We start from the raw sequence: 57671 nt of genomic DNA on the forward strand, positions 1-57671 counted from the left end.
ATCATAGAAAGCATTAAACGGCGGGTGCGTGATGGTAGCGTGCTGCGCTTAATCAGCCAGTTCTTAACAAGTGGGGTGATGGTTGAAGGCCATTGGCAGCAGACAGACACAGGGAGTCCGCAAGGTGGGGTAATCAGCCCCTTGATAGCGAACATCTATCTGGATGCGTTTGATAAGGAGATGATGCAACGTGGCCACCGCATAGTGCGCTACGCTGATGATATTCTTATCTTGTGTCGCAGTCGTTCAGCGGCAGAGAATGCGCAACGACAAGCGACCCAAATCCTTGAAGGTAAACTGAAGCTGACCGTGAACACAGAGAAAACCCACATCACACACAGTGATGCGGGTGTCAGGTTCCTTGGTGTGGAAATCGGGACGAAATATACCCGAATCCAAGCGAAGAAACTGGCATTGTTCAAAATGAAGCTAAAGGAGATGACAAAACGCAACGGGGGAAAACCGTTGTCACATGTCATCAACAGACTGAATCCACTGCTAAGAGGGTTCAGCCAGTACTTCAGGATTGCCAATGCCAGCAGGGCATTCAAGCAAATCGCGAGTTGGCTGAGACGCAGACTGCGCAGTGTTCAACTGAAGTTATGGAAAAAGGCGAGCCGCCTGCATCGCTGGCTACGACAGCGGGGCTACAAAGGCAAGTTCGCGTCCATGAGCATGACGAGTTGGCGCAGCGCAAGAAGCCCACTGGCAAGCTACGCGATGCCAAACAGCTGGTTTAACGAACTTGGACTGGTGAATCTGGAAGACGTTAGAACGGGAAATGTGCCCAGCAATTACGCTGGATAAACTGTACAGGAGCCGTATACGAGGCCCGTACGTACGGTTCTGTGAGAGGGATGAGGCGGTGATGCCTCACCCTACTCGATGTTTTTAACGGAAAAAAGTCAATCTAACATTAAAGTTTCCCGTGAATTTGAGGAATCAGGTTTCTTTTTCTATGCTTGATCAGACATTGTGTTAAAGAAACCAAGTTTTGCTTGCTGTTTTATTCATCCAAAGGATTTGTAAGGAGAACGACGATTGCTTAGTGAAAATCTGCTACGGGAGCGCTTAGGAAGCGAATATCGCTTCCGTGTCAGTGAGCTTCTAGACTCTCTCGTCCGAAGTACTCCGGCTGAGAATGCATGCATTCTGCACATTCAGGAGCCAATCCCGAAGAACGCAAACATGCCTTCACCACAGACCGCGAAGGTCTTATTTTGGCTACGCGAAAATGCGAGCCTGTGGCCAAATGTATGCGAAGTCACCGAAAACGCCCAGCAAGAACTCGTTGAGGTGAAGCTTGAGAGTACAGCGCGTTGGCAAGGCGTAGCGAGCGCCGTAGAGACCAATGATATTGTGACTGGCAGGCTTTTTATCGCGGTCTTTTTTCCCGACAGTAGCCTAAGCGCACATGATTCCGCCTTCATCACCTTAACCGCAGAAAGGCTGGCAAATCTCGTTGAGTTGGTCATCGGTCGGCAACACGACCATCTCAAACAGTTACAGGATAAGCTTTCTTTATTCGACACCGTTTCAGAAATGGCTGAAACCGGTGGCTGGGATTTTAATATGCCAGAAGGGAGAATGAACTGGACCAATGAAACATATAGATTGTTTGATTTCACCAAAGACTGCCCGATAACCTTGTACCGTGTTCTCGCCTGTTTCTCACCTGAATCAAGGCGAACCCTCATTCGGGCCGTTCGAAATTTGATTGATAAAGGGATTAACTACCAACTTGAACTCCCGGTGGTCACGCGAAAGAAGCACGCCCGGTGGCTAAAACTATCCGGTAAAGCGCAAAAGCGTGATGGTGAGATTGTTCGCCTCTTTGGTTCCGTGCAGGATGTCAGTGAACAAAAACGTTTGTCTGCCACTGAGCAGAACTATATTGAATACTTAAATACCATTCTCGATAGTATTAACGACGCGGTGCTTACTGTAGACGAGTTTGGTACCATCATAACTGCCAACAACACGGTAAAAGAGGTATTTGGCATCGAACCTGATGCTGTTATCGGTGAGGACATTTCGTTTTTGCTGCCGGGAACGCCCGCAGACAAAGACAGTGAATTTGTACATCAACAGTTAAAGCCCGGCGTTGGCGAGATAAATGGTAAAGAGCTGAGTGCGCGGCACAGTCAGGGGAGAAATTTTCCAGTCGAACTGTCTGTTGCGGAAGTCTTCCAATCTGGCTTTTCTCAATTTGTTTGTGTATTTCGCGACATTACAGAGCGTAAACAGGCGCTGGATAGCATTTATAATATCGCGTTTTTTGACGAAATTACCCACCTCCCTAATGTAAAATCCTTTGAGAAAGATCTGCGGAAACTCATCATTGCCGCGGCGGTGTCTGATCAACAAATTTATTGTTGTATGCTGGATATCGACAACTTCTCTCAGTTTAATCTGTCTTTCGGAAAGGAAACCGGCGACTATATTTTGCGTATTTTCGCGGGCAGATTGAAGCGCGCAGTGTCTTCCCGTTTTCAAATTTACCGGGGATTAGGCGATAAGTTTTATATTCTTCACTCACAGCCATTCGCGGCTGAAAAAGATCAGGATGTGATGGAGCTCATCGATACTGTCGAATGGAATGTGCACGCTGAACTTGGACGGGAATTTTCCTTACACGGCCATTCTCAGGTTGTGCCTGCTACGTTAGCTTCTACCTATGTGCACAGTCCAGAGGCGAGTTATGAGAAAGTTGTGGGTATATTAGAGTTTGGTACCAAGCGTGCTAAGCAGCAAGGCCCGGGAGGGCGGATAACCTTAGAACGCAATGAATTCAATGCGTACGACCGGCATAACTATATCAGTCAGAGTTTCAGCCACGCCATCGAAAATAACGAATTTTATTTGGTACTTCAGCCCCAGTTCGACGCGAAAGGGAACATTGTTTCTTCAGAAGCACTATTGCGCTGGAATGAAAAACGGCTGGGATTTATCAGCCCAGGCGAGTTTATCCCTATTGCTGAAGAAAGTGATGCGGTGGTTGATATCGGTTACTGGGTTATCAACGAAGCCTGTCGCCTGTTGTCTGAAATAAATGCAAAGGGTATCGAAACTTCGCTTTCGGTAAATATCAGTGGCCGTCACATTGCTCGAGCAGACTTCTACGACCGCTTACTTCACACCATTTCTGAGTGGCAAATTAATCCGTGCCAATTAATTCTTGAGATCACCGAAACCACATTGGTGACCACCATCGACATTGTGCGTAAACGTATCGAACGCCTCTCTCAACTCGGTTTTTCGTTTTCTATTGATGACTTTGGCACCGGCTACTCAAGCTTAAGTTACCTGAAAGAACTCCCCATCTGTGAGTTAAAAATTGACCGGTATTTCGTTGACGAAATTAACTTCGAAAGCGATAACGCGCCCATAGTGAACACCATTATCGATATGGCAAGCGCGATGGGGTTAAGGACAGTCGCTGAAGGGATTGAAAATGAGATTCAAATTAACTACTTGATGCAGCGCGGGTGCGATATTTATCAAGGGTTTTATCTGTCTAAGCCCATCGAAGAAGATGCGTGGCGGGAGGTCATTATTCGCGCTCAGTCAGCGCAGCTGGCAATCGCCAGCGGCGGGTGAACCTTACCCCTTAAGTTAAAAAATTGCGACATAAGTCTTATGCGGCACTTTGTTGTTTTTATATTAATGTAAATCAAGTTAAAAGTTTTCACTATTGATTACATTAAGCGTATTAAAAATCAGCATTCTCAGAGGCCCACTATGTCGTATGCAGCAGAATATCAGCGCTCAATCGAATTCCCCGAAGCATTTTGGAAAGACAAGGCGCGCGCGCTCTCTTGGTTTACTTTCCCTGAAACCATACTGTCTAAAGATGACAACGGGATCGACAGATGGTTTGCCGATGGCCAGATGAACACTGCCTACATGGCCATTGATTATCATGTCGAAAATGGGCACGGTGAGCAGATTGCAGTTATCTTCGACTCGCCGGTAAGCGGGCAAAAATCCACACTCACTTATCAGCAATTGTTGGATGAGGTGGCGAAATTTGCTGGCGTTTTAAAATCAAAGGGTGTTGAAAAGGGCGATCGCATCGTTATTTACATGCCAATGATCCCCCAGGCTGTTATCGCCATGCTGGCAACTGCCCGGTTGGGCGCTATCCATTCAGTAGTCTTTGGTGGCTTTGCCCCACATGAGTTAGCCGTACGTATTGAAGATGCCCAGCCAAAAGCGCTGGTGACCGCATCTTGCGGTATAGAAGTAGATAAACGCATTCCTTATAAGCCCCTTGTTGATGAAGCCATTGCATTGTCAGCGCACAAGCCTGATTGCTGCATCGTTTTCCAACGCCCGGAAGTGAAAGCCGAACTCAGCGGAAGCGATGCAGACTGGGCAACGGAAATGCAAACAGCACAACCCGCTCAGTGCACACCGGTTAACGGCAGCGACCCTTTATACATTCTCTATACTTCGGGCACCACGGGAAAACCCAAAGGCGTGGTGCGCGACAACGGGGGGCACGCTGTGGCGCTGAAGTATTCCATGAATGCCATTTATAACATGCAACCGGGAGAAGTATTCTGGGCCGCTTCTGATGTGGGTTGGGTTGTCGGGCATTCCTATATTGTTTATGGTCCGCTACTCCATGGCTGCACCACGGTAGTGTATGAGGGGAAACCCGTGCGTACGCCTGATGCCGGCGCGTTTTGGCGAATGACAGAAGAATACGGCATTAAGGCGTTGTTCGCCGCGCCCACAGCCTTCCGCGCCATTCGCAAAGAAGATCCGGAAGCAAATTTGCTGGGGCAATATGATATCTCGTCATTGAAAACCATTTTTATGGCTGGCGAACGATTAGATCCTCCCACCTATTTGTGGACAGTGGATAAAACCGGAAAGCCGGTCGTAGACCATTGGTGGCAAACCGAAACAGGTTGGGCAATTTGTGCCAACCCCACCGGCCTCGAAACCCTTGAGACTAAACCGGGCTCATCAACGGTTCCGGTGCCTGGCTTTAATGTTAAAGTATTGGATCATGTGGGCGAGCCACTGCCAGCCGGAGAGCAGGGGGCCATTGCCATTAAACTGCCTATGCCCCCGGGTTGTTTACCCACTATTTGGGGAGACTGCGAACGGTTTAAACAAAGCTATCTGGAAGCTTATCCGAACTATTACACATCGGGTGACGGTGGTTATAAAGATGATGAAGGCTATATATTTATTATGGGCCGTACGGATGACGTAATTAATGTGGCGGGCCACCGCTTATCAACCGGTGAAATGGAAGAAGTGGTAGCTGCACATCCTATGATTGCTGAATGCAGCGTGATTGGCGTTCACGATAGTCTGAAGGGACAGGTACCCGTGGGGCTGGTGTTATTAAAAGATGGTGCCACCATTGATGAGGAAACGTTGCAAAAGGAACTGGTGGAGATGATGCGCAAGGAAATTGGCCCCATTGCTTGCTTTCAGCGAGCAGTAATCGTTCCACGGCTCCCGAAAACGCGCTCTGGCAAAATACTGCGTAAATTGTTGCGCCAGATTGCCTCTAATCACTTGCTATCTGTACCGTCTACGATTGATGACCCAGCAAGTGTGGCTGAAATTCAGGCAATCATGCAGAAACAGGGGCTAGTAAAGGAAACGTCTGAGGAATAAGCCTTACTTTTCGGGGGAGCACGCACCGAAAATCAAAACTTCTGTAAACACCAAAGCCGCTCATTGAAGCGGCTTTGATGTTTAATTAAGCGACGGATAATGTGAGTACCGTTAGTAATAAAACTCTTCTTCAGCTGCTTCTGGTGGCGCAATTTCTACCACGTAGTACACAACCCCTGCACTGATAAGCGCCGCAATTATCGCCGCAAGTAAACGGGATGATGTAATGCCTTTCTCCGCTGTGGTTTTTTTCCCATGTACCATAGCCGGCGCCAGCCTCTGTTTTTTATAAACAGCATAAAATCCGATGGCGGCGATATGCAGAACAATCACTGCCAAGAGTACGTTAAATACGTTATTGTGCAGAAAGCTCATGGTATCCAGGGTGGCATCTTCAACCGCACTGCGCCAGGGGCCATCAAGAAACACATCGTCAGTCATAAATAACCCGCTAACCGCTTGAATCATGACCAGCGTGATCATAACCACCACCACCCAGCCACCTAGTGGATTGTGACCAGCATGGGCATGGGAGTTTCTGGCAAACAGCGTACTTAAGTAACCAACCACCGCTTTGGGGCCATAAAGGAATTGCCCGAAGCGGGCATAATCTGAACCAACAAAACCCCAGATAATTCGGAAGACGATTAACCCGAGGGTGAAATAACCGAGATAGAAATGCCACTGCATAGCATTATCCATTAACTCTGCGGTGACATATTGGCCAACCAGCGAAAATACTAATAGCCAGTGAAAGAGACGGGTAGGGATATCCCAAATCAACTTTTGTTCCATGTCCAGATTCCTCTGCGCGTTGTTATGTTTGCAAGTTGCTGTCAGTAAATTTCTATATGCAACTACTATTTATATGCAACCAATATTGCCTGATACTTATACTACCAACTCCTGACTGCGGGTATACAAATCCGCGTTATTTTATGCCGCTGGTACGATAACTCGACGCATCTACCTATGAACAATTGAAAATTGTGCTGTGTCAGGCAAAATGCCCGCAAACAGACGATGAATGAAATAAACATGAAAGTAGCAATTTTAGGCGCCAATGGGCGCATGGGCCGGGTGCTGATTGAAGCATTGCGGGAAAACGAAGAGGCATATCTTGCCGTTGCCACCGTGCGTGATGACTCGCCGTGGGTAGGTATTGATGTGGGCGAACTGGCTGGCATCGGTACGCAAGGCGTTTCGTGTTCGGCAGTTTCTACACTGAAACCAGATGATGTGGATGTGGTGATCGACTTCACCCTGCCAGCCGCATTTGATGACAACCTGGCATGGTGCGTTGCCAATAAAAAGCCAGTGGTTATAGGCACTACCGGATTATCAGAGCAGCAACTTATTGCCCTGGATGAAGCCGCGAAGCAAATTCCACTGGTGTTCGCGGCCAATTACAGCGTGGGTGTGAACGTAATGCTGGCGCTGGTTAAACAGGCTGCACTGGCGTTGGGTAACACCGCTGATATCGAGATTCTGGAAGCCCATCATCGCTTTAAGCAGGATGCACCGTCTGGCACTGCCATGGCAATTGGTCAGGCTATTGCCGATACATTGGGTCGAAACTTACAAGAATGCGCTGTTTATGGCCGTGAAGGCAAAGAACCGCCCAGAGAACATAAAACCATTGGTTTTGCGACCGTGAGAGCGGGAGATATTGTGGGTGAACATACTGCATTATTCGCCGATATTGGTGAGCGACTTGAGATCACCCATAAAGCATCAAGCCGACTGACCTTCGCCAAAGGCGCAGTCCATGCGGCATTGTGGCTATCGTCAAGAGAAAATGGCCGCTACGGCATGGACGACGTGATTGGTCTGGCCTGATTATATATTAGATAAATAGGCTTTTCTGAGGTTAGAGAGTAAAAAAGCAAAACATCAGGTGTTTTTCATATTTTTCCAAATTTGAATTAGACGTACCCTGATAACTCCTATATAATACTTGGAATTTGCCAAAATTTAGCGTTTCAGCTTGTCTGAGACGTGTTTATTAGCTGCAAAGTATCGTAAACGGGAAGTAAAATTTTTATTACCTCCCGTTTTTTGTGGGGTTTATTCATGCCACTGAATAAACCGTCGGTTATCCTTAATCTGGAGGTTGACTTGGCTAATTCTGCCCTTTTGGTGTTAGAGGATGGTTCAGTTTTTAAAGGTACGGCTATTGGTGCCACTGGTTCCGCCGTTGGGGAAGTTGTTTTTAATACTTCCATGACAGGCTATCAGGAAATCATCACCGACCCGTCATACGCTGAACAAATCATAACACTTACTTACCCCCATATCGGTAATACCGGTACCAATTCTGAAGACGTCGAAGCAGACAAAATCTGGTCTAAAGGTCTTATCATTCGTGACCTTCCCCTCATTGCCAGTAATTTTAGAAACGAACAAACATTATCTGAGTACTTAGCTGCCAAAGGCGTAGTAGGTATTGCGGATATCGATACCCGTCGTTTAACTCGTATCCTTCGTGACAAGGGTGCGCAAAACGGCTGTATCATCTGCGGTGACGATTTAGACGAAAGCAAAGCGCTTGACGCTGCCAAGGGGTTCCCGGGCTTAAAAGGCATGGATCTGGCCAAAGTAGTAAGCACTAAGGAAGTGAAAACCTGGACCGAAGGTACGTGGGTGCTGGGTGAAGGTTACACCACGCCTGCTGAGGTAAAATACCACGTAGTTGCTTATGACTACGGCGTAAAAAACAACATTTTACGCATGTTAGCAGACCGCGGTTGTAAAGTGACACTGGTGCCGGCGCAAACGCCTGCTGCCGATGTACTGGCGCTCAATCCCGATGGCGTTTTTCTGTCTAACGGCCCTGGTGATCCTGAGCCATGCGACTACGCCATTGAAGCAATCAAAACCATTCTTGAAAAAGACATCCCTATATTCGGTATTTGTCTTGGCCACCAATTGCTGGCGCTCGCCAGTGGTGCAAACACGGTGAAAATGAAGTTTGGTCATCATGGTGCTAACCATCCGGTTAAAGATCTTAAGAAAGGTACAGTGATGATCACCAGCCAGAACCACGGTTTTGCTGTTGATGAAGCCTCGTTGCCAGATAATCTGGAAGTTACTCACGTCTCATTGTTCGATAAATCGCTGCAAGGTATTCATCGTACCGACAAGCCAGCGTTCAGCTTCCAGGGTCACCCTGAAGCGAGCCCGGGCCCGCACGAAGCGGCAGATCTGTTCGATCATTTCATCGAACTTATTGAACAATCGAAACAGTAGGAATTAGCCGACAATGCCAAAACGTACCGACATAAAAAGTATTCTGATTCTGGGTGCCGGCCCTATCGTTATCGGCCAGGCCTGTGAATTTGACTATTCTGGCGCACAAGCCTGTAAGGCACTGCGCGAAGAAGGCTACCGGGTTATTCTGGTTAACTCGAACCCTGCCACTATTATGACTGACCCTGAAATGGCTGATGCAACCTACATCGAGCCAATTCACTGGGAAGTTGTACGTAAAATCATCGAAAAAGAGCGTCCTGATGTGGTGCTGCCTACCATGGGTGGCCAGACTGCGCTGAACTGTGCACTGGATCTCGAACGCGAAGGTGTACTGAAAGAGTTCAATGTAGAACTGATTGGTGCAACTGCAGACGCTATCGATAAAGCGGAAGACCGTGAGCGCTTCGACAAAGCGATGAAATCTATCGGTCTTGAATGTCCTCGTGCTGAAATTGCTCACTCTATGGAGCAGGCCCACGATGTACTTAGCCGCATCGGTTTCCCGTGTATCATCCGTCCGTCATTCACCATGGGTGGTTCTGGTGGTGGTATCGCTTACAACATTGACGAGTTCAATGAAATCTGTAACCGCGGCCTCGATCTTTCTCCTACCAACGAGCTACTCATCGATGAGTCGCTGATTGGCTGGAAAGAGTATGAGATGGAAGTGGTTCGCGATAAGAACGATAACTGCATTATCGTTTGTACTATCGAAAACTTCGATGCGATGGGTGTTCACACCGGTGACTCTATCACCGTTGCACCGGCTCAAACGCTGACCGACAAAGAATTCCAGATTATGCGTAACGCGGCCATGGCCGTACTGCGTGAAATCGGCGTAGAAACCGGTGGTTCAAACGTACAGTTCGGTGTGGATCCGAAGACTGGTCGTATGGTTATCATCGAGATGAACCCGCGCGTATCCCGTTCTTCAGCACTGGCCTCAAAAGCAACCGGTTTCCCGATTGCAAAAGTGGCGGCCAAATTGGCCATCGGTTATACCCTTGACGAACTGGCCAACGACATCACTGGCGGTCTGACACCGGCGTCTTTTGAGCCGTCTATCGACTACGTTGTGACCAAAATTCCTCGCTTTAACTTCGAGAAATTTGCCGGTGCGAACGACCGTCTGACCACGCAGATGAAATCTGTGGGTGAAGTTATGGCGATTGGCCGTAACCAGCAGGAATCACTGCAGAAAGCATTACGCGGTCTGGAAGTGGGCGCTACCGGTCTGAATCCTATCCTGGATCCGGAAGACGACGAAGCCATGAGCAAGCTGAAGTACGAACTTCAGAATCCTGGCGCAGAGCGTATCTGGTACATCGGTGATGCATTCCGCATGGGCATGAGCGTTGACGAAGTGTTCTCTTACACCAACGTTGACCGCTGGTATCTGGTACAGCTGGAAGAGCTGGTTAAACTGGAAAACCAGGTAGCAGAGCAGGGCGTTAGCGCACTGACTGCTGACTTTACTCGTGCATTGAAGCGTAAAGGTTTCTCAGACGCGCGTTTGGCAGAACTGACCAACGTTGCTGAAAGCGACATTCGAGATATCCGTCGTGGTTTCGGCATTTCGCCGGTTTATAAGCGTGTTGATACCTGTGCCGCTGAGTTCTCTACCAGTACTGCTTACATGTACTCTACGTACGACGAAGAGTGTGAAGCGAATCCGTCTGACAAAGAGAAAATCATGGTATTGGGCGGTGGTCCAAACCGTATCGGTCAGGGTATCGAATTCGATTACTGCTGTGTACATGCGGCGCTGTCTATGCGTGAAGACGGTTACGAAACCATTATGGTTAACTGTAACCCTGAAACGGTTTCTACTGATTACGATACGTCAGATCGTCTGTATTTCGAACCAGTTACTTTGGAAGACGTGCTGGAAATCGTTGCGAAAGAACAGCCTAAAGGTGTTATTGTACAGTACGGTGGTCAAACTCCACTGAAACTGGCCCGTGCTCTTGAAGCCAATGGCGTACCCATCATCGGTACTTCACCAGAAGCCATCGACCGCGCTGAAGACCGTGAGCGCTTCCAGCACATGGTTAACAAGCTGGGTCTGAAACAGCCTGCCAACGCAACGGTAACCAACATCGAACAGGCACTTGCACGTGCTGAAGAAATTGGCTTCCCGCTGGTTGTGCGTCCGTCTTATGTTCTGGGTGGTCGTGCGATGGAAATCGTTTATGACCTGAAAGATCTCAAACGTTATCTGAACGAAGCGGTTAAAGTGTCTAACGACGCCCCAGTCCTGCTCGACCGTTTCCTCGACGACGCGATTGAAGTAGATATCGATGCTATCTGTGACGGCACCGACGTGGTTATCGGCGGTATCATGGAGCACATTGAACAAGCCGGTGTTCACTCTGGTGACTCAGCCTGTTCACTGCCTTCACACTCATTACCGAAAGACATTCAAGACGTAATGCGTAAGCAGGTTCGCGACATGGCGCTGGAGCTTGGCGTTGTTGGCTTGATGAACACACAGTTCGCTATCAAAGACGGTGAAGTGTACCTGATTGAAGTGAACCCCCGTGCTGCCCGCACCGTACCTTTCGTATCGAAAGCGACAGGTGTACCTTTAGCGAAAGTTGCTGCCCGCTGTATGGCTGGTCAATCACTGCAGTCTCAGGGTGTGACGGAAGAAATTATTCCACCGTTCTACTCTGTGAAAGAAGTGGTGTTGCCATTCGCGAAGTTCCAGGGTGTTGACCCGCTGTTAGGCCCAGAAATGCGCTCTACCGGTGAAGTTATGGGTGTAGGCGATACCTTCGAAGAAGCGTATGCAAAAGCCAACCTGGGAGCCAGTGCGCCACTGCCCAGAGAAGGTAAAGCATTACTGTCTGTACGTAACAACGACAAAGCGCGTGTTGTCGACTTGGCGAAAGCCATGGTTGAAGCGGGCTTCGAAATTGAAGCGACCAGTGGTACAGCGAAGAGCCTGATTGATGCCGGTGTTGAATGTAGTGTTGTGAATAAGGTGTCTGAAGGACGCCCTAACATCGTTGATTCAATTAAAAACGGTGCCTACAGCTACATCATTAATACCACCGAAGGACGTCAAGCCATTACAGATTCTGTGTACATTCGTCGTGAGGCCTTATTGAATAAGATCACCTATACCACTACGATGAATGCAGCGTTTGCTACGATTCGTGCGAAGTCTGCAGATGACCGAAATAAAGTGTCATCGGTGCAGGAACTGCATGCTCGTATTAAAGGTTAATGACATTTATGTGAAATTGGGGTAACCTACCCAATTAGCATTACAAAAAAGTGCGCCCTTTCGGCGCACTTTTTTTAACTCAGCGATCAGTGGGTCAGGAGACCCAATAAAACAAAGTGAGAATTCCCCATGAGTCAGTATCCGATGACCGCTCGTGGCGCAGAGTTATTGCGCAAAGAATTAAATGAACTGAAAACGGTAACGCGCCCAAGAATTATTAATTCTATCGCGGAAGCCCGTGAACACGGCGACTTGAAAGAGAATGCCGAGTATCATGCAGCCCGTGAAGAGCAGAGTTTTTGTGAAGGCCGTATTCAGGATATTGAAGGCAAATTGTCTAATGCCCAGATCATCGACGTGACCAAAATGGACAACACCGGCAAGGTTATTTTTGGTACCACCGTCACCATTATGAATCTGGAAACCGATGCTGAAACTACTTACCGCATCGTTGGCGATGATGAAGCCGATATTAAAAACAATCTGATTTCGGTCAATTCACCGATTGCCCGCGGTCTGATTGGTAAAGAGCTGGACGACGTGGTGAATATTCAGACACCCGCCGGCACTGTGGAATTTGAAATCACAGAAGTGGAATATATCTGATGTCGAACGTGGAATGCCGCCTGCGGCGTTCCACATTTTTTAGCTACCAGCCATCCGGCTGCAGAGAAGTAACGCGGTACAGGCAGTGAAACACGTATTTTTGCTAGTTGTTTTTATCGCTCTTAGTGGCTGCTCACGGATGGTGGCGGAGCGCATAGAATCTCCCACACAAATTATTCATTACGAACAAGCAACGCTCGATGCCGAGTATGCCCGTTGGGGTGTAATTGAAAAGCGCTGGTGTAGTGAAGTCTCAAATTATTGCATTCCTTACCGCGATGGTGCGGCAGCAATTCAACATCCCCCTTCTTTGTCTTTTTCCGTTTCCCGGGATTTTGGCAATCAATTCAGTTTTCTAAAAGAAGTCACACTCTCCCCTGAAGATGTCGGCGAATTTTCAGGTACCGTTGTACTAATTCATGGCTATGGCGCCAAAAAAGAGAGCTGGATGAACACCGGTTTCTATTTTCAGGCCCTCGGGTTTCGTGTTATTGAACCTGATCTTATGGGGCAGGGTGAGTCTCAGGCACCATTAGGTTTTGGCGTGCGTGATGGTGATCTGTTAGCAGAATTCATTGAGCAGATCATTCCTGTTGCAGATGAGCCCGTTTATTTGGTGGGCCACTCTATGGGCGCATTGGCCGCAGTTAAAACGGCCCGTCAAATGGATGCTATTTCTGGTCTTATTTTGCTTGCACCCATGGATCGTTTCGATCGCGCTACCATTGGCGTGGCACATATGTTCAAACCTCGATTGAGCAAACTGGTTCCAGACTCATCAATTAAGGCCGGCGCCGAGCTAGCGCTTAGCCGTGCTGGCATCACGCTGGAACAAACCGATATGTTTGCTGATTTACCGGCGTTGTCAGTACCCATTCTGACTTACGGCTCGGGTATGGACTTAGCCAGTAACATTCGTCGCACAGAGCGCTGGCAGGGGCTGAATAACGTAACGCGAGTTATAAACAATAATGAAACCCACATGTCAGTGATCGGGATTAGTGACACTGAACATGCAGTGCTTAAAGACTGGCTTTCGCAAACCAGCTTGTTCACAAAAAACCACCTTTCCGCTGGACGCTAATTGTCTGGCAGTTTGTTTGTTGCATTTTCATGCAAACACTTTTCATAAATTAAGGTATACTCCGGCGTTGTTGCGCAGATGGAGTATGCCTGGGCAATTTTAAAAATGGATAACTACACTGTCTCAGGCCGGGCTTTTGCCCGCTATATCACTCTTCACGCTTGAGAGTTTGCCGTTCGGCTATTTCTTGCGCCCTCTGCGTACAGGTAAGGAAGTGAAAACTCAGATGTCTACCTGACCGGGAATGTGTTGTGCTCCACGGTATCCGATTATTTATTTTTTGCTGTACTGGTTTCTCTGCCAGTGCGTTTGCGTTGTCTTATGTAAGCCTGGACGATTGTTTGATAGATGCAGTGGCGTGTCGAATTGAAACGTCAGCGCTACTGAAACATAAAACTGCCGGCGAACGTGATTGGTACATGTTGATGTATTACAACCTCTCGGCACGCTGGGAGCTTGAAAACCTTGATATCTCCATTGATGAAGTGGCAGGCTATGCGAGATTAGAAAACGCCCCCGATGTATTTCGCATTGTCGTTTACACCATTTATGCAAAGAAATTGCTCACTGAGGGAGATACCGCCAACGGTGAAAAATATGTCCGGCTTACCCGTGACTTGATCATGTCCAGCTCTGACCGTTTGCCTGACCCTCGTCGACTCGCTGAACTAATTAATCTGTACAATTACCTGAAACAGTATGAAACGGCCAACGACGTTGCAAAGTGGGCCGTGGACAAAACAGCCAATATACAAAACCCCTACGCGAAAGCACCACTCAATCTCTCGATTGGCCATGTAGCGTGGTTTTTGAAGGACTACCCCCGGGCAATTGAATATTATCGTTTAGTTGTCGACGCCAGTGAGCAAATTGGCGAACCTATGATGCTGGCCTTCGGACAAGCGAATCTCGCTGTGGCACTGCGCAAAACTGAGCAATTTGAGCTGTCTCGTCATTGGTTTGAGCAGGCAATCGCCTCTATGCAAACTGCACTTGGTGAATATCAAAGCAAAGATCTAACCTATCTCAAGTTACGCATTATCGAACTGGATGTTTTGCAGGGACGAGAGGAAGCAGGCCGGGAAGCGCTAGGTCACATTAGTCAGGCAGATGTCCATGAGCATCATCTGCCTATTTATGACAAGTTAGCGCAGCAGTTAATGCCTTAACATCGCTATTTGCTACTCGTTATGGCCCAGCGTATTGCCGCCAATTTGTATGCGGTGCGCTTTTTTCGGTTCAGGAATAATGCGTTCCAAATCAATATGCAGTAGGCCGTTTTCCATATCGGCGGCCAGTACTTTTACGTTGTCGCCAAGTTGGAATTTGCGTTCGAAATTGCGCTCGGAAATGCCCTTATGCAAAAACTTGCGTTCTGTTTGCTGGGTTTGCGCTTTTTTACCCGCAACACGCAAGGTGTTGTCCTGCACTTCTACTACCACTTCTTGCTGGCTGAAGCCTGCTACCGCCATGGTAATGCGGTATTTGTATTCGCTAAGCAATTCAATGTTGTAGGGCGGGTAACTGCTTTGTTTTTCTGCGCGGTTTGCGGCCTCGATTAGGGTGGCAAGGTGATCAGAGCCAATAAAAGAGCGGTAGAGTGGTGTCAGATCGATAGAAGGCATGGGCATATCCTGTTAAGCAATATGGTTTGGTTGTCCCCAAACTGGGCAACAACACGTGTTCGGCGACAGTATGCCAGAAGGTTTCGGGCGATACGAGAGTCGTATCGCCCTTGGCGGTTACATGGCCAGTTGTTTTACAACGTGGCCGTCTTTAATCACCAGGCCAATTTCTTCCATAAGCGACATGTCATCAAGAGGGTTGCCTTTTACGGCTACCACATCGGCTTTACGACCTGCTTCCAGGCTGCCCAGGTTATTTTCTTGCTTCAACAGGGTAGCTGAATTGATGGTTGCCGCCTGAATGGCCTGCATGGGCGTCATACCAAATTTCACCATACGAGCGAATTGCTTGCCGTTATCACCGTGAGGATATACGCCGGCATCGGTGCCGAATACCATTTTTACACCGGCCTTAACAGCTTTACGGAAGTTTTCCCGCTGTACGCTGCCCACCATACGTTCTTTCGCCAGGCTCTCTTCCAGAATACCCGCTTTGGCACCTTCGCCCAGAATGTATTCCGTTACGTATACATCCATTGAGAAATAAGTACCGTGCGCTTTTGCTAGTTCAATGGCTTCATCATCTAACAGGCTCACGTGTTCTACCGAATCTACTCCTGAGCGAATTGCGGCTTTGATGCCACTGGTGCCGTGTGCGTGGCTGGCCACAGTCAGGCCGCGCAGGTGGGCTTCAGTGATGAGTGCTTTCATTTCTTCTTCAGAATATTGTTGCGCGCCCACTTTTGTGCCCTTAGAAAGTACACCTCCGGTCGCGCAGAACTTAATGACATCCGCACCGTATTTGATGTTCTCACGCACTCGTTGACGTACTTCCCACGGACCATCCGCTACACCTTCACTTTTCGCGTGCGCGTCGTATGGCAGCAGGTTATTGTCACAGTGGCCGCCGGTGACACCCAGTGCGGGCCCTGATACAAACATACGCGGGCCTTTAATATCACCATCGTTAATGGCATCACGCAAAGCCACATCGGTAAAGCCCGGCGCGCCTACATTCCGCACGGTGGTAAAACCTGCCATCAAGGTTTTTTCGGCGTGCTTTACACCATACAATAGCGAGCGGGACACCGATGTGCCCAAGGTGGCATAACCGTGATGGTCGGAATCACCGACAAGGTGAACGTGCATATCCATCAGGCCAGGCATTAGCGTGTAGTCGCCCAGTGCCATGGTTTCTGCATCGGCGGGAAGGTCGAGTGCTTGGCGTGCGCCAGCGCCGATGATCATGTCATTGTCGATAATTACTGCGGCGGCGTTAATCACTTTGCCTGATTTCACATCAATCATGCGATCGGCGGTAATTACCAAAGGCTTGGCAAAAGCAAGGGTGCTGGAAAGGACGAGGGCGCTCACAAGCAAACCGGTTTTAAATATTCTGGTTTTCATTTTGGGTATTCCCTGATTTATTCTTAGAACCGAATACTTTACTTAATCAGAGCGCAGATAGAATTACGGTTATCGCAAAAAATCGGTGGCAAATCGCGAAAAAGCCAGCCTGATTAAAAGATGGCTGGCTTTCTAAATAGTGGTAACATCTTGTTTTGTTAAGTTATTGTTTACGCTTGATAATAATGGCGGCTGCTAAGAAAGCCGCAGTCAGTAACCAAAGCATAATATCGCCAAACTGTTTGTAGGGCGTCATCCCTTTACGGGCCTGAACGATTTGCGACAAACTACCAGCTTCAAACTGGGGAAGTACTGACGTAACGTCACCTTTGTCGTTGATAAACGCAGTGATCCCATTATTGGTGGCGCGCAATACCGGTCTACCGAGTTCTAGAGCCCGCATTCTGGCGATGTCTAAATGCTGCGCCGGACCATGGGAATGGCCAAACCAGGCATCGTTACTCACGGTAATAATCATATCGGTATCGTTGTGTACGTTTGCAGCGACCTGATGGGGAAAGGCGATTTCAAAACAAATTGCCGGCGCCAAATGAATTCCATTCGCTACCAGGTTTGTCTGTACAAAGTCCCCCCGGGAAAATGACGACATGGGTAAGTCAAATAACGGGGCCAATGGCCTTAAAATATCTTCAAAGGGCACAAACTCGCCAATGGGTAACAGATGGTGCTTGGCATAACGATTGTTATGAAAATAATGATAGCTGCCGTACGTATCGTCAGGCTTACGTTTACCCAGCACGAGCAAGTTATTCCAGGCTTCATCAGATTCAAAGTTGTAATTCACAATGCCGGTGATAAGCGCAGAGTCTGTGTTCAGCGCTAAATTATCCATTTCTACTAGATAATCACTGGCCAGCAATTCCAATTTCGGCACGGCGGCTTCAGGCCATACTACCAGATCACTGTTCCATAGCGGCTCACTCAAGGCACGATATTTCTCCATGGTGGGCATGTCTTGCTCTGGCACCCAACGCAGTGACTGAGCAATGTTTCCCTGTACCATCGCTATTTTGTAGGTAGCTGCAGGTTGCGTCCATGATTTGCCAATAAGTATCCAACCGGGAACAAAGGCAGCAATAAACAGGGCCGCCAGCGCAACATACTGCTTGCTAAAGCGATATACCGCCAAAGCCGCGCATAGCGCAATAACAATGGCAGTGACGCCGGTTTCTCCAATTAACGGAACCCAGCCTGCTAACGGACTGTTTATTTGGCTGTACCCCAGTGATAACCAGGGAAAACCTGATAGCATCCAGCTTCGAAGACACTCAGAAAGAGTCCATAGAAATGGCAGCGCCAGCGGCCATAAACGGGGTGGGAAGTACTTTTGACTCAGCCACAGTGCGAATGCGGGATAAAGCGCCAGATAGCTGCAAAGTATGAGCATGAGCCCAACTGAGAGAATAATAGGTAGGCCACCAAAATCAGCAATACTGACATGTACCCAACTGATCCCAGCGCCAAACCAGCCAAGGCCGAACAACCAGGCGGTGAGAAACGGGCGGCGGGTTTTTGTCAGCTGGCGAATACCAAGCGCAATGGCCAGAAAGGTTACCGGCCATAGAGAAAATGGGGCGTAGGCAAATGTAACACTGGCGCCACTGAGGAGCGCCAGTAAATAGGGAACAAACGTTTTCAGAACGCGTTACTCCATGGAGGGAACAGTCACTTTGAGTTGAACCAGACGACGTTTGTCTGAGTTAGTAATTTTGAAATGAATATCACTGATGGTAATTTCATCGTTGGTTTCAGGCATGTGCCCGAAAGCCTTCAGCACAATACCGCCAATGGTGTCGGCTTCTTCTTCACTGAATGTGGTTTTGAAGAAGTCGTTAAAGTCTTCTACAGGCGTGAGTGCTTTCACCGTATAGGTAGACTTGTTCAGCGGCTTGATGTCGTCGGTGCCGTCTTCGTCGGTGTCGTATTCATCTTCAATCTCGCCCACAATGAGTTCGAGAATATCTTCAATAGTAACCAGACCAGAAACACCACCGTATTCATCGACCACGATAGCCATGTGATAACGCTGCTGACGAAACTCTTTTAGCAGCACATCCACACGTTTACTCTCAGGAACGATAACCGCCGGGCGGATCACGTCTTTCAGCTCAAACGCTTTATCGGGGGTAAAAGCATAAAGCAGCAAGTCTTTTGCTAACAGAATACCTTCAATATGGTCTTTATCTTCGCTTATTACCGGGAACCGGGAATGCGCGGTATCAAGGATAATAGGAAGAAACTCGTCTACCTTCTGGTTGATATCAATGGTGGCCATTTGAGTGCGGGGGATCATAATGTCCCGTACCCGCATCTCGTTAACACCGATGACGCCTTCAATCATTTCCCGGGTTTGGGGATCAATAAGTTCACGGTGCTCGGCTTCGGTGATTACATCCACCAGCTCTTCTTTACTTCTCGGCTCGCCGGAAAATGTCGTTCGTAGCTTGTCGAACCAACCTTTGCTCGTCGAGCCGTTGGTAGAGTGAGGGTTGTCTTCGCTCATAAATCTCTTAAATATTGAGTGTTTTAGTGAAAGTTAAAGCTCTTGATACGGGTCGTCAATGGATAATTGCGCTAAAATTTTAATTTCAAGCGCTTCCATTTCTTCTGCTTCATCGTCTTCAATGTGATCATAACCCAGTAAGTGCAAGATTCCATGCACGACCATATGGGCATAATGGTGGTTCACCGCTTTGTTTTGCTCACAGGCTTCTTTCTCTATGACAGGGGCACATATCACTAAGTCACCCAGCAAATTCAATGGCACGCCTGGCGGGCATTCAAACGGAAAAGAAAGCACATTGGTAGGTTTATCTTTGCCACGGTACTGATGGTTCAGTTCGTGGGATTCCTCTTCATCAACGAAGCGAACCGTAATTTCTTTCTCCTCGGTTCCTAATGCTGCGAGTACAGCATCAGCCCAGGTGGTAAGCATGGATTCATCGGGAATGCGCGCCGCAATTGCATCTTGCGGCGTATAAGCTTGCTGAAGGTCGATGATGGCGGTCACGGTTTGTTCCCGGCGTCACCAGCCTCTTTATTTGCGGTATCGGAGGCGGCAGCTTGATTCTGCTTTTCCTGTTCTGCGGCTGCTTTTTTGGCTAAACGCACTTTTTCCTGTTCACTGTCATGCTTTTCATAAGCGGTAACAATACGGGCAACCACAGGGTGGCGCACCACGTCTTCTGCTTTAAAGAAGTTAAACGAAATATCGTTCACGTTCTCTAACACTTCAATGGCGTTACGTAATCCTGAGCGCACACCGCGCGGTAAATCTACCTGCGTGATATCGCCGGTGATCACAGCCTTGGAGTTAAAGCCAATACGGGTGAGGAACATTTTCATCTGTTCAGTCGTGGTATTTTGCGACTCATCCAGAATGATGAAGGCATCGTTCAAGGTGCGCCCACGCATATACGCCAGCGGGGCCACTTCAATGACATTGCGCTCCATCAACTTCTCTACTTTCTCGAACCCCAGCATCTCAAAGAGCGCATCGTAGAGTGGACGCAAATACGGATCGACTTTCTGAGACAAATCACCCGGTAGGAAACCCAGTTTTTCACCGGCTTCAACCGCAGGACGGGTAAGCAGAATACGGCGAACTTCCTGACGCTCTAATGCGTCAACCGCACAGGCAACCGCCAGATAGGTTTTACCCGTACCTGCTGGGCCAATACCAAAGGTGATATCGTGATTAACGACGTTAGCAACGTACTGTGCCTGATTGGGATTACGGGGCTTGATGACACCACGTTTAGTACGGATATTAATCTCTTTCCCGTACACGGTGGTCTCTTCACGCTCAAGGCATCGGGCTTCCTGAATGGCCAGGTGGACTTGTTCAGGTTCGAGTTGCGGTACTAAACCCTTTACCGGCTGTGTTTCAATGTAGAGGAGCTTGAGTAGCTCAGCAGCACCGTTTGCCTGAAGTGCTTCGCCCAATATTTTAAATTTATTGTTGCGATAGCTGATTTCAACGCCCAATCTGCGTTCAATTTGTTTGATATTGTCATCAAACGGGCCGCACAGGCTGGATAAACGTTTATTGTCTGCAGGTTCTAAAATTACTTCGTTGCTTACCAGAGTACTCAAGTTCTGTTATTCCTCACTTCTTAAATTAAATCAGGCTGGGACGTATTGACCCACGCCCAGTGCATCGGGAACGTCATTCTGATGCTTTGCCATGATAGATTGGGGCGAAACCGCCACACGCAAGCCCATATCTTTCTCTCGGCGAACCACTTCACCACGCAGTGAATTAGTGAATACGTCTGTGATCTTCACATCAACGAATTCGCCAATCATGTCGGGCATACCTTCGAAGTTCACAACACGGTTATTTTCAGTACGGCCAGACAGTTCCATTGGGTTCTTTTTCGACGGTCCTTCCACCAAAATACGCTGTTCGGTACCTACCATGTGACGGGCAATGCGCAGTGCTTGTTGTGTAATACGTTGCTGTAGCAGATGAAGACGTTGCTTTTTCACTTCTTCGGTCACGTCATCAACGGCGTCAGCCGCGGGTGTACCCGGACGGGCACTGTAAATGAAGCTAAAGCTCAGGTCGTAATCGATGGCCTGGATGAGATCCATGGTAGCTTCAAAATCAGCATCGGTTTCACCCGGATAGCCAATGATAAAGTCAGATGACATGCAGATATTCGGACGTACTTTCTTCAGCTTTCTGATTTTTGATTTGTATTCTAATGCCGTGTGGCCACGCTTCATCATATTCAGAATGCGGTCTGAACCACTTTGTACCGGCAAATGCAGGTGATCAACCAGCTCCGGAATGCTTTCGTAAGCAGCAATGATGTCGTCAGTAAATTCAACCGGATGCGACGTGGTATAGCGAATGCGGTCGATACCATCAATTGCCGCTACCAATTCCAGTAATTCTGCGAAACGACAGATGGTGCCGTCGTGGTGTTCACCACGGAACGCGTTTACGTTCTGACCAAGCAGGTTAACTTCACGCACACCTTGTTCAGCCAATTGGGCAATTTCCAGAATGACATCATCCACCGGACGGCTCACTTCCTCGCCTCGGGTGTAAGGTACAACGCAGAACGTACAGTACTTAGAGCAACCTTCCATAATTGATACAAAGGCTGTGGGTCCTTCTGCACGAGGCTCGGGCAGTGAATCGAATTTTTCGATTTCGGGGAAGCTCACGTCAACCACTGACGATGCGCCGCCGTGCAGTTGCTTAATCATTTCAGGTAAGCGGTGCAGGGTTTGCGGGCCAAATACGATGTCTACAAATGGCGCGCGTTGACGAATTTGGTCACCTTCCTGTGAGGCCACGCAGCCGCCTACGCCAATAATGAGTTCTGGCTTGTCTTTCTTCAGATTTTTCCAGCGGCCTAGTTGGTGGAACACCTTTTCCTGTGCTTTTTCACGGATCGAACAGGTGTTGAGGAGGATAACGTCCGCATCCTCGGCTTCCTGCGCAAGCGAATAACCATGGGTAGAGTCCAATAGATCTGCCATCTTCTCCGAGTCGTACTCGTTCATCTGACAGCCCCAGGTTTTGATATACAGCTTCTTGGTCATATTCACATCACGATTTCAGGTTTTCCGGCAGGGACCACCAAAGGGTAATCACGATAAATGGCCGGCATGTGTTCAAAATAGCCGCGTATTTTACATTTTGTGGTGCGGTTTGCCCAGTGATTCGTTAAATCTGTTAGGCACTTTAATGTGGTTAAGTATAGCCGGCTGATCTAACGCAAGGCAGAAATCATGGTGGTTGGTAGTTAAAAAGAGTTTACGTCATAATGCGGCCTTACTCAGGGAGTTGTTATGTCCGGAATTTCAGATATGTTCGATTTTTGTATAAATGGCGGCGGCATGGTGGGTGCGGCGCTCGCGCTGGGGCTTACGCAACAGGGCTATAAGGTGGCTATTATTGAAACAGCCATGCCGCAAGCTTTCGACCCTGGCCAGAAGCCGGACCTGCGACTTTCAGCCATTAGTCTCACATCGGTGGATTTAATGCGGGCGCTGGGGGCATGGTCATTTATTGAGAATTACCGGGTGAAACCTTACAGCAAACTGTCGGTGTGGGAACAGCCATCAATGGCCACCGAATTTGACGCCCAAAGTATCGGTCAGTCGCTTTTAGGTTACTTTGTTGAAAATCGCCTGATACAACTTGGCTGTCATCAGGCGCTTGCCGATTATGATGTGACCTGGATTAATCAGACAAAACTGGTTGGATACCGAGAAACTGAAGGCATTACCGCGGTTGAACTGGACAATCACGAGGTATTGCAATGTCGTTATCTCATTGGTGCTGACGGTGCTCGCAGTCAGGTGAGGGCGCTTGCACAAATCGGCAGCACCGGCTGGCAATACGGGCAGCAGGCTATGGGCATTACGGTAGAATTGCAAAGTGATCCCGGTTCTGAAACCTGGCAGCAGTTTTACCCGAGTGGGCCCAGGGCGTTGTTGCCAATGTATGGCAATTATGCCTCATTAATTTGGTACGACGATGCAACGCGCATCAAACAGCTGAAAAGTTTAAGCAAGCAGCAACTCACTGAAGAAATCCAATCGCATTTTCCAGATCGGATAGGTCCATTTTCTATACTGGATAAAGCGTCCTTTGTGCTCACCCGTTCCCACGCCTCAGACTATGTGCGTCCCGGCGTTATTCTGGTAGGGGATGCCGCTCATACCATTAACCCGTTGGCTGGGCAGGGCGTGAATCTCGGTTTCAAAGATGTGGCCGCGTTGTTGGCTGTTACTGCAACCTGTAAACCGGAGCAGCCAGAGTTTCATCAACAGCTTAAGACAGCTTATGAAACGCCTCGCAAGCGGGACAACTTGATGATGATGTCGGCCATGGACAGTTTCTACCTCTTGTTTAGTAATGAAATACCCCCAGTTAAATGGATAAGAAACTTGATGTTGAAAGGCGCTGATATGGCGGGGCCAATAAAACACAAGATACTCAAATATGCGATGGGGATGGATGAATGGAAGTTCTGATCTTACTGGGTGTGCTTTTCGCGGCGCTGTTTATCATTGTGCCACTGATTGAACGTTCGAATATGCGGGTAAGTCCGGAAACCGCGGGCAAAATCAGCCGCTGGATCTGGCCGTTGGTGATGATATCACTGGTAATACAGCTTATTCGGATGATGATGCAGGGTTAATTCAGCCTGTGTCATCTCAGGCGGCGCTATTTAATTCGCTCATCGCTCTGTTTATCAGTCGTTTAGTTTGTTCATCGTCATCACAGACAAAAGCCTGTGTTCTAAGACCGACGAATTGACATTGAAGCCAGGCGGCCAGCTCATTGAGATCAGCTTCTTGTGATATGTTGCCTTGCTGCTGAGCATTCTTCAACACTAACAAAAATGCTGATTTCAGCGCAGCCATCCCTTCAACTACTACCTGCCTGATCGCTTCCGGCAATTGTTCCATATCAGAAAGTGTTCTAACCAGCAGACATTGACGTTGGTACTGCAAGTCCCCGGGACAAGTTGTCACACTGACAAAATATTTTTCTAACTCTGCAAGCGTATCCGGAAAGGTGGAACAGGCCTCTATATCACTTTTACTATCCTCTACGTACGTTTCTATCACCAGCTGAAACAAGCCATCTTTACTTTTAAATCGGTGGTAAATGCTTCCTGGCCGCATATCCAATGCGGTTTGCAACTCACGCATGCCCACAGCGCTATAGCCTTTTTTCCAGAATACTGCAGTCGCACTCTTAATCAGTTCTTCATTGCTTAATTTCATAAAATATAGCCTAAAAATTATTTTTTTGAACAAGTGTTCAAATTGGTGGTTGAACGATCGTTCAAACCCCTTGTATCATGGTTACAGAGCAATCACATTGCGTTGATTATTTTACTTAAAGGAGAATTTTATGACTACTTATACATTACATACTCAAGATACTGCTCCCGATAAAGCTAAGCCACTACTGGAAAATTCAAAGAAGTCTTTCGGAATGATCCCCAATTTACATGCGGTCATGGCATCATCTCCTGAATTACTGGAAGGTTATCAGGTGCTTCATGATTTAGCTCAGAAAACAGATTTTTCTGCAGATGAATTAACCGTGGTCTGGCAAACGGTAAACGTGGAGCACCAGTGCCACTATTGCGTGCCTGCGCATACAGGCATCGCTAAAAACATGAAAGTTGATGATAAACTCATTGATGCATTGCGTAATAATGAAGAGCTTGAAGATGCAAAGTTAAATGCCCTGAGAAATGCAGTCCTCTCTGTCACCCGAGGTCGTGGGCACATTGACGATGCGGCGATGAAAGGCTTTACTGATGCGGGTTACACATCAAGAAATATGCTAGATATTATATTAATTCTAGCTCAGAAAGTGATGAGTAATTATACCAATCATCTTGCTGAAACGCCTGTAGATGCGGCATTCGAAAAGTTTGCGTGGACACCGGTGAAGTAAAACAAAAACGGCTATCTTAAGCAGATAGCCGTAATTCGTTTACCAGATACCGTCTTCAGTTTTTCCCTGAATCTCACAGTCGCCAGTTTTGTACTCCATATCGCCACCACGGTCGTGTTTGGCAAAATAATCTTTGCTGATAGAAACGATAGTCGGTGTCATCCATACAATAGCAATGATATTGATCACAGACATCAAACCCAGCGCCATATCGGCCATGGCCCATACAGTTGGCAGTGCGGCCTGTGAACCCCACAGGATCATACCCAGATAACCAATGGTGTAAGCAATACGACCCACTTTATTATCCAGTTTGAACATATGCAGGTTACTTTCGCCATAAGCGTAATTGGCTACCACAGAGGTAAACGAGAACAGACAGATTGCTGCTGCGACAAAGTCTTCGCCGCCCATACCGATGTGTTTGGTCATTGCCGCCTGAGTCATACCGATGCCTTCCATGTGTCCGGTGGCTTCACCGCCGGCAAGCAGGATGATAAACGCCGTAGCCGTACATAAAATCATGGTATCAATAAACACACCAAGCATTTGTACATATCCTTGCGATACCGGGTGATTTGGATTAGGCGCGGCACTGGCAGCCGCGTGGGGCACACTGCCTGAGCCTGCTTCGTTAGAATACAGACCACGCTGAATACCATTTTTAATGGCTGCTCCCAGCATACCCGCACCGGCTTCTTGTAAGCCAAATGCCGATTTAATAATTGACATCAACACTGCGGGTAACTCGGTAATATTGAGCACCACAATAATGATGGCAGCCAGTACGTAGCCAATGGCCATGAACGGAACAATCCATTCAGCGAAGCGAGCGATACCGCGTAATCCCCCAACGACAATTAACGACGCCAAGCCAATTATCACAAGACCAGAATAGAGTGGATTAAAACTGTAAGCATTGTTCAGTGCATCGGTAATCGTGTTGGCCTGTACGGCACTGAATACAAATCCATAACCGAAGAACAAACAGAGAGAAAACGCAACCGCCAGCCAGGTTTTGTTCAGTCCCTGCTTAATATAGTAAGCGGGTCCACCGCGGTATTCGCCGTTTTCATCTTTCACTTTATAAAGCTGGCCCAGCACGCTTTCGGCAAAACCGGTAGCCATGCCTAAAAAGGCAATGACCCACATCCAAAAAATGGCGCCTGCGCCACCTAATGAAATGGCCACTGCCACACCGGCGAGATTGCCGGTACCTACCCGAGCCGACAGGCTAGTGCATAAAGCTTGAAATGAACTAATACCTTCTTTGGTAGAAGAGGTACTACCTTTCATTAATTTGAACATGTGCGTGAAGTGGCGAAGCTGAACAGCGCCTAGCTTCCATGTGAACCAGAGTCCACATCCGAGCAGCATGACGATAAGCACCTGGCCGTCACCCCACAGCACGTTATTTACGGCCGATACAATATCGTTAATCACATGAATTCCTGTTTATTTGTTCTTATGATTGTGTGTTGCTATTTATCTTATCAGAACAGGCGAAGGGGAAAAGTGATTCATTACCTGTTCTGAATAATTATCTTATTTTTCTGAATGAAAAATAATGCTTGCCGGGTAGGGAAGCAGAAATAAAAAAAGCCAGTCATAAGACTGGCTTTTTCTATTATGGCTGGGGTAGCAGGACTCGAACCTACGGATGGCGGGATCAAAACCCGCTGCCTTACCAACTTGGCTATACCCCAATCAACTGGGTGTTAGCTGAAAGGATTCAACGTAACGAAATAATGGCTGGGGTAGCAGGACTCGAACCTACGGATGGCGGGATCAAAACCCGCTGCCTTACCAACTTGGCTATACCCCAACAGATGGTGCGGAAGGAGAGACTTGAACTCTCACGCCGTGAAGCACTGGAACCTAAATCCAGCGTGTCTACCAATTCCACCACTTCCGCGCAACTAGGACATACCTGAGAGATAAATAAGAAGAGTGGTGGCTACGGCGAGATTCGAACTTGCGACCCCATCATTATGAGTGATGTGCTCTAACCAACTGAGCTACGTAGCCTCTTCTTTTTCTCTTCCCTCTCAGGAAGTGGCGCGTATTATGCGGATATGACGGGGCACCGTCAACCCCTTTTTTACTAACTTTCTCTAAGTGGTCATAATGTGTACCGAAATGCCTAATTTATCAGCAAAATGGTTATTAAGAATACAAGGAACCATGATTTTCAACGATATTTTCTGAGCATTGAAGGGGAAGTACCCCCTGATTTGGCCGCTCGAAATCACTTTTTTAAAAATTTATTTCCTTTGATTTTCGACTTTTTTCGGTAAGGTGTTAACTAATTGTTTAAGGAATAATCAAAACTATGCTGAATCGCGTGGCAACACCTTTTGTAAAACTCGTCGAACGCTACCTACCCGATCCCTATATCTTCGTTTTATTGCTTACGCTGGTGGTTTTTTCCGCAGCCATGCTAATAGAAGGCCAATCTTTGACCGTGGTTGTCGAACAATGGGGAAGTGGTTTGTGGGGATTACTCAGTTTTTCCATGCAAATGTTACTGGTTTTAGTAACAGGTTATATGTTGGCAAGCACGCCATTGGTGAAAAAGTGCCTGGAAAGTCTCGCCGCGCTGGCAAATTCCGCAGGAAAAGCCATTATTCTGGTTACCCTGGTATCGTTAATGGCGAGCTGGCTAAACTGGGGCTTTGGATTAGTGGTAGGGGCATTATTTGCCAAAGCGCTGGCAAAGCGAATCGAAGTGGATTATCGACTACTGGTTGCCAGTGCGTATTCTGGTTTTGTTGTGTGGCATGGTGGGCTTGCTGGTTCTGTCCCTTTAACCATTGCCACACCGGGTCATTTTTCTGTAGATCAAATTGGTGTTATTGATACATCAGAAACCATCTTTGCAACCTTTAATCTTATCCTGGTGGCCATTTTGTTTATCGTCATGCCGTTGGTAAACCGGCTTATGATGCCAAAACCGGAAGATAGCGTGATCGTGCCGGCTGAAATGCTGGAAGACAAACACACCGTCGATGAAGCCAATACCCGACCCGCAGACAGACTCGAGAACAGTATTATTCTGGCGCAGTTAATTGGCTTCGCGGGAATGGGATACTTACTCATGTACTTTATTGGTGGCGGCACGCTAAATCTGAACGTGGTAAATGGCTCGTTTTTGTTTCTGGCTATTATTCTGCACAAAACGCCACGACGATTACTATTCAGTTTGCATCAGGCTGTAAAAGGCGGTGCAGGAATTGTTATCCAGTTTCCGTTTTACGCTGGAATCATGGCAGTGATGGTGCAGTCTGGCTTGGCACAAAGCTTATCAGAATGGTTGATTGGCCTGGCAACAGCCGAATCTCTGCCGGTGTGGAGCTTTATCAGTGCGGGCATTGTGAACATTTTCGTACCGTCGGGCGGCGGGCAGTGGGCTGTTCAGGCGCCGGTGGTGCTGCCTGCTGCGCTGGAATTAGGGGCAGATGTCAACCGCGTTGCTATGGGCGTAGCGTGGGGGGATGCTTGGACCAACCTTATTCAGCCGTTCTGGGCGTTACCTGTATTGGCCATTGCTGGCCTAAAAGCAAAAGACATCATGGGGTTTTGTTTGGTACAGCTTATTTTAACCGGCGTCATCATTGGGCTGGTACTGCGGTTCGTTTAAAAAAGGGGTTTACTCCAGCCTGTACAAACAAAAACACCGCCATCAGGCGGTGTTTTACATGTTTATAAAGCTATGCTTTATACGTTAAAGCGGAAGTGAATTACGTCACCATCTTTAACGATGTAGTCTTTACCTTCCAGACGCCATTTACCGGCATCCTTGGCACCTTGTTCGCCACCAAACTCAATATAGTTATCGTAGCCAACGATTTCAGCGCGGATAAAGCCTTTCTCAAAATCGGTGTGGATTTTACCAGCAGCTTGTGGCGCGGTTGAACCTTCAGGGAAAGTCCATGCACGTACTTCTTTTACGCCCGCGGTAAAATACGTTTGCAGAGTTAGCAGGTTGTAGCCAGCACGAATTACACGATTTAGACCAGGTTCTTCTAATCCCATGTCCTGCATGAATTCTTCACGCTCGTCATCATCCAATTCAGCAATTTCAGCTTCAATTTCGGCACAAACCGCAACGACTACCGCATTTTCGCCCGCTGCAATTTCTTTCACCTGATCAAGGAATGGATTGTTCTCAAAACCGTCATCGTTCACGTTAGCGATGTACATAGTTGGTTTCAGCGTTAACATGTTCATGTAGCTAATCGCTGCCATTTCTTCTTTGGTCAGTTCCAAAGAGCGCAACAGATTACCTTCGTCCAGATGCGGCTTAATTTTTTCCAGTACTTTTAATTCGTACTTCGCATCGGCATCGCCGCCTTTAGCGCGTTTCGCAACACGATGAATGGCTTTTTCTGTGGTCTCCAGATCAGCAAGTGCAAGTTCCGTATTAATAACGTCGATATCGTCCTTTGGACTCACCTTACCAGCAACGTGAACAATGTTGTCGTTTTCAAAGCAACGTACTACGTGGCCAATCGCATCGGTTTCACGGATGTTTGCCAGGAATTTGTTACCTAAACCTTCACCTTTCGATGCACCTTCAACCAGACCCGCAATATCGACGAATTCCATGGTAGTAGGAATAACACGTTGGGGATTCACAATCTCTGCCAGCTTATCTAAACGCAGATCCGGTACGGGTACGACACCTGTATTCGGTTCAATTGTACAGAACGGAAAGTTCGCCGCTTCAATGCCGGCTTTGGTAAGAGCGTTGAACAGGGTAGATTTACCCACATTTGGCAGACCAACGATGCCACATTTAAAACCCATGTGCTGGACCCTTGTTTGGTTGATTAGCCCTGAACGTCAGCTTTAAAACTATGCAGTCGGTTCTGAGCTTGCTTTAAGTCGTTTTTGATTAGCATTTCTGTACACCGGACAGCTTCATCAATGACATCATCGATGGCGGTTTTTTCATTTGCCGGTGGTTTGCCAAGTACATGGCCGGTTACTTTACTTTTATGGCCCGGATGACCGATGCCAATGCGTAAACGTAAGAAATCTTTATTATTGCCCATTCTGGCGACGATATCTCGAATTCCATTTTGACTGGAACTACCACCCATTTTGTATTTGGCAATACCAGGGGGTAAATCGAGTTCGTCGAAAGCAACCAACATATTCTCTGCGGGGATGCGATAAAAGTTTGCCATCGCAGCAACGGCCTGACCACTTTTATTCATAAAAGTTGTAGGGTAGAGCAGACGAATATCTTGTGTGCCTATGGTAATACGGCCAGTTAAACCGTAAAACTTATTTTCGGGCGTGAGGGAGGTATTGAAACGTGCCGCCAGTTCATTAAGAAACCAGACGCCAGCGTTGTGTCGCGTGTTTTCATATTCTGGGCCTGGATTTCCCAGGCCCACAATCAGACGAATATCTGATGACAAGCTGATTATTCCTCAGCTGTGCCTTCTTCGCCTTCGTCATCGCTGCTTTCAACAGAAGCGCGTGAAGGCTTGATGGTAACAACGGCCAGGTTGTGCGCGTCGTCGCCTTTCGCCAGTTCTACAGAGCTAACGCCAGCAGGCAGAGTCAGGTCAGACAGGTGCAGAGTGGTTTCCATGTCCAGTTCAGCCATGTCTACTTCAACGAACTCAGGCAGGTCTTTAGGCAGACAAGTAACTTCAATTTCAGTTACCAGGTGCTCTGCGATACCGCCAGCTTTGATTGCTGCGTTTTTGTCTTCATTGATGAAATGAACAGGAACGCTAGTGTGCAGCTCTTCACCCGCGATAACACGTTGGAAATCGATGTGAGTGATTTTAGGCTTATACGGGTGACGTTGCATGTCTTTAACTAACGCTTCAACTTTCTGACCGTCGATGTTCAGAGTCAGAACGTGAGAGTAGAACGCTTCAAAATCAGCAGCGTTGTTTACTTTGTTGTGCTCAAGAGTCAGTGCAACAGGGGCTTCTTCGCCACCGTACAGGATGGCAGGAACTTTGTCAGCATGACGCAGGCGGCGGCTCGCACCTTTCCCCAGGTCAGTACGTACTACTGCATCCAGGTTAAAAATACCTTCAGACATTGAAATGTCTCCAAAAATTTAAGTTTATCGTTTGTGAGTTTTTGCGACCAAAACTCACGCGTATCTGGCATTTCTGCCAGGCCCCGAAATAAAAGGGCGGCGAATTCTACCACTGCACCCTCCGAGTTACAAACTTAAATGTGACATTACATGAGGCTTGTGCCGGGTTTGCGCGGGATGGGCATAACTTCACTGTCGTCAGCACTAAGTACTTCCTGAATTTGCATGACTTTACCAAACTGGGTGATGGTCATGACATCCATGGGGACGGCAGTGACTACCAAACGCATACCATTTTGACGGTAGTGCTTATCGAGGCCTCGAAGGGTATATTTTTCGCCATTGTCTGCGATGAAGCCCAGGAAACCGCCTTCCATGTCCTGATACTGAAGCTGACCACTGATTTTAGAGAGGTTTTTATTTGTCGCTTCCGTCATTTTACTCTCCTCAACATTAGTCTTCGTTGAAACAGGCTCGCTGACTGATGCAGTGGTATCACTGCAAGCGGCGCAGGTAACAAAAACCGCAATCATCACAATCTGACGAATCATAGTGCATCCTTAACAACAATCTCAAAAAGGTCATTGTGCCGTGTAAAGCCTGAACGGACAATGAATGAACATACTTGCTTTTCAATTTTTCAGGCTTAAGGATGCCCTCCCAGATAAAAAGAGTATGCTAACGGGTAAGGAAAACGTTATTTAGCAGAATGGACACACGGCCTTTTTCGTGACTGCTGGCTATCAGGGGAATTTGAATCTGCGACCCACAACAGCGATTACATCGTTGCCGGTACACTGATCTTTGGTAGCAAGTACAGAATCGCCACAGTTACCATTGCCGTTCTCAAGGCAAAACTCAAACCGGGTCTGAAACTTTAGCGGTGCCTGAAAAGCTGTTTCGCTAACACTTTGCCATTTCCATCGGCTAACTACTTTGCTGGCTTCCCGCGCAAAATCCTTATTTGTTGCGCTGACAACTTCAACCGCAGTGACTTCTCTGTCTGTTCCGACAACATATTCAATAGTGGCGCATCCTTCCCTACCGTATATTGCTTGCTGTTTGGGGTATCTGGGCGGGAAACGCTTTAAATCTGCCAGAGATGATTCTTTCGCAGAAGTGCCAGTTGCATGACTACTTACTTCACTGCTACTGTCCGTAGCGCTACAACCCGCCAGTAAACCTAACAGTGAAGCCGCAATAACATATCTCATTAATTCTCCTTATTAATGTTTCTGTCGTTATCTTTGATTATTATCTTATCGTTTTTTGTTGCTTTCTTTCCAACATACAAAAGAGAAAGCTGTATTTAAAACACCGATGGATCTTCACCGTGCCATAAATCTAAATCCGCTAGTATCTGGAACACTGGATAGGTGAGGGCATTCGTATCAAGTGAGTTACTGTTGCACATGGCAACCACGGAAGTGTGTGTATCTGGTCGGCGAATGAAACTGGTACTTGTTCCGAGCCAGCCACCGTTGTGGAAGTAATAGCGGCCGTCTGTGTATTGACCATTGGCGTAGTACCATTTGTGTTCATCGCGATCGGGGAAATCGCCGTTGGGTGTATTCATTAATGCGATAAGCTCGGCGGGCTTTTTACCTAAAATTGGATTGCTAAACTGGTTGTTCCACAAACGCATATCTTCAAGGGTAGTAAATAAGCCACCATCCCCGGTCACATAGAGGTTTGTCATATTGACTTCAAGTTTCGCTTTTCCGCTTGTTTCGTTTTTTGTGCTGATGTAGCCGTAAGCTCTGTGTGGAATGACTTCACGTTTATCATCAGCAAAGAAGGTGTGTTTCATTCCTAAAGGGGTGAAGATTCGGGCGGTGGTAAATGCTCTGAATGTTTGGCCACTCACATTTTCAACCAGTAAGGTCAGAAGGTTGTAAGCGAAATTGCTGTAGCGCTGTTCCTTTTCCGGTGCAGTAAGCAAAGGTAACGTCTTGAGTAAGTCATAGTATTCATCGTTGGAGAGATAATCCTCATCACCGAGTCTGAAAGGCTTACCGGATACGGAATGTAATGGTTCGGACAGCAATTCGTTCAGCGTGTCATAGTCGCCCATACCGGCAAAATGCCCCAACATGGCGTTGATAGTGACTTCGTGCTGGTACTCATAGAGATCCGGAATGTACTTACGGATGTCGTCATCAAGATTGATTGATCCATCATCGGCCAGAAGTAAAACTGCCATAGCAGTAAACTGTTTCGATACCGATGCCATTCTGAAGCGAGTAGCTGCTGAAATGGGCACGCTGTGTTCAACGTTGGCCAGCCCGTAATGCTTTTGGAAAATAAATTCCCCTTGCTGAATGATACCCACAGAACATCCCGGACCGCTCGGTTCTATCATTGCTGTGGCAATGGCATCCATTTTTACTTCCAGTTGCCTGAGCACATCTTCCGCATTACTTTGAAAGCTGGGTATGCACAGGGCTAGCGGCAACAAGACTTTGTTTAATTTCATGACGATATCCATATCAGTATTCGATTTCTACCGTAACATAGTCGGCAATCAACCTTTAAGTGTTAACACAGAAAAAACAATGAATTACCTGTTGCTTATCTGGAAATTCCTAATCGCTGCTTAAAGTAAAAAAAAGCCGGCGCATTGCTGCGCCGGCTTTGGATAGGTTGAATCGAGTTGTGTATCAGTATTCGAACATTGCCGAAATAGATTCTTCATTGCTGATACGGCGAATGGTTTCCGCCAGCATTTCAGAAAGCGTAAGTTGCTTAACCTTACCTGTGGCTTTCATGTCTTTCGACAGTGGAATGCTGTCGGTAATGATGATTTCATCAATGACAGATTCTTTCAGGTTTTTCGGCGCGTTGCCTGAGAAAATGGCGTGAGTAGCGTAGGCATACACTTTTCGCGCACCATGGTTTTTCAGTGCTTCCGCAGCTTTTGCTAGTGTACCGCCGGTGTCGATCATGTCATCTACGATGATACAGTCGCGGCCGTTAACGTCACCGATAATGTTCATAACCTGAGACACATTGGCTTTTGGACGACGCTTATCGATAATGGCCAAATCGGCATCGTTCAGCAGTTTTGCTGTTGCGCGGGCACGCACAACACCGCCGATGTCTGGAGATACTACGATTGGGTCTACAAAATCACGCTGCACCATATCGGCAAGCAGGATTGGGGTACCGAATGCGTTGTCTACAGGCACATCGAAGAAGCCCTGGATTTGCTCGGCGTGTAAATCGATGGTCAAAACGCGGTCAACACCCACGTTAGACAAGAAGTCTGCAACAACACGAGCGGTAATTGGCACACGAGCAGAACGTACACGACGGTCTTGTCTAGCATAACCAAAGTAAGGGATAACAGCGGTGATACGACCGGCTGATGCGCGACGCAGGGCGTCAATCATCACGATCAGTTCCATCAGGTTGTCGTTGGTTGGTGCACAGGTAGACTGGATAATAAAAACGTCCGAGCCACGGACGTTTTCATGAATTTCTACGCTGATTTCACCGTCGCTAAAGCGACCAACACTGGCGTTACCAAGTTTAGTATAAAGGCGTTCGGCGACTTTATGGGCAAGTTCCGGGACAGCATTGCCTGCAAAGAGCTTCATATCTGGCACAAGTGTTTCCTCAGTGCATTGATAAAGGTGGTGGCTGGGGTAGCTGGACTCGAACCAACGGATGGCGGGATCAAAACCCGCTGCCTTACCAACTTGGCTATACCCCAAAAATTTAATTCATGTCCGATGCTTCGTTCACGGTTTTAGTTTTTGTAATAAGGGCGAGGTGTTTACACCTTTAGCAACAAAACCAGTCCATTTTCCGGGCAAGGTATCAAGAACACGCCTGGCTGAAATTTCATCACTAAATATAGCAAATACACACGCGCCTGTGCCCGTCATCCGCGACGGGGCGAATTGTAGCAACCACTGTAATAATAATGCAACTTCGGGATGGCGATCACAGACAATTGTCTGACAATCATTGTGTGTTGCATCAAAAGTATAATTGTCCCACTCAATGGCCGGTGTGTTGCGGGGCAGGGATGATTCGCGGAAAATATCGGCAGTACCTACGTGAATACCCGGGTTAACAACCAAATACCATTGTTCGTTAAGTTCTGTGGCAGTAATTGCCTCGCCAACACCACCTGCAAAACTGGTGTGACCTTCCACGAATATGGGGACATCTGCACCTAACTTGAGGCCTAATGCTGCTAATTCACTGGTATCCAGTTTGCAATTCCAAAGCGCGTTCAATGCCACAAGTACCGTTGCAGCGTTTGAAGAACCGCCTCCAATACCACCGCCCATGGGAAGGTTTTTTCGCAAAAATATATTTACGCCGCGATTAATACCACAGTGCTCTCTTAATAATTTTGCCGCTTTGATGATCAGATTATCTTCGTCATTCACACCGGGAATTGACGGTGACAGCGTGATGTCATTCGACGACACCAACTCAAACGCCAGTTCATCGCCACGGTCAAGAATTTGAAATAATGTCTGCAATTGGTGATAACCATTCTCGTATCGGCCAAGAATATGCAGGAAAAGGTTAAGTTTCGCAGGACTGGGCCACCAGTCATAAGATTGCATTACTGTATTGTCCATTCATCAATTCGGATTTTAATCAGCATTTTACTGTTGTTCGTTTGGGTAAGGGTTAGCTGGTGAGGTAACCAAATGCCATCGACATTACCGTAGTTACTGTAAATCACTTTCCAGTTGCCACAATTATCACAGGCCGGAAACAGCGATGCCAGCAGTTGTTTGTCGTTCAGTTGGTAGTCATCGCCTGCTAGAGGTAAGCCTTTTATCCAGTTGAGCAACCGATTCACCGGAATGTCCCAACCTGTTGTTTGATAAATAAGGCGAGACGGATTGGTATCCTCATAATGCTTATCATCGGCTTCAAGGCTCGCCATGCCATCGTTCACTGATAAAGTAGCCAATGTGATTCCCAGCATATTGGTTAATCGGAAATCAAAATCGGGTGCATCAGTTTTCCAGTTTAAATGGGCACTCACGGCTTCTTTGTCGTTTCGAATAGCCATCTTCCCTTTTATCTGCCAGTGCTCCACGGTTTTTAGTTGTTGCAGCTGCGAAGGCAGGTTAACCGCGGTTTCCGGGCCGTCGGGTAAAGTGGTACAGGCAGAAAGGGCGAGAAAAAATATCGCCAGTGTAATTATTCGCCAAAACATAAAAGAGTATGATCCCCTGCAAAAAAGAGTCGCGAATGTGGCAAATCAACCACAACTAATGGGAACACAGTTTCAGGAGTACTTTCAATCATTTTGCGTTTTTCGTACAATGCCGCTCCATTGATGCCACCATGAATTTCAATGACCCTTACTGCCCTCGGAATTAATCACAAAACAGCACCTGTAGCACTTCGCGAAAAAGTTGCATTTACACCGGATTCTCTGGTGTCTGCGCTCGCCTCGTTGAAACAGATGAACGGCATAGACGAGTCTGTCATTGTTTCCACGTGTAATCGCACAGAAGTGTATGTGAAAGGGGTGGATGAAGCCGCGTTATTATTGAAATGGCTAGCGGAATTTCATGGGGTTTCTGAAAAGGATATCTCGGATAACAGCTATCTTTATCATCAGGAAGACGCGGTTCGACACGTTATGCGAGTAGCCAGCGGCCTCGATTCGTTAATACTGGGCGAGCCACAGATCCTCGGGCAAATCAAACAAGCATTCAATGATGCCAAGCATTCCGGTACTGTGGGTAGTGAGTTTGAGCGCCTGTTTCAACATACGTTTTCGGTAGCGAAAAAAGTCCGTTCTGAAACAGAGATTGGCGCCAATGCCGTGTCGGTGGCGTTCGCCGCTGTGCAACTGGCCAAACATATCTTCAGTGCCCTACCGAAACGCGCAGTGTTGTTGGTTGGGGCAGGAGAAACCATCGAGCTGGTTGCTCAGCATTTAAAAGAGCAGGGCGTACAACGTCTTGCTGTCGCAAATCGCACTGTAGCCCGGGCAGAGAAGCTGGCCGAAAATCTCGGGGCTGAAGTGTTGACGTTATCGCAACTCCCTGATCACTTGCACCAGTTTGATATTGTTATTAGTTCTACTGCGAGTCAGTTACCATTAATTGGTAAAGGTATGGTAGAACGTGCGCTGAAGCAGCGCCGGAATACCCCAATGTTTATGGTGGATCTGGCGGTTCCCAGAGACATAGAGCCGCAAGTGAATGAGCTGGGGGATGCTTACCTCTACACGGTTGATGATCTTCAGCACATTGTCGAGCAAAATCTGGCATCACGGGAATTAGCGGCGCAAGAAGCAGAAAAAATTATCAGCGAACAAGCGTTGGTTTTCCTGAATTGGAAACGGGCGCAAAAATCCATTGATTTAGTTCGCCAATACCGTCAGAAGAGCATGGCTTCCAGAGATGAATTGGTTGGCAAAGCCGTGAATCAACTGTCTGAAGGGCGAGAGCCTGAAGCAATCATTCAGGAATTAGCGTATAAACTGGCTAATACTCTGATGCACGGACCCACAAGGGTGCTACGTGAAGCGGCACAAGATAAAAATAGCGCGCTGTCTCAATGGCTGGGACAGGCGATGGATCTTGCTCCTGAAGAGCAGGACAAAGAAAGGTAAACAACGCATATGAAAGAATCGGTGAAGAGAAAGCTGGAGCACCTGGTAGAACGCTTTGACGAGGTGCAGGCATTACTCGGCGATCCGGACACAATTTCCAATCAGGAAAAATTCCGCGCACTGTCGAAGGAATTTAGCCAGTTGGAAGACGTGGTAAAAGGTTTTAACGCTTATCAGCAAGCAGAAGAAAACCTGGCATCAGCACAAGAGATGTTGCAGGAAGACGATGCCGAGATGCGTGAAATGGCGCAGGAAGAGATGAAGTCTGCAAAAGAAGAACTGACTACGCTGGAAAGCGAACTGCAAATTCTGCTGCTGCCGAAAGATCCCAACGATGACCACAACTGCTTCCTGGAAATTCGTGCTGGAGCAGGGGGTGACGAAGCGGCGATTTTTGCCGGTGATTTATTCCGCATGTATAGCCGTTACGCAGAGACGAAGGGCTGGCGCGTAGAAATTGTTAGCCAGAACGAAGGCGAGCATGGCGGTTTCAAAGAAGTGATTGCGAATATGAGCGGTGAAGGCGTTTATGGCGTGATGAAATTTGAATCGGGTGGTCACCGGGTTCAACGTGTACCTGAAACCGAATCGCAGGGCCGTATTCACACCTCAGCCTGTACGGTTGCCGTACTGCCTGAAATTCCAGAATCGGAAGCCATCGAGATTAACTCGGCTGATCTGAAAGTGGATACTTTCCGTGCGTCGGGCGCCGGTGGTCAGCACGTTAACAAAACCGATTCTGCCATTCGTATTACTCACTTACCCACGGGCTTGGTGGTAGAGTGTCAGGACGAGCGTTCACAGCACAAGAACCGGGCTAAAGCCATGTCGGTTTTGCAAGCACGTCTGAACCAAATGGAAGAGGAGAAGCGTGCGAAAGAAGAGGCAACGACGCGCCGTAACCTGGTGGGCAGTGGTGACCGTTCTGAGCGTATTCGTACTTACAACTTCCCGCAGGGACGAGTGACCGACCACCGTATCAATTTAACGCTTTATCGGTTGGATGAAGTGATAGCCGGGGATTTAGCCGCATTGCTAGACCCTATACGCCAGGAACATCAGGCCGACTTGCTGGCTTCTCTGGCTGACGAATAATGTCATTAAGCATTGCCGGGGCGCTTGCCCTGGCGCGTGAAATGTTAGCTGGCAGCGAGTCTCCCGCCACCGATGCGAAGGTGTTATTGGCTCACGTTCTCGGGCAATCGCAAACCTATTTATTTACCTGGAGCGACAAAACGCTCTCAGAAACCCAGCAAGAGCAATTTCTCCAGCTTGTCTCACAACGTAAAAATGGTCACCCTGTGGCCCATCTAACAGGCTATCGTGATTTCTGGACTCTGCGATTACAGGTGAACCCAAGCACACTCATTCCCCGTCCGGAAACCGAGATACTGGTAGAAAAAGCCCTTGAGTTATTGCCTGAAACGGCTGAGAGTGTGTGTGATCTCGGTACCGGCACCGGCGCTGTTGCACTGGCAATCGCCAGCGAGCGGCCAGGTCTCCACGTTTATGGCGTTGACAGAATTGCTGACGCTGTCACCTTGGCTAAGACCAATGCGCTTCATAATAATGTTGCTAACGCCCAATTTCTTGAAAGTCACTGGTTTTCCTCTTTAACGGGAAAGCAATTTGATATGTTGGTGACCAATCCACCCTATGTGGAAACAAGTAGCGAGTTTCTCAAACTTGGCGATGTGCGGTTTGAACCCCGTTCTGCGCTTACCGCAGGCGAAGATGGTTTGGATGATATTCGCTTCATCATCACGCAGGCGCGTGATTATTTAAAACCCGGTGGTTGGCTGCTTATTGAACATGGTTTTGAGCAGGGCCCTGCAATTTGTCATTTGTATAAACAGGCAGGATATACCGATGCAGAGACTTTCCGCGATCTTGCCGGTCACGACCGCATTACTGTCGCCAGAATGCCCGCTTGCGATTAATCTCCCATCCAGTATGCTTTGACTGGCTTTCTCAATAATGGAATAAAATGGATGAGTGACGACTTTCTGTTTGCCGAAGATGAAGACGAAGAAATCATTGAAGAGTTGGGTAGTTGGAAAATACTGATTGTCGACGATGAACCTGAGGTGCATGCGGTCACCAAACTCGCGTTGAATGACTTTATTCTTGATGATAAATGCCTCGAGTTTGTCAGCGTTTACAGTGGTGAGGAAGCAAAAAGCTACTTCAGGCAACACAACGATGTGGCAGTGGTTTTACTCGATGTCGTAATGGAAACCGACGAAGCCGGGTTAGACGTGGCTGAGTATATTCGAGAGCAACTGCATAACCATTTTACCCGAATTATTCTACGCACCGGACAGCCCGGGCAAGCGCCTGAACGGGAAGTAATCATTAATTACGACATTAATGATTACAAATCGAAAACTGAACTCACTGCGCAAAAACTGTTCACGGTGATGATCGCCGCACTTCGCAGCTATCGCGATATTATGGTGATTGAAGAAAGCCGGGCCGGACTCGAGAAGATTATCAATGCGTCTGCCGATTTGTTTTCCATTCGCTCTGTCGAGCAATTTATGCGCGGCATCATTCAGCAATTGACCTCTATAATGGGCTTCTCACAACATGCCGCTTACATCACCAGTGCGGTAGCCGCGCCTAAACCTGTTACCCATGCGCAACCCGACGAATTATACGTGTTTGCCGGGAATGGTGAATATGCTGGGCAAGAAGGTCAGCCATTAAGCAAAGCATTACCTGCCGAGGCCTATGTGTTATGCCGTCAGGCACTTGAAGAGAAACGCATTATTTTCGCAGATGATTACATCGTTGCATATTGTTCGGGCAAAACCTTTCAGGGCTCATTGTTGTATTTGTCTGGCGTGCCCGGAAAATTAACCCAAGCCAATGTACGGCTACTGAATATGTTTGCTAAAAATGTACAACTTGCCTTTGATAATGTGCTGCTAAGCCAGCAGTTTGAGTCTACGAAAAACGAAATTAATCAACTGCGCCAGGCAGAAAATAACGATAAAAAATAAGAGGTTCTTTTATGTATATGATGGCGAAACATCTTCATTTAACCGCAGTGGGGGTTAGCGTATTTCTGTTTATCTTTCGCTTTATGCTGAGTCAGTTCAATAGCGAATTACTCACTAAAAAGTGGCTGAAAATACTGCCTCACGTTGTCGATACGCTCCTGTTAGCCAGCGCAATTTGGTTATGCTTTATTCTTGGTCAGTTTCCTTTTTTACAGGGGTGGTTAACTTTCAAAGTTGTGGGACTGATTGCTTATATTCTTATGGGTATGTTTGCCCTGAAATGGGGGCGTAACGCGCCTTTACGCTGGATTGGCTTTGTTGGCGCACTGGTCTGGATTGGCCTGATTGCCAATGTTGCCATTACCAAACAGCCTTTATTATTCTGAAGTTGGAAATGCTCAAATGACACAATCTTTAAGTGAAATCGCGTTAGGCGATATCACTGTAGCAAACGACAAACCTTTTGTTTTATTCGGCGGCATGAATGTGCTGGAATCTCGTGATTTGGCAATGAAAATTGCAGAACATTACGTGGAAGTCACCACTAAGTTGGGTATTCCTTACGTATTTAAAGCGTCTTTCGATAAAGCAAATCGTTCATCAGTCACCTCTTACCGCGGCCCGGGTATGGATGAAGGTCTTGAAATTTTTGAAGAAATCAAAAAGACGTTCAACGTACCACTTATTACCGATGTGCATGAACCCTATCAGGCCGCGCCTGTGGCTGAAGTCGTTGATGTTATTCAATTGCCGGCATTTCTTGCCCGCCAGACTGATTTAGTTGTGGCTATGGCAGAAACCGGTGCGGTTATCAACGTGAAGAAACCTCAGTTCCTTGCCCCCCATGAAATGCGCCATATCATCAAGAAAGTTGGTGAAGCAGGGAACGATAAAGTGATTCTTTGTGAGCGTGGAACCAGTTTTGGCTATAACAACCTGGTCGTAGATATGCTGGGCATGGATGCAATGAAAGAATATGCACCGGTGATTTTCGACGCAACACACGCGTTGCAAATGCCTGGTGGCCGGGCAACGTCGGCAGACGGTCGTCGTGCACAAGCAGCACAATTAGCGCGCAGTGGCATGGCATTAGGTTTGGCTGGCCTGTTTATTGAAGCGCATCCGAATCCGGATGAAGCAAAATGTGATGGTCCTTGTGCATTGCCGCTGTCTAAACTTGAACCGTATTTGCAGCAAATGAAAGCATTGGATGAATTGGTGAAGGGATTTGTGCCTCTGGATACCAGCGCGAATTAATTCAGAACGCTGAAGACGAATGCCAGTGGCTGGCCATTGCCAGCCACCGGCATCCGAATCAGGTGTGGAATGAGAGGTTATTCGCCTTGCGTGTTCTCCGCTTGCGATCGTTCTTCTTCATTCATAGCAAGTAGCGTAGCAGCGAGTTGTTGCTGCGTTTCTGTTACTAGTACGGCTTTGACCTGTTCCTGTACATTAATTGCCTCAATGTTCAGTTCGATGGCGCTGATAAGCGGGGTAACTGCCGCTGAAGCAGGCAGTTCTTGCGAAAGTGTCGGGTAAGCGGTAGTTGCCGCCAGGATAACAGCCATCTGGCTGAAGAATTTTTTAAACTTAGTCATATCACACCTAATTAATTTAACTTTAAACTTATTAACAAATTGTTTGCATTGTTTAACAATTCTGCACCATAACTTATTGAAAAAATGGGCTCTGTTTCGAATGCGGGCGAATAATAAACAGTTTTAAGGTGCCTTTAAAACGAGTTTAAATAGGGTTTATTGATTAGAAAAACTAATGTATATTTCACGCAAGTTTCATAACCCGGTACCTTTCCTTGCAACGACGCCTTCCTCCACTTAACGCGCTTAAAGCCTTTGAGGCCGCTGCACGTCATCTTAGCTTCACCAAAGCTGCTGAAGAGTTGTTTGTCACTCAGGCTGCGGTAAGCCATCAGATAAAAGCCTTAGAAGAATTTTTATCGATGAAATTGTTTCTGCGGCGTAACCGAACATTGTTGCTTACCGAAGAAGGGCAAGCTTATTTTCTTGAACTGAAAGATATCTTTAAAAACTTGCAGGAGGCGACAGAGCGCTTATTAGCGAAAGGCAGCAAAGGGGCGATTACGGTGGCCATGCCGCCAAGTTTCGCCAGTCAGTGGTTAGTGCCGCGAATAAGCCGCTTTAGTATTGAACACCCGGATATCGACGTTCGCATTAAAGCCGTGGATTTCGACGAAGGTTTTCTCGAAGACGATGTCGACGTGGCGATTTATTACGGAAAAGGCCGCTGGAGCGGAGTTAAAGCGGATAAGCTGCATACCGAATTCCTTACACCGCTTTGCTCGCCACTATTGTTTAATGGCCCGAAACCATTAGAAAGTCTGAGTGACTTGCGTCATCACGTATTGCTACATGATTTAAGTCGCGAGGCGTGGAAGAACTGGTTAAAGAGTGTGGGTGTAGCGGGTGTGAATGTGAACCAGGGGCCGGTATTCAGTCACTCTATGTTGGTTTTGCAAGCTGCAGCATTAGGACAGGGCATCGCGCTAGGTAATACGATACTTGCCCGGCCTGAATTGGATGCAGGCCGTCTTATCATGCCTTTCGAAGAAAAAGTCGCCAGTCGCGATGCTTTTTATTTGGTATGTGATGAAGCGCAGGCAGAATTAGGTAAAATTGCCGCCTTTAGAGCCTGGATTTTGGCTCAGGTAGAAGAGGAACAGAATGACCTTTAGCACCCAGATAACCCCAGCAGAGAATGAAGTCGCCACCTTGATTTTGGCTCACGGCGCCGGCGCCGGCATGCATTCCGATTTCATGGCCGACATGGCGATACGGCTGGCTGAACAGAAAATTACCGTTATTCGTTTTGATTTTCCTTACATGCAAATTATGACCGAAACCGGCAAGCGTCGTCCGCCGGAGAAAATTGATAAACTGGAAGCCCACTATCTGGCGCAGATTGACGCGTTACGATCGTCGGTATCCACGCCATTATTTATCGGCGGCAAATCCATGGGCGGTAGAGTCTCAACGCTAATCCTTGATCAGGCCGATGTTGCGGGCTCGGTAGTCTATGGTTACCCGTTTCATCCACCAGGAAAGCCAGAGAAATTACGTACTGCACATCTTGAGGCGTTATCTAAGCCGCTGTGTATTATTCAGGGAGAACGGGATACCTTCGGAACGAAAGGTGAAGTCGCTCAGTATCCGCTGTCTTCCTCAATAGAAACCGTCTTTTTGCAGGATGGTGACCATAGCCTCAAACCACGAAAAGCGAGTGGTATTACTTTTGATGACAACATGGCCACTGCTGTATCGGCCACAGTGACGTTTATAAACAGGCATATTCATGACTAAATCATTTGCTTTAATCGGTGCACTGGCTGCGCTTTGCAGTGTGATCTTTGGCGCATTCGGCGCACACGCACTCAAGTCGGTGTTGTCCGCTACGCAACTCACTGCGTATCACACTGCGGTGGATTATCAGTTTTACCATGCCCTCGCGTTGCTGTTGTTAGTGGCATTCCGCAATATCATCAGCGAGCGACTTTTATTACTCTGCGGTGTGTTCTTTACTGTAGGAATTGTATTTTTTAGTGGCAGTATTTATTTGCTTACGTTGTTGGAATGGCGCTTTGTAGGCCCTGTTACACCATTGGGTGGGCTGTGTTTTATGATTGGTTGGGGTTGTCTTATCGCTGGCATAGTAAAGGGGCAGTGGCGTGAATAGTTTGTTGGTTTATTGTCGCCCTGGTTACGAGGCAGACACCGCTAACGAGTTAACGGCGTTGAGCACCCAGTTTGAAGTTTATGGTTACCCGGAATTTAAGTCTGAGCAGGGCTATATTCTGTTCCATTTTTATCAGCCAGGTGATGCCGACCGCTTAGGTGGTCGCCTTGCGGTAAGCGAAACCATTTTTCCACGGCAAATTGTGGTGGTTACCGCACATTTGGAAGGTTTAGATAAAACCAACCGGGCAGGGCCCGTGCTCGACGCCATTAGCCAGGCCGATACCGATGAATGGAAAAATACGCTGCTGTTTGTTGAGCATGCCGATACCGAAGATGGCAAGGCGCTGGCAAAATTCTGTAAGAAGTTTATCGTGCCTCTCAGACAAGGGTTGCGTAAACAGAATGCGCTGACATTCAAAGAGCGTAACGATGGTCGCGGGCTGCACGTGTTTTTCACCGATTACGACAATTGCTATGTAGGGCATTCTTATCCGGATTGCCGCAGTCCATTTGTGAATGGTATTTGCCGGTTAAAATTTCCGCCCAGGGCGCCCAGCCGTTCTACACTGAAATTGGAAGAGGCCATTCTCAATATGTTAGATGAAGAAGAGCGATCGACGATTTTCCGTGAAGGGGCAAGAGCGGTGGATCTTGGCGCGTGCCCGGGGGGCTGGACTTATCAACTGGTGATTCGTGAAATGTCTGTAGAGGCTATTGATAATGGTGCCATTGATGACCATTTAATGGCCACCGGGCTGGTAGATCATTATACGGCAGACGGATTTACTTATAAGCCAAAATATGGCCGTGTAGATTTGCTCGTGTGTGATATGATAGAGCGCCCCGACAGGGTGGCGGTGCTGATGAGTGAGTGGTTAGATAAAGGCTGGGCAGACCACGCCATATTTAATCTAAAGCTACCAATGAAAAAACGCTACGACACAGTGGCCACCGCACTGGGGGAGATACACGCGCGCCTTGGTAAGAAAGCGTCTGATTATCGCATAAAGGTCAGACACCTTTACCACGACCGCGATGAGGTTACTGTTACTGCCATAAAAGCGTAAATCGCATTTGTGGTGGTATCTTTATGATTTTAAATATAAAATTGAAGGCTTGGCGCGGAATCGCTGAATAAGTTTTAGACTTTTTTCGCAAAGGACTATAAATCTGGTATTGAAATCCTTTATAATCCGGCCGTTTTTTTACTCTGAACCAACGAAAGTGAACTAATGTCAGACTTATCTCTTTACAGAAACATTGGTATCTTCGCCCACGTAGACGCGGGTAAGACTACCACTACAGAACGTATTTTGAAGCTTACCGGTAAAATCCACAAAACCGGTGAAGTACACGACGGTGAGTCAACTACTGACTTCATGGAACAGGAAGCTGAGCGCGGTATTACTATCCAGTCTGCTGCGACTACCTGTTTCTGGAAAGATCACCGCATGAACATCATCGATACTCCAGGACACGTTGACTTCACTGTTGAAGTATACCGTTCTTTGAAAGTACTTGATGGTGGTATCGGTGTTTTCTGTGGTTCAGGCGGTGTTGAGCCACAGTCTGAAACTAACTGGCGTTATGCTAACGAATCAGAAGTTGCCCGTGTAATCTTCGTAAACAAACTGGACCGTATGGGTGCAGACTTCTACCGTGTTGTTGGCCAGGTTAAGAAAGTACTTGCTGCTAACCCACTGGTAATGACTCTGCCTATCGGTATCGAAGACGAGTTCACGGGTGTTGTTAACCTGCTGGACATGAAAGCCTACATCTGGGATGACTCTGGCCTGCCAGAAAACTACGAAGTAGTTGATATCCCTGCTGACATGGTAGACAAAGCGAACGAATACCGTGAGCAAATGATCGAAACTGCCGTTGAGCAGGATGACGATCTGATGATGGCTTATATGGAAGGCGAAGAACCTTCTTTAGAAGACATCAAGCGTTGTATCCGTAAAGGTACTCGCGACATGTCATTTTTCCCGACTTACTGTGGTTCTGCTTTCAAGAACAAAGGTATCCAGCTGGTTCTGGACGCAGTAGTAGACTTCCTGCCTTCTCCTACAGAAGTTGATCCACAGGATCTGACTGACGAAGAAACAGGTGAGCCTACTGGTGAAGTTGCAACAGTATCTGTTGACGAGCCGTTCCGTGCTCTGGCGTTCAAAATCATGGACGACCGTTTCGGTGCACTTACCTTCATCCGTATCTACTCTGGTAAGCTGAACAAGGGTGACACCATCCTGAACTCTGCTACTGGTAAGACTGAGCGTATTGGTCGCATGGTAGAAATGCACGCTGATGAGCGTACAGAACTGACTTCTGCGCAAGCGGGTGACATTCTGGCTGTTGTAGGTATGAAGAACGTTCAGACTGGTCACACTCTGTGTGATCCTAAGAACCCTTGTACCCTTGAGCCAATGATCTTCCCTGAGCCGGTAATCTCTATCGCTGTTAAGCCTAAAGATAAAGGCGCTAACGAGAAGATGTCTATCGCTATCGGTAAACTGGTTGCAGAAGATCCTTCGTTCCAGGTTGAAACTGATGAAGATTCTGGCGAAACCATCCTGAAAGGTATGGGTGAGCTTCACTTAGACATCAAAGTAGACATCCTGAAGCGTACTTACGGCGTTGAGCTGGAAGTAGGTCAACCACAGGTTGCTTACCGTGAAACTATCACTACCCCGGTAGAAGACAGCTACACGCACAAGAAACAGTCTGGTGGTTCTGGTCAGTTCGGTAAGATTGATTACCGCATCCGTCCTGGTGAGCAAAACAGCGGCTTCACTTTCAAATCTACCGTTGTTGGTGGTAACGTACCTAAAGAATTCTTCCCGGCTATCGAGAAGGGCTTCAAAGGTATGATGGAAGAAGGTCCTCTGGCTGGTTATCCAGTACTGGACGTTGAAGTTGAACTGTACGACGGTGGTTTCCACGCCGTTGACTCATCAGCAATCGCGTTCGAAATCGCAGCGAAAGGCGCATTCCGTCAGTCTATGCCTAAAGCGGGTCCTCAACTGCTTGAGCCAGTGATGAAAGTTGACGTGTTCAGCCCTGAAGACAACGTAGGTGACGTAATCGGTGACCTTAACCGTCGTCGTGGTATGATCAAAGACCAGGAAGCTGGTGCTACCGGCGTACGCATTAAAGCAGACGTACCTCTGTCTGAAATGTTCGGTTACATCGGACACCTGCGTACTATTACATCTGGTCGTGGTCAGTTCTCTATGGAATTCAGCCACTACTCAGCATGTCCTCAGAACGTAGCTGAAAAAGTTATCGAAGAAGCGAAAGCGCGTAAAAACGCTAAGTAATCGATAATCGATGAATGAGAAAACCCGCCATATGGCGGGTTTTTTTATTTTTTAAATAGAAAACCTGTACCAGACCTGTACTTGCGAGGTGGAATAAGACTGATAAAGTGAGCCCAAACAAGGAGATAAACAATGCAAATATTATTGCAGGTTGCGGCTACAATTTTTCCGCTGGGATTTTTGTGTTACCACCTTTGGTTTAAACAAACATGGTGGCGAAATTGTGTGATAAAAAGACGCCAAGGAAATAAAGACACCATCATTATCTATCCTGATATTATGTCCTGGCTGAGGCTATCTAAGCCGATTAGTATTCCTGCATACAGCCTTTCTAAAGTGTTGGTAACCAAGCACTGCTTACTATTTTTCACTGGCCCATACAAAATTGCTGAAGTATGGATGCTGAAATGGCAGATCGATGGCATTGCGGCAGAGTTAGAGAGCCGCTGCCCTCATGCATCTATCGAATATCAACCTTTCTTTCCCGCTGAACATGTCGAGAAAGTTGAGCACAGCTATTTTGGTTTGAGGTTTAACACCTTGAGCGGGGGTAAGTATCACGAAGTGCTTGATACACAAGACGACATCTTTGATTTATTTTTTCAACTCCCTGAGAATGACCCCCATACTCTATTGCCTCATATTCCTGAGTCAGAGCAAGAAGCGCCTGCGACAGACGTGGAGGAAAAATAGCTTTGTAATGTTCGTAAAACTGCCGGGGGCTTCGATTGTCGCGCCGTATGTTAAATTGTTTCTCAATACTTTCGATGGTTGTGAGGTAGCGCTTTTGATGTTTGGAGATCGCCTTCCTGCGCCAGGAAGGCACAAAGTAAAGTGTGAGCAGCAGTGCAGTTAAAGCAAAAAGACCAAAAGATAAAATACTCATTTTTAACGTGGATATATCACCTAACAAGCGTTTGAAAACGTCGGTTTGGTCGTTATTATCGAAGCCTAGTACCCAGCGATTCCACAAGTAATCCATTCTCGCATTCAATATTCTGAAATATTCAAACACTTGCCACTGATTAATGCCATTTAAAGGGTGTTCACCCTGCATCTCATTTGAAAAACGGGCAGCATGCTCAAAACCTTCGAGTATTCGGGAAGGCGCGACAACAGTAGTGGGGTCAAAGGTACGCCAATACCCATCAATCAATGCTTCTACCCATGCGTGTGCGTCGTACTGATAGACGTTAATAGTATTGTCGTTTATTGGGGTACCACCTTGATAGCCTGATACTACACGCGCTGGAATGCCTGCAAGGCGAAAGGCATAAGACATTGCACTGGCGTAGTGGGCGCAAAAACCCACTTTCGCGTCAAACATAAAGCGGTCAACCGGATCAACCAGCATAGCAGGAGGGGTTAGCGTGTATTCGAAACCTTCGTCTGCAAAATAATCCATTAACGCGACAGCAAAATCGTTATCCCAGGGGTGCTGCTGGCGAAGTGAATTGACCCATTCTCGTGTCTGCGGGTTGCCTCGTTCTGGAACCTGGGTATTAATGGCTTTATCCAAGGCCAGGTTTGAAGAGACCCTTTGCGTTTGAGGGTAAGAGGCAACCTGGTAAGCGAAGCGGCTATAAACCGGTTGTAGCGCCGAAAGCTGATAATTCCATCCTTGCCATAATGCCTGACCGCTCGCAGCTGAATCCGGTACCGCCGTATCTAAGGCATACAACCAGGTTTTTTGTGTGGGCTCTGTAACAACCTCATAGCGTAATGCTTCTCCGCTTACAGCAGGATAAAATTCTCTGCGCATTTGCTGGAGTTGTACTTGCGCGTAAAGGCGAGTTTCACTGGCCGACCACGATTTGCCATCAAAGTATTCCAGTGTCATTGCTCGCCAATACCGTGATTGCTGTGCTGGCAGGGCGGTGGTAAATGTTGCACTGAAAGCTAAATCTTCTGATTGCGCTAAATTAGCGATGTCGCCCGGGGTAATTTTATCGGTTAATCCGGTTTCAGTGGATTTACCTTCTGGCATCTTCCACAAAGGTGGAATTCTAGGCATGAAAACAAACAGCATGAGCGCAATAGGCAGGGCCTGCAGCATCAAAATCGCACTTTTATTTCTTCGAAAAGCAAAGCCTGCGGAGGGATTGTGCGCAGAGAATAGAATAAAAAGCAGTACGATAAACATAGCCGCACAAAAGAGTGTTCGGCCTAGCGACTGATAGAAAATAAAGCCGCACGCGAGTAAGAATATTCCGCAGATGAATAGCTGGAAAAAATCTCTGCGCTTGGAAAGGAGCATGAGTTTCAGTGAGCTTGCCATCAACAGCAAGTTAACCATAACACGCAGAAAATCTACGTTATTACTGGTTGTTACCAGGGCGACACCGGCTAAAAGTGCCAGTAAGTTTACCATTCGCCGGCCTGGCATATGGTTATAAAGGCCACTATAAAGACATATTCTCACCACGGCTGCGCAAATACACAAGAGCAGAACCCAAAGGTGAATTTGACCGAAAAGCGAGAGGGAAAGTACTAAAAAAAACAGCGAAATAAGTAAGCTGTCGCGGTTACCTGCTACAGGAAGTGATGGCGCCATCATAAGGCATCACCTCGCTGGTACAACGCTAGTGCTTTTAGGCATGTGCTGCGATGCGCCGGCCCCACCGATGGCGGAATAATAACGTTGCCCAGTTTAAGGCCGTACTCACTGCCCGCCGCAGACAATTGCACGATTTGCCAACACAACACCGAAAGGGCAGTTTCTGTATCGAGATTAGATACCGAATCAATATCTAGATAACCGCTGGTTGCTTGCTGCTCAGTAAACACTTTATTTAACCAGTCATCTCCTTTGGCGACACGTTTCCAGGCGACCCGGCTTAACGATTCACCGGCCTGCCAAGGGTAAAGCGCATAAAAATCGTCGGTGCCTGACTGGTTTTTACGGCCTTTGCCATTTTCTGAATGCCATTCCGCCAACAATATTTGTTCGGCTTTCTGTGCAGGATAAACAAGGAGTTTGTGGCCGAAGTCTAAATGGGTCCAACATTTTATTAGGCCAAGGGGCCACGAACAGGTAACCGTAACGCGGGGAAGTCGGTGAAAACCTCTCGACGCAGTGGGAAAAGGCAGGTGGTGAAGTTTCTTTTCCATTTCCAAATCGAGCATGTGACGATTTTTGTCACCGTACCATTTAATTTCTATTTGTCCGTGCAGTGGCTTATCGTTTTCTTCTATTCTGATTTCCAGATAACTATTTTCTCCGGCAAATACCGGTTTCACCTCGTAGGCGGTAAGCAGCATGCCGGCCACATTTTTGTAGGCGCTGAAAAGGGCAATAAGTATAAGACTGATCAGAAACTGACTTAAAAAGAGCAACAGGTTATTTTGATAATTGATGGCCAGCAAAAAAAGGCACAACGTCATCACTAAATAGAACACGCCGAATACGCCGGGAAATATAAATATATTTCCATGGCTCAGGCGATGTGAAGGCTCCGGTGGCATTCGGGAGGCCAGCCATTTTAATGACAAAGACTCAAAGGCAGCTTTCATGTATGTACAACAGTAAAAAGGCGATCAGGCTGCAAGTGGGTCAACACTGTTGAGCAGTCTCTGGCTAAGTGTACTTTCTTCAAACTGCTCCTGCTGATGTCCCCGAAGTCTATGTTCTGCAACAGCCGCAAAAACCGCCTGAACATCTTCTGGAATCACATAATCGCGATCGTGAATATAGGCCCAAGCTTTGGCTGCACCGAGTAAAGCCCGACTGGCACGAGGTGAGAGGGGTTGTGGATAGCCACTTTCTTCACGACTTTGGTTAACCAGGTTCAACACATAGGTCAACACGGCATCACTACATCGAAGGTCAGCAACCGCTTGTTGATGTTCAAGCAAACTCTCAACACTGATACAAGAAGACAGGGGCGTTTTGTCTCTGCCTTGGGGCTGTTGCAGCATGGCTTTTTCTGCTTCCCACGACGGATAGCCTAACGAAATGCGCATCAGAAATCGATCGAGTTGTGATTCTGGCAATGGATACGTTCCGCTTTGGTGACTGGGGTTCTGGGTAGCCACAACGAAAAACGGTGAGGGCAGAGAATAGGTTGTGCCATCCACGCTTACCTGGTGCTCTTCCATTGCTTCAAGTAATGCGCTTTGCGTTTTAGGTGATGCGCGATTTACTTCATCAGCTAACACCAGTTCGTTAAAAACGGGACCGGGGTGAAAACGGAATTCATGGCTTTGCTGGTCGAATATATTCACGCCCAGCATATCAGCAGGTAACAAATCAGAGGTAAATTGAATGCGTGAATATGACAGTGCAAAAACATGAGCAAGCGCGTGTGAAAGAGTGGTTTTTCCCATACCAGGTAAGTCTTCAATAAGAAGATGCCCTTTGGCAAGCAAACAGGTTACCGCCAGTTTAAGCTGGTGAGGTTTACCAATGATATGCTCTGACAAGGTATCTATGACCGTTTTAAACTCTTTGCGCATAAGTTGTCCCGCAAACATTGTTCAGATTTCACAGATGCTAGCAATTCCACAGAGAAATGCGGTTATGCTGTTGATACCTAAGTATAGACAGCTGGCATACATCATAGGGCAGATTATCTGTAAATCGCAATCTGTGTTTGATTTTGTGCTGTTTTCAATTTCCGGGTTGTCTATAATGATGCGGCTAATAAAGGAAGTATCTAATGAAAACCATAGAAATTGATGACGAGTTGTATACGTTTATTGCAGCTCAAACCAAGCATATCGGCGAGAATGCTTCTGATATCCTTCGCCGTCTGCTGTTACCGGAATCACCAGCACCACAAACTACACCAAAGGCAGAGCCAAAGCCCGCAGAAAAAAGCGTGGCTAGAAGCACGCCTGTAAAGGCGCGTCAACCAGCAACGAAAAAAACGCCCACTGTAGTAGAAAAGGTGCAACATGGTAGTGGTGAAATAGAAGCCAGACTGGATGCCTCAGTACTTGCCCAATATACCAAACGCGTTGATCTGTTTTTGTTTATCCTTTCGGAACTCCATGATTTGCATTCAGATGCGTTTGCTCAGGTTGAACAAATCAAGGGTAAGAATCGTATTTACTTCGCAACGAGTAAAGAAGCACTTCTGAGCACCGGAAGTAGTACTAATCCGAAACTTATTCCAGATTCACCTTACTGGGTAGTGACGAACAATAACACGGCTAAGAAAGTCGCGATGTTAGAACTAGTCATGAAAACCCTGGGGTATGGTGATGAGGCGACGGGATCGGTTATCGCAAAATTCGCTTAGTTTAGTCTTGGTCAGCAAGATGCTTATAAAGGAAAAGGACGAAAAATGGCATTACACCCCCATGCAGGAGAACCCGCAGCGCCGGAGCAACTTATCAATGTTGCTGAATTAATAACGCAGTATTTTACCTTTCAGCCCGATGTGAGTAAGCCTGCTGAAGCGGTAAGTTTTGGAACTTCAGGACACCGCGGAACTGCAGCAAATACCACGTTTACCGATGTCCATATCGCCGCGATCTGTCAGGCGCTTGCTGAATACCGTGAAGCACAAGGCATAGACGGTCCGCTTTATATTGGTAAAGATACCCACGCGTTATCTGAACCCGCAATGATAACGGCTATCGAAGTACTTACCGCCAATGGTGTTGAAGTGGTAATTCAATTAGCCGACAACGCCAGCCGCGGCTACACGCCAACGCCAGTCATTTCACGCACCATTATCCGTTATAATCGTCAGCGAAGTGAAAACCTTGCAGACGGTATCGTGATAACGCCATCTCATAATCCGCCAAGCGATGGTGGTTTCAAATACAATCCTCCCCACGGTGGTCCTGCCGATGGCGACGTCACATCGGTCATACAAAAGCGCGCTAACGCGCTTATCGCCAATGGCAATAAAGACGTTAAACGTATCAATATTCAGGCAGCGAGAGCTGAAGGTAAAGTCCAGGAAGCGGACTTTATGGAAGCGTATATCGATGACCTGGCGAGTGTGGTTGATATGGAAGCCATTGCCAAAGCGGGCTTGAAACTGGGCACGGACCCTCTTGGCGGCGCTGGTGTGGGCTACTGGGAACGTATTGCCGAAAAATATGGTCTCGACATTACGGTAGTAAACGACAAGGTTGACCCGCAGTTCGGTTTTATGCGTCGCGACAAAGACGGCAAACTTCGTATGGATTGCTCATCGGCTTATGCCATGGCGGGTTTGATTGAGCTGAAGGATAAGTTCGACCTGGCGTGGGGGAACGATCCTGATTTTGATCGCCATGGTATCGTTTGCCCAAGCTCTGGTTTAATGAACCCTAATCATTATTTGGCCGTTTCCATTAACTACCTGTATCAACATCGCCCGAACTGGCCAACCTCACTCAAAGTAGGTAAAACCCTGGTATCGAGTTCCATGATTGACCGTGTCGCCGACAGTCTGGGACGCGAGTTGGCAGAAATGCCCGTCGGTTTTAAGTGGTTCGTGGGTGGCTTATCAAACGGCGAAATCGCTTTTGCCGGTGAAGAAAGTGCAGGGGGAATTTTCCTGCAGCGTAATGGCACAACCTGGGCGACAGACAAAGACGGTTTTATTATGTGTCTGCTGGCCGCTGAAATTCTCGCGGTAACGGGGAAAGATCCTGGCGAACATTATGCTGCCCTTACAGAAAAATTTAGCGCACCGGTTTACCAGCGTGTCGATGTAGCAGCTACACTTGAAGAGAAACAAAAACTGTCTGCAATGGATGCTTCTGTCGTTACCAGTGATTCGCTGGCCGGAGAGCCCATTACTGCGGTGCAAACCCATGCGCCGGGTAACAATGCCGCAATTGGCGGCGTAAAAGTCTCCACTGAAAATGGCTGGTTTGCAGCGCGCCCTTCAGGTACTGAGCAGATTTACAAAATTTATGCTGAGAGCTTTAATGGTGAAACTCACTTACAGTCACTTATTAAAGAAGCTGAAGAATTAGTCGCGAAGATCATTAAGTAAAAACGCAAATGTTGTATTAATACTAAAATGTTGTAAATTTTATGTTAATAAATGGGCTGTATTTAAAAATGCAGCCCATTTTTTTTGGTAATTAACAAAACTTTTACAAAAAGTTGTTTTTAACACTGTTATATTGCTGTCATCTTGATTTTTACCGATGTAATTAAATTACACATTGGGTTAGTTTTAACCATCTTTGGTCAATATGGTTGACCACATTGTTAAGTGAGAACTGATATGAACGCAAAATCAACCAGTGCAAAACCTTCTGCACCTGTTGCGGTTACCGCAGGCGATAAGAACGAATTTAAATCTGCTGTCATTCGTCATTTACACTGCACCTTAGGCACCGACGAAAACAAAGCCAACAACCATGCTTGGTGGAAAGCGACCTGTGCTGCCATGCAAGAACAGGTGCTCGAAGGCCTGCGAAAGACGCAGAAAACCCATTACCTCAACGATACCCGCGCAGTACATTATTTCTCTGCTGAATTCCTTATGGGTCGTCTACTGTCTAATAACCTGCAAAATTTTGGACTATATGACGTAGCCAATGAAGCGCTGAAAGAGCTGGGTATTGAACTGGCGGATGTGATGGAAGAAGAGCCTGACATGGCGCTGGGTAACGGTGGATTGGGTCGCCTAGCTGCGTGTTTTATCGATTCTCTGGCCACAATGGAATTACCCGCAATTGGTTATGGCATTCACTATGAACATGGTTTATTCCGTCAGGAAATTCAAAACGGTGCGCAAATTGAACGCCCGGACAGCTGGCGTGACTTCGGGAACCCCTGGGAGATTTGCCGTCCAGAATCTATCCAGCAAGTCTCTTTATACGGTTATGTAGAAACCAAATATGGTGAGAACGGCCGCATCCAGAAAGAATGGCACCCAGGTTCGATTGTTAAAGGTGTACCTTGGGATATTCCGGTAGTAGGTTACGGCGGCAAAACCGTAAACGTTCTGCGTTTGTGGAAGAGCCAATCATCTCAATACTTCAATTGGGACGTATTTAACGCCGGTGGTTATGTGGATGCTCAGCGTGAAAACGTACAGGCCGATACCATCTCGAAAGTACTTTACCCCAACGATGAAACGGAAGCGGGTAAAGAGTTGCGTCTTATTCAGCAATACTTCTTTAGTTCCTGTTCACTGAAAGACATCATTCGCCGTTATAAGCGTGCTCACGGTGACGATTGGAGTCGTTTTGTCGATCAGGTGGTTATTCAACTCAATGACACGCACCCGGCTATCGCCATTCCGGAACTGATGCGTATTCTGGTAGACCGTGCTGAGCTTGACTGGGATACCGCGTGGAATATCTGTACTAAAGTGTTCGCTTATACCAACCATACTTTGCTGCCAGAAGCGTTAGAAAAATGGCCTGCACGTATGATTGAAAAGATTCTGCCGCGCCACCTGGAGATCATCTACGAAATTAACCATCGATTCATGGCTGAAGTGGATGCAATGTGGCCAGGCGACAATGCTAAGAAAGCCAAACTCTCGATTATCGAAGAAGGTAACGAGAAAATGGTACGTATGGGTAACTTGTCTGTGATTGGCTCTTTTGCAGTTAACGGCGTAGCAGAAATTCACTCCCGCCTTGTGAAGAAAGATCTGTTCCCTGAATTTGACGAAATGTGGCCGGGCAAGCTGACTAACGTGACCAACGGCATTACGCCACGACGTTGGCTGAAAGCGTGTAACCCACCATTGTCTGCGTTAATTGATAAGAAGATTGGCAGCGATTGGCCTACCGATCTCAAGAAACTCGAAGGTCTGGCTAAGTTTGCTGACAATAAAACCTTCCAGAAACAGTTCATGAAAGTGAAACTGGAAAACAAAAAACTGTTAGCACAAGAAATTAAACAGTCGCTGGATATCGACGTAGATGTGAATGCTATTTTCGACGTGCAAATTAAGCGTCTGCACGAGTATAAACGTCAGCATCTTAACCTGCTTCACATTATGGCGCTGTACCGTCGACTTCTTGAAAACCCCGATTACGATATGCATCCACGGGTGTTTATCTTTGGAGCTAAGGCCGCGCCGGGTTACAAACTGGCGAAAGACATTATTTATGCCATCAACAAAGTGGCTGATAAGGTGAATAATGATCCTCGCGTGAAGGGCAAAATCAAAGTTGTGTTCCTGCCTAACTATCGGGTATCACTGGCTGAAAAAATGATTCCTGCTTCAGATCTGTCTGAGCAAATCAGTACTGCCGGTAAAGAAGCGTCAGGCACCGGTAACATGAAGCTGGCTCTGAATGGTGCGCTTACCATTGGTACATTGGATGGCGCAAACATCGAGATTGCAGAAGAAGTGGGTGACGAGAATATCTTTATCTTTGGTATGGATGTTGATGAAGTGCACGCGTTGCAGGCAAAAGGCTACAAGCCGCTGGACTACTACTATCGCGACCCTGAAATCAAAGCCGTTCTGGACTGGTTAGAGACAGATTACTTCACTCCAGGCAAACCAGGCGCACTGGTGTCTATAAAACAAAGCTTGTTAGATAACGGCGACCCGTACATGGTACTGGCTGATTTCCGTGCCTATTCTGATGCGCAGATTTTGGTAGACGAAGCGTATCGCGATAAAGAGCGCTGGGCGAAAATGGCCATTATCAATACCGCGAAGATGGGTAAGTTCACTTCAGACCGTTCCATTAAAGATTACGTTGATCGTATCTGGAAGCT

Annotated in this window: 49 protein-coding genes, 5 tRNA genes and 1 pseudogene (1 of these 55 running past the window's edge); 27 read left to right on the plus strand and 28 right to left on the minus strand. The window is 47.3% G+C overall.

The features are described 5' to 3' along the window. The 3 genes from BFC18_RS01880 to BFC18_RS01890 all read left to right on the plus strand — a co-directional run. Positions 1 to 807: reverse transcriptase domain-containing protein (locus tag BFC18_RS01880; protein ID WP_245680317.1), on the plus strand; the 807-nt coding region annotated here is incomplete at its 5' end. Between the two features lie 234 nt (positions 808 to 1041). After that, the gene (locus tag BFC18_RS01885) at positions 1042 to 3600 is read left to right on the plus strand and encodes a GGDEF domain-containing phosphodiesterase (protein ID WP_170826547.1); all 2559 of its coding nucleotides are present in this window, start codon (positions 1042 to 1044) and stop codon (positions 3598 to 3600) included. A 111-nt stretch (positions 3601 to 3711) separates the two neighbouring features. Beyond that, entirely contained in the window at positions 3712 to 5643 is a 1932-nt protein-coding gene (locus BFC18_RS01890; protein ID WP_281182361.1) for a propionyl-CoA synthetase, read from the plus strand. Between the two features lie 111 nt (positions 5644 to 5754). Here BFC18_RS01890 and BFC18_RS01895 read toward each other — a convergent pair whose 3' ends face one another. Beyond that, on the minus strand, positions 5755 to 6438 hold the full coding sequence (locus BFC18_RS01895; protein ID WP_070123509.1) for a cytochrome b/b6 domain-containing protein: 684 nt from the start codon (positions 6436 to 6438) through the stop codon (positions 5755 to 5757). 243 nt (positions 6439 to 6681) lie between these two features. On the opposite strand from BFC18_RS01895, the gene dapB reads away from it, so the two are divergent. The 6 genes from dapB to BFC18_RS01925 all read left to right on the plus strand — a co-directional run bounded on the left by dapB (position 6682) and on the right by BFC18_RS01925 (position 14986). Beyond that, complete coding sequence (dapB, locus tag BFC18_RS01900; protein ID WP_170826548.1) at positions 6682 to 7482, plus strand: 4-hydroxy-tetrahydrodipicolinate reductase; 801 nt, start codon at positions 6682 to 6684, stop codon at positions 7480 to 7482. A gap of 279 nt (positions 7483 to 7761) precedes the next feature. After that, positions 7762 to 8892, plus strand: coding sequence for a glutamine-hydrolyzing carbamoyl-phosphate synthase small subunit (gene carA / locus BFC18_RS01905; RefSeq protein WP_070123625.1), 1131 nt, complete (start codon positions 7762 to 7764; stop codon positions 8890 to 8892). Between the two features lie 13 nt (positions 8893 to 8905). Then, positions 8906 to 12127 carry a carbamoyl-phosphate synthase large subunit gene (carB, locus tag BFC18_RS01910; protein WP_070123511.1) on the plus strand — a complete coding sequence of 1074 codons (3222 nt, stop codon included), beginning with the start codon at positions 8906 to 8908 and terminating at the stop codon, positions 12125 to 12127. Positions 12128 to 12256: 129 nt separating this feature from the next. After that, entirely contained in the window at positions 12257 to 12733 is a 477-nt protein-coding gene (greA, locus tag BFC18_RS01915; RefSeq protein ID WP_070123512.1) for a transcription elongation factor GreA, read from the plus strand. Between the two features lie 85 nt (positions 12734 to 12818). Beyond that, positions 12819 to 13817, plus strand: a complete 999-nt coding sequence (locus BFC18_RS01920) for an alpha/beta hydrolase (protein WP_139138927.1) — start codon at positions 12819 to 12821, stop codon at positions 13815 to 13817. A 251-nt stretch (positions 13818 to 14068) separates the two neighbouring features. Further along, the gene (locus BFC18_RS01925; protein ID WP_070123514.1) at positions 14069 to 14986 is read left to right on the plus strand and encodes a tetratricopeptide repeat protein; all 918 of its coding nucleotides are present in this window, start codon (positions 14069 to 14071) and stop codon (positions 14984 to 14986) included. A 12-nt stretch (positions 14987 to 14998) separates the two neighbouring features. Here the strand turns inward: BFC18_RS01925 and BFC18_RS01930 are convergent, their stop codons facing one another. The 7 genes from BFC18_RS01930 to miaB form a co-directional block, all read right to left on the minus strand. Further along, positions 14999 to 15442 (minus strand): Hsp20 family protein, encoded by a 444-nt coding sequence (locus BFC18_RS01930; RefSeq protein WP_070123515.1) that lies wholly within the window; start codon positions 15440 to 15442, stop codon positions 14999 to 15001. A gap of 117 nt (positions 15443 to 15559) precedes the next feature. After that, complete coding sequence (locus BFC18_RS01935) at positions 15560 to 16849, minus strand: Xaa-Pro dipeptidase (protein ID WP_070123516.1); 1290 nt, start codon at positions 16847 to 16849, stop codon at positions 15560 to 15562. Positions 16850 to 17012: 163 nt separating this feature from the next. Beyond that, entirely contained in the window at positions 17013 to 18509 is a 1497-nt protein-coding gene (gene lnt / locus BFC18_RS01940) for an apolipoprotein N-acyltransferase (RefSeq protein ID WP_070123517.1), read from the minus strand. Between the two features lie 6 nt (positions 18510 to 18515). Continuing rightward, on the minus strand, positions 18516 to 19373 hold the full coding sequence (gene corC, locus BFC18_RS01945) for a CNNM family magnesium/cobalt transport protein CorC (protein WP_070123518.1): 858 nt from the start codon (positions 19371 to 19373) through the stop codon (positions 18516 to 18518). 33 nt (positions 19374 to 19406) lie between these two features. Further along, a complete protein-coding gene (ybeY, locus tag BFC18_RS01950) occupies positions 19407 to 19880 on the minus strand; it encodes an rRNA maturation RNase YbeY (protein ID WP_070123519.1) in 474 nt (157 codons plus the stop codon). Then, complete coding sequence (locus tag BFC18_RS01955) at positions 19877 to 20965, minus strand: PhoH family protein (protein ID WP_070123520.1); 1089 nt, start codon at positions 20963 to 20965, stop codon at positions 19877 to 19879. The genes ybeY and BFC18_RS01955 overlap by 4 nt, the downstream gene beginning before the upstream one ends. A 30-nt stretch (positions 20966 to 20995) precedes the next feature. Next, the gene (gene miaB / locus BFC18_RS01960) at positions 20996 to 22429 is read right to left on the minus strand and encodes a tRNA (N6-isopentenyl adenosine(37)-C2)-methylthiotransferase MiaB (protein ID WP_070123521.1); all 1434 of its coding nucleotides are present in this window, start codon (positions 22427 to 22429) and stop codon (positions 20996 to 20998) included. Between the two features lie 267 nt (positions 22430 to 22696). Here miaB and BFC18_RS01965 point away from each other — a divergent pair, with 267 nt between their 5' ends. After that, positions 22697 to 23869 (plus strand): FAD-dependent monooxygenase, encoded by a 1173-nt coding sequence (locus BFC18_RS01965; RefSeq protein WP_070123626.1) that lies wholly within the window; start codon positions 22697 to 22699, stop codon positions 23867 to 23869. Next, positions 23857 to 24036 carry a hypothetical protein gene (locus BFC18_RS01970; RefSeq protein WP_070123522.1) on the plus strand — a complete coding sequence of 60 codons (180 nt, stop codon included), beginning with the start codon at positions 23857 to 23859 and terminating at the stop codon, positions 24034 to 24036. Before BFC18_RS01965 ends, BFC18_RS01970 begins: the two co-directional genes overlap by 13 nt. 16 nt (positions 24037 to 24052) lie before the next feature. On the opposite strand, the gene BFC18_RS01975 is transcribed toward BFC18_RS01970, so the two are convergent. Next, complete coding sequence (locus BFC18_RS01975) at positions 24053 to 24628, minus strand: TetR/AcrR family transcriptional regulator (protein WP_070123523.1); 576 nt, start codon at positions 24626 to 24628, stop codon at positions 24053 to 24055. Positions 24629 to 24758: 130 nt separating this feature from the next. Here BFC18_RS01975 and BFC18_RS01980 point away from each other — a divergent pair, with 130 nt between their 5' ends. Continuing rightward, complete coding sequence (locus tag BFC18_RS01980; protein ID WP_070123524.1) at positions 24759 to 25313, plus strand: carboxymuconolactone decarboxylase family protein; 555 nt, start codon at positions 24759 to 24761, stop codon at positions 25311 to 25313. Positions 25314 to 25352: 39 nt separating this feature from the next. Here BFC18_RS01980 and BFC18_RS01985 read toward each other — a convergent pair whose 3' ends face one another. From BFC18_RS01985 to BFC18_RS02005, 5 genes are all read right to left on the minus strand, one after another. Continuing rightward, the gene (locus BFC18_RS01985; RefSeq protein ID WP_070123525.1) at positions 25353 to 26756 is read right to left on the minus strand and encodes an alanine/glycine:cation symporter family protein; all 1404 of its coding nucleotides are present in this window, start codon (positions 26754 to 26756) and stop codon (positions 25353 to 25355) included. 187 nt (positions 26757 to 26943) lie between these two features. Further along, a tRNA-Gln gene (locus BFC18_RS01990) sits at positions 26944 to 27019 on the minus strand. 43 nt (positions 27020 to 27062) lie between these two features. After that, positions 27063 to 27138, minus strand: a tRNA-Gln gene (locus BFC18_RS01995). A 5-nt stretch (positions 27139 to 27143) separates the two neighbouring features. After that, positions 27144 to 27228: transfer RNA gene (locus BFC18_RS02000), tRNA-Leu, on the minus strand. 36 nt (positions 27229 to 27264) lie between these two features. Continuing rightward, positions 27265 to 27341: transfer RNA gene (locus BFC18_RS02005), tRNA-Met, on the minus strand. Positions 27342 to 27645: 304 nt separating this feature from the next. Between BFC18_RS02005 and BFC18_RS02010 the strand changes: the two genes are divergently transcribed. Beyond that, positions 27646 to 28953, plus strand: coding sequence for a short-chain fatty acid transporter (locus BFC18_RS02010; RefSeq protein ID WP_070123526.1), 1308 nt, complete (start codon positions 27646 to 27648; stop codon positions 28951 to 28953). A 77-nt stretch (positions 28954 to 29030) separates the two neighbouring features. On the opposite strand, the gene ychF is transcribed toward BFC18_RS02010, so the two are convergent. The 10 genes from ychF to lolB all read right to left on the minus strand — a co-directional run bounded on the left by ychF (position 29031) and on the right by lolB (position 36574). Next, a complete protein-coding gene (ychF, locus tag BFC18_RS02015; protein ID WP_070123527.1) occupies positions 29031 to 30122 on the minus strand; it encodes a redox-regulated ATPase YchF in 1092 nt (363 codons plus the stop codon). 23 nt (positions 30123 to 30145) lie between these two features. After that, the gene (pth, locus tag BFC18_RS02020; protein WP_070123528.1) at positions 30146 to 30742 is read right to left on the minus strand and encodes an aminoacyl-tRNA hydrolase; all 597 of its coding nucleotides are present in this window, start codon (positions 30740 to 30742) and stop codon (positions 30146 to 30148) included. A gap of 5 nt (positions 30743 to 30747) precedes the next feature. After that, the gene (locus tag BFC18_RS02025) at positions 30748 to 31383 is read right to left on the minus strand and encodes a 50S ribosomal protein L25/general stress protein Ctc (protein ID WP_070123529.1); all 636 of its coding nucleotides are present in this window, start codon (positions 31381 to 31383) and stop codon (positions 30748 to 30750) included. 146 nt (positions 31384 to 31529) lie between these two features. After that, entirely contained in the window at positions 31530 to 31934 is a 405-nt protein-coding gene (locus tag BFC18_RS02030; protein WP_070123530.1) for a hypothetical protein, read from the minus strand. Between the two features lie 192 nt (positions 31935 to 32126). After that, complete coding sequence (locus BFC18_RS02035) at positions 32127 to 32597, minus strand: energy transducer TonB (RefSeq protein ID WP_070123531.1); 471 nt, start codon at positions 32595 to 32597, stop codon at positions 32127 to 32129. A 95-nt stretch (positions 32598 to 32692) separates the two neighbouring features. Next, the gene (locus BFC18_RS02040) at positions 32693 to 33859 is read right to left on the minus strand and encodes a serine hydrolase domain-containing protein (protein WP_070123532.1); all 1167 of its coding nucleotides are present in this window, start codon (positions 33857 to 33859) and stop codon (positions 32693 to 32695) included. Positions 33860 to 34043: 184 nt separating this feature from the next. Beyond that, complete coding sequence (locus BFC18_RS02045) at positions 34044 to 34991, minus strand: ribose-phosphate pyrophosphokinase (protein ID WP_070123533.1); 948 nt, start codon at positions 34989 to 34991, stop codon at positions 34044 to 34046. A gap of 31 nt (positions 34992 to 35022) precedes the next feature. After that, positions 35023 to 35098 (minus strand) — tRNA-Gln (locus tag BFC18_RS02050). A 28-nt stretch (positions 35099 to 35126) separates the two neighbouring features. Then, complete coding sequence (ispE, locus tag BFC18_RS02055) at positions 35127 to 35984, minus strand: 4-(cytidine 5'-diphospho)-2-C-methyl-D-erythritol kinase (protein WP_070123534.1); 858 nt, start codon at positions 35982 to 35984, stop codon at positions 35127 to 35129. Further along, positions 35969 to 36574: a lipoprotein insertase outer membrane protein LolB gene (gene lolB / locus BFC18_RS02060; RefSeq protein WP_070123535.1), complete on the minus strand. Its 606-nt coding sequence runs from the start codon at positions 36572 to 36574 to the stop codon at positions 35969 to 35971. Before lolB ends, ispE begins: the two co-directional genes overlap by 16 nt. 141 nt (positions 36575 to 36715) lie before the next feature. Between lolB and hemA the strand changes: the two genes are divergently transcribed. From hemA to kdsA, 6 genes and pseudogenes are all read left to right on the plus strand, one after another. Continuing rightward, complete coding sequence (gene hemA / locus BFC18_RS02065) at positions 36716 to 37987, plus strand: glutamyl-tRNA reductase (protein WP_070123536.1); 1272 nt, start codon at positions 36716 to 36718, stop codon at positions 37985 to 37987. A gap of 9 nt (positions 37988 to 37996) precedes the next feature. Next, positions 37997 to 39082, plus strand: coding sequence for a peptide chain release factor 1 (prfA, locus tag BFC18_RS02070; protein ID WP_070123537.1), 1086 nt, complete (start codon positions 37997 to 37999; stop codon positions 39080 to 39082). Further along, positions 39082 to 39927: a peptide chain release factor N(5)-glutamine methyltransferase gene (gene prmC / locus BFC18_RS02075; protein WP_070123538.1), complete on the plus strand. Its 846-nt coding sequence runs from the start codon at positions 39082 to 39084 to the stop codon at positions 39925 to 39927. The genes prfA and prmC overlap by 1 nt, the downstream gene beginning before the upstream one ends. Before the next feature lie 51 nt (positions 39928 to 39978). Next, positions 39979 to 40953, plus strand: a pseudogene (locus tag BFC18_RS02080) (DUF3369 domain-containing protein); the annotation flags it as partial. A 56-nt stretch (positions 40954 to 41009) separates the two neighbouring features. Further along, on the plus strand, positions 41010 to 41378 hold the full coding sequence (locus BFC18_RS02085; protein WP_425388345.1) for a SirB2 family protein: 369 nt from the start codon (positions 41010 to 41012) through the stop codon (positions 41376 to 41378). Positions 41379 to 41394: 16 nt separating this feature from the next. Beyond that, on the plus strand, positions 41395 to 42249 hold the full coding sequence (kdsA, locus tag BFC18_RS02090; protein WP_070123541.1) for a 3-deoxy-8-phosphooctulonate synthase: 855 nt from the start codon (positions 41395 to 41397) through the stop codon (positions 42247 to 42249). Positions 42250 to 42326: 77 nt separating this feature from the next. Here kdsA and BFC18_RS02095 read toward each other — a convergent pair whose 3' ends face one another. Then, positions 42327 to 42590: a hypothetical protein gene (locus BFC18_RS02095; RefSeq protein ID WP_070123542.1), complete on the minus strand. Its 264-nt coding sequence runs from the start codon at positions 42588 to 42590 to the stop codon at positions 42327 to 42329. Between the two features lie 215 nt (positions 42591 to 42805). Here BFC18_RS02095 and BFC18_RS02100 point away from each other — a divergent pair, with 215 nt between their 5' ends. The 5 genes from BFC18_RS02100 to fusA all read left to right on the plus strand — a co-directional run bounded on the left by BFC18_RS02100 (position 42806) and on the right by fusA (position 48025). Further along, positions 42806 to 43705, plus strand: a complete 900-nt coding sequence (locus BFC18_RS02100; protein ID WP_070123543.1) for a transcriptional regulator GcvA — start codon at positions 42806 to 42808, stop codon at positions 43703 to 43705. Continuing rightward, on the plus strand, positions 43695 to 44330 hold the full coding sequence (locus BFC18_RS02105; RefSeq protein WP_070123544.1) for an alpha/beta family hydrolase: 636 nt from the start codon (positions 43695 to 43697) through the stop codon (positions 44328 to 44330). The genes BFC18_RS02100 and BFC18_RS02105 overlap by 11 nt, the downstream gene beginning before the upstream one ends. Beyond that, positions 44323 to 44703 (plus strand): DUF423 domain-containing protein, encoded by a 381-nt coding sequence (locus BFC18_RS02110; RefSeq protein WP_070123545.1) that lies wholly within the window; start codon positions 44323 to 44325, stop codon positions 44701 to 44703. The genes BFC18_RS02105 and BFC18_RS02110 overlap by 8 nt, the downstream gene beginning before the upstream one ends. Beyond that, entirely contained in the window at positions 44696 to 45772 is a 1077-nt protein-coding gene (gene rlmM / locus BFC18_RS02115; protein WP_070123546.1) for a 23S rRNA (cytidine(2498)-2'-O)-methyltransferase RlmM, read from the plus strand. Before BFC18_RS02110 ends, rlmM begins: the two co-directional genes overlap by 8 nt. Before the next feature lie 165 nt (positions 45773 to 45937). Beyond that, positions 45938 to 48025: an elongation factor G gene (gene fusA, locus BFC18_RS02120; RefSeq protein ID WP_070123547.1), complete on the plus strand. Its 2088-nt coding sequence runs from the start codon at positions 45938 to 45940 to the stop codon at positions 48023 to 48025. Between the two features lie 532 nt (positions 48026 to 48557). Here the strand turns inward: fusA and BFC18_RS02125 are convergent. Genes BFC18_RS02125 through BFC18_RS02135 form a run of 3 tightly spaced genes read right to left on the minus strand, consistent with a single transcriptional unit; the run spans position 48558 to position 52480 of the window. After that, a complete protein-coding gene (locus tag BFC18_RS02125) occupies positions 48558 to 50582 on the minus strand; it encodes a transglutaminase TgpA family protein (RefSeq protein WP_083272875.1) in 2025 nt (674 codons plus the stop codon). Further along, on the minus strand, positions 50579 to 51538 hold the full coding sequence (locus BFC18_RS02130; RefSeq protein ID WP_070123548.1) for a DUF58 domain-containing protein: 960 nt from the start codon (positions 51536 to 51538) through the stop codon (positions 50579 to 50581). Before BFC18_RS02130 ends, BFC18_RS02125 begins: the two co-directional genes overlap by 4 nt. 24 nt (positions 51539 to 51562) lie before the next feature. Then, positions 51563 to 52480, minus strand: a complete 918-nt coding sequence (locus tag BFC18_RS02135) for an AAA family ATPase (RefSeq protein ID WP_070123549.1) — start codon at positions 52478 to 52480, stop codon at positions 51563 to 51565. 203 nt (positions 52481 to 52683) lie between these two features. Here BFC18_RS02135 and seqA point away from each other — a divergent pair, with 203 nt between their 5' ends. The 3 genes from seqA to BFC18_RS02150 form a co-directional block, all read left to right on the plus strand. Beyond that, a complete protein-coding gene (gene seqA / locus BFC18_RS02140) occupies positions 52684 to 53268 on the plus strand; it encodes a replication initiation negative regulator SeqA (RefSeq protein WP_070123550.1) in 585 nt (194 codons plus the stop codon). A gap of 45 nt (positions 53269 to 53313) precedes the next feature. Then, a complete protein-coding gene (gene pgm, locus BFC18_RS02145; protein ID WP_070123551.1) occupies positions 53314 to 54966 on the plus strand; it encodes a phosphoglucomutase (alpha-D-glucose-1,6-bisphosphate-dependent) in 1653 nt (550 codons plus the stop codon). A 237-nt stretch (positions 54967 to 55203) separates the two neighbouring features. Further along, positions 55204 to 57671, plus strand: partial view of a glycogen/starch/alpha-glucan phosphorylase gene (locus BFC18_RS02150; protein ID WP_070123552.1) — the 5' portion only. The gene runs 22 nt beyond the window's last position; the window shows 2468 of its 2490 coding nt (coding positions 1–2468); it begins with the start codon at positions 55204 to 55206; the stop codon falls past the right edge of the window.

This window comes from Alteromonas confluentis, from assembly GCF_001757105.1.
Classification (GTDB): domain Bacteria; phylum Pseudomonadota; class Gammaproteobacteria; order Enterobacterales; family Alteromonadaceae; genus Alteromonas; species Alteromonas confluentis.

Coding starts and splice junctions, on each gene's coding strand:
- BFC18_RS01980 (WP_070123524.1), top strand. CDS start 24,759: ATGACTACTTATACATTACATACTCAAGATACTGCTCCCGATAAAGCT.
- BFC18_RS01895 (WP_070123509.1), bottom strand. CDS start 6,438: ATGGAACAAAAGTTGATTTGGGATATCCCTACCCGTCTCTTTCACTGG.
- BFC18_RS02030 (WP_070123530.1), bottom strand. CDS start 31,934: ATGATTCGTCAGATTGTGATGATTGCGGTTTTTGTTACCTGCGCCGCT.
- BFC18_RS01935 (WP_070123516.1), bottom strand. CDS start 16,849: ATGAAAACCAGAATATTTAAAACCGGTTTGCTTGTGAGCGCCCTCGTC.
- BFC18_RS02095 (WP_070123542.1), bottom strand. CDS start 42,590: ATGACTAAGTTTAAAAAATTCTTCAGCCAGATGGCTGTTATCCTGGCG.
- lolB (WP_070123535.1), bottom strand. CDS start 36,574: ATGTTTTGGCGAATAATTACACTGGCGATATTTTTTCTCGCCCTTTCT.
- BFC18_RS02010 (WP_070123526.1), top strand. CDS start 27,646: ATGCTGAATCGCGTGGCAACACCTTTTGTAAAACTCGTCGAACGCTAC.
- fusA (WP_070123547.1), top strand. CDS start 45,938: ATGTCAGACTTATCTCTTTACAGAAACATTGGTATCTTCGCCCACGTA.
- kdsA (WP_070123541.1), top strand. CDS start 41,395: ATGACACAATCTTTAAGTGAAATCGCGTTAGGCGATATCACTGTAGCA.
- dapB (WP_170826548.1), top strand. CDS start 6,682: ATGAAAGTAGCAATTTTAGGCGCCAATGGGCGCATGGGCCGGGTGCTG.
- BFC18_RS02085 (WP_425388345.1), top strand. CDS start 41,010: ATGATGGCGAAACATCTTCATTTAACCGCAGTGGGGGTTAGCGTATTT.
- BFC18_RS02110 (WP_070123545.1), top strand. CDS start 44,323: ATGACTAAATCATTTGCTTTAATCGGTGCACTGGCTGCGCTTTGCAGT.
- BFC18_RS02135 (WP_070123549.1), bottom strand. CDS start 52,480: ATGCGCAAAGAGTTTAAAACGGTCATAGATACCTTGTCAGAGCATATC.
- BFC18_RS02025 (WP_070123529.1), bottom strand. CDS start 31,383: ATGTCTGAAGGTATTTTTAACCTGGATGCAGTAGTACGTACTGACCTG.
- BFC18_RS02035 (WP_070123531.1), bottom strand. CDS start 32,597: ATGAGATATGTTATTGCGGCTTCACTGTTAGGTTTACTGGCGGGTTGT.
- pgm (WP_070123551.1), top strand. CDS start 53,314: ATGGCATTACACCCCCATGCAGGAGAACCCGCAGCGCCGGAGCAACTT.
- BFC18_RS01970 (WP_070123522.1), top strand. CDS start 23,857: ATGGAAGTTCTGATCTTACTGGGTGTGCTTTTCGCGGCGCTGTTTATC.
- BFC18_RS01965 (WP_070123626.1), top strand. CDS start 22,697: ATGTTCGATTTTTGTATAAATGGCGGCGGCATGGTGGGTGCGGCGCTC.
- miaB (WP_070123521.1), bottom strand. CDS start 22,429: ATGACCAAGAAGCTGTATATCAAAACCTGGGGCTGTCAGATGAACGAG.
- greA (WP_070123512.1), top strand. CDS start 12,257: ATGAGTCAGTATCCGATGACCGCTCGTGGCGCAGAGTTATTGCGCAAA.
- BFC18_RS02105 (WP_070123544.1), top strand. CDS start 43,695: ATGACCTTTAGCACCCAGATAACCCCAGCAGAGAATGAAGTCGCCACC.
- seqA (WP_070123550.1), top strand. CDS start 52,684: ATGAAAACCATAGAAATTGATGACGAGTTGTATACGTTTATTGCAGCT.
- BFC18_RS02040 (WP_070123532.1), bottom strand. CDS start 33,859: ATGAAATTAAACAAAGTCTTGTTGCCGCTAGCCCTGTGCATACCCAGC.
- hemA (WP_070123536.1), top strand. CDS start 36,716: ATGACCCTTACTGCCCTCGGAATTAATCACAAAACAGCACCTGTAGCA.
- corC (WP_070123518.1), bottom strand. CDS start 19,373: ATGAGCGAAGACAACCCTCACTCTACCAACGGCTCGACGAGCAAAGGT.
- ispE (WP_070123534.1), bottom strand. CDS start 35,984: ATGGACAATACAGTAATGCAATCTTATGACTGGTGGCCCAGTCCTGCG.
- prfA (WP_070123537.1), top strand. CDS start 37,997: ATGAAAGAATCGGTGAAGAGAAAGCTGGAGCACCTGGTAGAACGCTTT.
- BFC18_RS01930 (WP_070123515.1), bottom strand. CDS start 15,442: ATGCCTTCTATCGATCTGACACCACTCTACCGCTCTTTTATTGGCTCT.
- BFC18_RS02125 (WP_083272875.1), bottom strand. CDS start 50,582: ATGATGGCGCCATCACTTCCTGTAGCAGGTAACCGCGACAGCTTACTT.
- prmC (WP_070123538.1), top strand. CDS start 39,082: ATGTCATTAAGCATTGCCGGGGCGCTTGCCCTGGCGCGTGAAATGTTA.
- BFC18_RS01975 (WP_070123523.1), bottom strand. CDS start 24,628: ATGAAATTAAGCAATGAAGAACTGATTAAGAGTGCGACTGCAGTATTC.
- carB (WP_070123511.1), top strand. CDS start 8,906: ATGCCAAAACGTACCGACATAAAAAGTATTCTGATTCTGGGTGCCGGC.
- ychF (WP_070123527.1), bottom strand. CDS start 30,122: ATGGGTTTTAAATGTGGCATCGTTGGTCTGCCAAATGTGGGTAAATCT.
- BFC18_RS02130 (WP_070123548.1), bottom strand. CDS start 51,538: ATGAAAGCTGCCTTTGAGTCTTTGTCATTAAAATGGCTGGCCTCCCGA.